The sequence below is a fragment of the Flavobacterium sp. ZB4P23 genome (genome assembly GCF_003970375.1).
Classification (GTDB): Bacteria; Bacteroidota; Bacteroidia; order Flavobacteriales; family Flavobacteriaceae; genus Flavobacterium.
The window spans coordinates 173,014-230,684 of sequence record NZ_RYDK01000006.1; the positions used below are offsets into that span (position 1 = coordinate 173,014).

At 36.1% G+C, this 57,671-nt stretch carries 55 protein-coding genes and 2 tRNA genes (2 of these 57 only partly in view); 38 read left to right on the top strand and 19 right to left on the bottom strand.

Going from position 1 to position 57,671, the window contains the following annotated elements:
• The 5 genes from EKL99_RS11235 to EKL99_RS11255 all read left to right on the top strand — a co-directional run.
• On the top strand, positions 1-17 hold the 3' end of the coding sequence (locus tag EKL99_RS11235) for a hypothetical protein (protein WP_126576970.1). 211 nt of this gene lie to the left of the window's left edge; the window shows 17 of its 228 coding nt (coding positions 212-228); the start codon falls outside the window, past its left edge; it ends in the stop codon at positions 15-17.
• Positions 17-250: a hypothetical protein gene (locus EKL99_RS11240; RefSeq protein WP_126576971.1), complete on the top strand. Its 234-nt coding sequence runs from the start codon at positions 17-19 to the stop codon at positions 248-250. Before EKL99_RS11235 ends, EKL99_RS11240 begins: the two co-directional genes overlap by 1 nt.
• Positions 251-975: 725 nt before the next feature.
• Complete coding sequence (locus tag EKL99_RS11245) at positions 976-1,641, top strand: succinate dehydrogenase cytochrome b subunit (RefSeq protein ID WP_126576972.1); 666 nt, start codon at positions 976-978, stop codon at positions 1,639-1,641.
• 12 nt (positions 1,642-1,653) lie between these two features.
• The gene (locus EKL99_RS11250; protein ID WP_126458093.1) at positions 1,654-3,654 is read left to right on the top strand and encodes a fumarate reductase/succinate dehydrogenase flavoprotein subunit; all 2,001 of its coding nucleotides are present in this window, start codon (positions 1,654-1,656) and stop codon (positions 3,652-3,654) included.
• Between the two features lie 88 nt (positions 3,655-3,742).
• Positions 3,743-4,489, top strand: coding sequence for a succinate dehydrogenase/fumarate reductase iron-sulfur subunit (locus EKL99_RS11255; RefSeq protein WP_126458090.1), 747 nt, complete (start codon positions 3,743-3,745; stop codon positions 4,487-4,489).
• A 110-nt stretch (positions 4,490-4,599) separates the two neighbouring features.
• On the opposite strand, the gene EKL99_RS11260 is transcribed toward EKL99_RS11255, so the two are convergent.
• Positions 4,600-5,163 (bottom strand): hypothetical protein, encoded by a 564-nt coding sequence (locus tag EKL99_RS11260; RefSeq protein WP_126576973.1) that lies wholly within the window; start codon positions 5,161-5,163, stop codon positions 4,600-4,602.
• Positions 5,164-5,236: 73 nt separating this feature from the next.
• Here EKL99_RS11260 and EKL99_RS11265 point away from each other — a divergent pair, with 73 nt between their 5' ends.
• Positions 5,237-6,007: an amidohydrolase gene (locus tag EKL99_RS11265; RefSeq protein WP_126569147.1), complete on the top strand. Its 771-nt coding sequence runs from the start codon at positions 5,237-5,239 to the stop codon at positions 6,005-6,007.
• 3 nt (positions 6,008-6,010) lie between these two features.
• Here the strand turns inward: EKL99_RS11265 and EKL99_RS11270 are convergent, their stop codons facing one another.
• Entirely contained in the window at positions 6,011-7,663 is a 1,653-nt protein-coding gene (locus EKL99_RS11270) for an Ig-like domain-containing protein (protein ID WP_126561288.1), read from the bottom strand.
• A gap of 218 nt (positions 7,664-7,881) precedes the next feature.
• Here EKL99_RS11270 and mce point away from each other — a divergent pair, with 218 nt between their 5' ends.
• On the top strand, positions 7,882-8,283 hold the full coding sequence (gene mce / locus EKL99_RS11275; protein WP_126458077.1) for a methylmalonyl-CoA epimerase: 402 nt from the start codon (positions 7,882-7,884) through the stop codon (positions 8,281-8,283).
• A gap of 143 nt (positions 8,284-8,426) precedes the next feature.
• Positions 8,427-8,500, top strand: a tRNA-Ile gene (locus EKL99_RS11280).
• A 359-nt stretch (positions 8,501-8,859) separates the two neighbouring features.
• On the opposite strand, the gene EKL99_RS11285 is transcribed toward EKL99_RS11280, so the two are convergent.
• Positions 8,860-9,447, bottom strand: a complete 588-nt coding sequence (locus tag EKL99_RS11285; RefSeq protein ID WP_126458074.1) for a riboflavin synthase — start codon at positions 9,445-9,447, stop codon at positions 8,860-8,862.
• A gap of 57 nt (positions 9,448-9,504) precedes the next feature.
• On the opposite strand from EKL99_RS11285, the gene pdxA reads away from it, so the two are divergent.
• From pdxA to EKL99_RS11335, 10 genes are all read left to right on the top strand, one after another.
• A complete protein-coding gene (pdxA, locus tag EKL99_RS11290; protein ID WP_126458071.1) occupies positions 9,505-10,554 on the top strand; it encodes a 4-hydroxythreonine-4-phosphate dehydrogenase PdxA in 1,050 nt (349 codons plus the stop codon).
• An 85-nt stretch (positions 10,555-10,639) separates the two neighbouring features.
• Positions 10,640-11,182 (top strand): DUF177 domain-containing protein, encoded by a 543-nt coding sequence (locus EKL99_RS11295; protein ID WP_126576974.1) that lies wholly within the window; start codon positions 10,640-10,642, stop codon positions 11,180-11,182.
• A gap of 9 nt (positions 11,183-11,191) precedes the next feature.
• Positions 11,192-11,386 (top strand): 50S ribosomal protein L32, encoded by a 195-nt coding sequence (rpmF, locus tag EKL99_RS11300; protein WP_007137315.1) that lies wholly within the window; start codon positions 11,192-11,194, stop codon positions 11,384-11,386.
• A gap of 172 nt (positions 11,387-11,558) precedes the next feature.
• On the top strand, positions 11,559-12,557 hold the full coding sequence (locus tag EKL99_RS11305) for a beta-ketoacyl-ACP synthase III (RefSeq protein WP_126451979.1): 999 nt from the start codon (positions 11,559-11,561) through the stop codon (positions 12,555-12,557).
• Positions 12,558-12,580: 23 nt separating this feature from the next.
• Complete coding sequence (gene accB / locus EKL99_RS11310) at positions 12,581-13,060, top strand: acetyl-CoA carboxylase biotin carboxyl carrier protein (protein ID WP_126458065.1); 480 nt, start codon at positions 12,581-12,583, stop codon at positions 13,058-13,060.
• Positions 13,061-13,151: 91 nt separating this feature from the next.
• Positions 13,152-14,498 carry an acetyl-CoA carboxylase biotin carboxylase subunit gene (accC, locus tag EKL99_RS11315; RefSeq protein ID WP_126458062.1) on the top strand — a complete coding sequence of 449 codons (1,347 nt, stop codon included), beginning with the start codon at positions 13,152-13,154 and terminating at the stop codon, positions 14,496-14,498.
• Between the two features lie 265 nt (positions 14,499-14,763).
• Complete coding sequence (locus EKL99_RS11320; RefSeq protein ID WP_126458059.1) at positions 14,764-15,060, top strand: hypothetical protein; 297 nt, start codon at positions 14,764-14,766, stop codon at positions 15,058-15,060.
• A gap of 34 nt (positions 15,061-15,094) precedes the next feature.
• Positions 15,095-15,391 (top strand): hypothetical protein, encoded by a 297-nt coding sequence (locus EKL99_RS11325; RefSeq protein WP_126458056.1) that lies wholly within the window; start codon positions 15,095-15,097, stop codon positions 15,389-15,391.
• A gap of 34 nt (positions 15,392-15,425) precedes the next feature.
• Positions 15,426-15,722, top strand: coding sequence for a hypothetical protein (locus EKL99_RS11330; RefSeq protein WP_126451975.1), 297 nt, complete (start codon positions 15,426-15,428; stop codon positions 15,720-15,722).
• A gap of 114 nt (positions 15,723-15,836) precedes the next feature.
• Positions 15,837-17,183 (top strand): sigma-54 dependent transcriptional regulator, encoded by a 1,347-nt coding sequence (locus tag EKL99_RS11335; RefSeq protein ID WP_126576975.1) that lies wholly within the window; start codon positions 15,837-15,839, stop codon positions 17,181-17,183.
• Here the strand turns inward: EKL99_RS11335 and EKL99_RS11340 are convergent.
• Complete coding sequence (locus EKL99_RS11340) at positions 17,180-19,612, bottom strand: response regulator (RefSeq protein WP_126576976.1); 2,433 nt, start codon at positions 19,610-19,612, stop codon at positions 17,180-17,182. The genes EKL99_RS11335 and EKL99_RS11340 overlap by 4 nt on opposite strands.
• 110 nt (positions 19,613-19,722) lie before the next feature.
• Complete coding sequence (locus EKL99_RS11345) at positions 19,723-21,636, bottom strand: S9 family peptidase (protein ID WP_126576977.1); 1,914 nt, start codon at positions 21,634-21,636, stop codon at positions 19,723-19,725.
• 233 nt (positions 21,637-21,869) lie between these two features.
• On the opposite strand from EKL99_RS11345, the gene EKL99_RS11350 reads away from it, so the two are divergent.
• Both EKL99_RS11350 and mtgA read left to right on the top strand, forming a co-directional pair.
• Entirely contained in the window at positions 21,870-22,982 is a 1,113-nt protein-coding gene (locus EKL99_RS11350; protein ID WP_126553015.1) for an FAD-binding oxidoreductase, read from the top strand.
• On the top strand, positions 22,982-23,728 hold the full coding sequence (gene mtgA, locus EKL99_RS11355; RefSeq protein ID WP_126553013.1) for a monofunctional biosynthetic peptidoglycan transglycosylase: 747 nt from the start codon (positions 22,982-22,984) through the stop codon (positions 23,726-23,728). The genes EKL99_RS11350 and mtgA overlap by 1 nt, the downstream gene beginning before the upstream one ends.
• 88 nt (positions 23,729-23,816) lie before the next feature.
• On the opposite strand, the gene EKL99_RS11360 is transcribed toward mtgA, so the two are convergent.
• Positions 23,817-23,890 (bottom strand) — tRNA-Ala (locus tag EKL99_RS11360).
• Positions 23,891-24,015: 125 nt separating this feature from the next.
• Between EKL99_RS11360 and EKL99_RS11365 the strand changes: the two genes are divergently transcribed.
• From EKL99_RS11365 to EKL99_RS11380, 4 genes are all read left to right on the top strand, one after another.
• On the top strand, positions 24,016-24,783 hold the full coding sequence (locus tag EKL99_RS11365) for an enoyl-CoA hydratase/isomerase family protein (protein WP_126561294.1): 768 nt from the start codon (positions 24,016-24,018) through the stop codon (positions 24,781-24,783).
• A gap of 262 nt (positions 24,784-25,045) precedes the next feature.
• Entirely contained in the window at positions 25,046-25,510 is a 465-nt protein-coding gene (locus tag EKL99_RS11370; protein ID WP_126458035.1) for a 6-carboxytetrahydropterin synthase, read from the top strand.
• A gap of 4 nt (positions 25,511-25,514) precedes the next feature.
• Positions 25,515-26,273, top strand: coding sequence for a UDP-2,3-diacylglucosamine diphosphatase (locus tag EKL99_RS11375; RefSeq protein ID WP_126576978.1), 759 nt, complete (start codon positions 25,515-25,517; stop codon positions 26,271-26,273).
• Between the two features lie 3 nt (positions 26,274-26,276).
• Positions 26,277-26,483 (top strand): hypothetical protein, encoded by a 207-nt coding sequence (locus EKL99_RS11380; protein WP_126515206.1) that lies wholly within the window; start codon positions 26,277-26,279, stop codon positions 26,481-26,483.
• Positions 26,484-26,541: 58 nt separating this feature from the next.
• On the opposite strand, the gene EKL99_RS11385 is transcribed toward EKL99_RS11380, so the two are convergent.
• The 6 genes from EKL99_RS11385 to EKL99_RS11410 form a co-directional block, all read right to left on the bottom strand.
• Positions 26,542-26,898 (bottom strand): hypothetical protein, encoded by a 357-nt coding sequence (locus tag EKL99_RS11385; RefSeq protein WP_126458028.1) that lies wholly within the window; start codon positions 26,896-26,898, stop codon positions 26,542-26,544.
• Between the two features lie 253 nt (positions 26,899-27,151).
• Complete coding sequence (locus EKL99_RS11390) at positions 27,152-28,420, bottom strand: MFS transporter (protein ID WP_126561297.1); 1,269 nt, start codon at positions 28,418-28,420, stop codon at positions 27,152-27,154.
• Between the two features lie 9 nt (positions 28,421-28,429).
• The gene (gene recJ, locus EKL99_RS11395; protein ID WP_126576979.1) at positions 28,430-30,121 is read right to left on the bottom strand and encodes a single-stranded-DNA-specific exonuclease RecJ; all 1,692 of its coding nucleotides are present in this window, start codon (positions 30,119-30,121) and stop codon (positions 28,430-28,432) included.
• A 106-nt stretch (positions 30,122-30,227) separates the two neighbouring features.
• Positions 30,228-30,572 carry a HopJ type III effector protein gene (locus tag EKL99_RS11400; RefSeq protein ID WP_126576980.1) on the bottom strand — a complete coding sequence of 115 codons (345 nt, stop codon included), beginning with the start codon at positions 30,570-30,572 and terminating at the stop codon, positions 30,228-30,230.
• 13 nt (positions 30,573-30,585) lie between these two features.
• Complete coding sequence (rsmI, locus tag EKL99_RS11405; protein ID WP_126553001.1) at positions 30,586-31,299, bottom strand: 16S rRNA (cytidine(1402)-2'-O)-methyltransferase; 714 nt, start codon at positions 31,297-31,299, stop codon at positions 30,586-30,588.
• A gap of 77 nt (positions 31,300-31,376) precedes the next feature.
• Positions 31,377-32,453, bottom strand: a complete 1,077-nt coding sequence (locus tag EKL99_RS11410; protein ID WP_126576981.1) for a hypothetical protein — start codon at positions 32,451-32,453, stop codon at positions 31,377-31,379.
• Between the two features lie 248 nt (positions 32,454-32,701).
• Here EKL99_RS11410 and EKL99_RS11415 point away from each other — a divergent pair, with 248 nt between their 5' ends.
• Positions 32,702-33,292, top strand: a complete 591-nt coding sequence (locus tag EKL99_RS11415; RefSeq protein ID WP_126451959.1) for a thymidine kinase — start codon at positions 32,702-32,704, stop codon at positions 33,290-33,292.
• A gap of 422 nt (positions 33,293-33,714) precedes the next feature.
• On the opposite strand, the gene EKL99_RS11420 is transcribed toward EKL99_RS11415, so the two are convergent.
• Positions 33,715-34,320: a thioredoxin family protein gene (locus EKL99_RS11420; RefSeq protein WP_126552997.1), complete on the bottom strand. Its 606-nt coding sequence runs from the start codon at positions 34,318-34,320 to the stop codon at positions 33,715-33,717.
• Between the two features lie 105 nt (positions 34,321-34,425).
• Here EKL99_RS11420 and EKL99_RS11425 point away from each other — a divergent pair, with 105 nt between their 5' ends.
• From EKL99_RS11425 to EKL99_RS11440, 4 genes are all read left to right on the top strand, one after another.
• Entirely contained in the window at positions 34,426-35,205 is a 780-nt protein-coding gene (locus EKL99_RS11425; protein WP_126451957.1) for a patatin-like phospholipase family protein, read from the top strand.
• 68 nt (positions 35,206-35,273) lie between these two features.
• Positions 35,274-35,981 carry a UMP kinase gene (gene pyrH / locus EKL99_RS11430; RefSeq protein WP_126458007.1) on the top strand — a complete coding sequence of 236 codons (708 nt, stop codon included), beginning with the start codon at positions 35,274-35,276 and terminating at the stop codon, positions 35,979-35,981.
• Positions 35,982-36,051: 70 nt separating this feature from the next.
• The gene (gene frr / locus EKL99_RS11435) at positions 36,052-36,615 is read left to right on the top strand and encodes a ribosome recycling factor (protein ID WP_126552995.1); all 564 of its coding nucleotides are present in this window, start codon (positions 36,052-36,054) and stop codon (positions 36,613-36,615) included.
• A 111-nt stretch (positions 36,616-36,726) separates the two neighbouring features.
• The gene (locus EKL99_RS11440; protein WP_126576982.1) at positions 36,727-39,225 is read left to right on the top strand and encodes a DUF5686 family protein; all 2,499 of its coding nucleotides are present in this window, start codon (positions 36,727-36,729) and stop codon (positions 39,223-39,225) included.
• Here the strand turns inward: EKL99_RS11440 and EKL99_RS11445 are convergent.
• Both EKL99_RS11445 and EKL99_RS11450 read right to left on the bottom strand, forming a co-directional pair.
• Positions 39,222-39,551: a multidrug efflux SMR transporter gene (locus EKL99_RS11445; RefSeq protein WP_126451953.1), complete on the bottom strand. Its 330-nt coding sequence runs from the start codon at positions 39,549-39,551 to the stop codon at positions 39,222-39,224. The genes EKL99_RS11440 and EKL99_RS11445 overlap by 4 nt on opposite strands.
• A 1-nt stretch (position 39,552) precedes the next feature.
• The gene (locus EKL99_RS11450) at positions 39,553-41,823 is read right to left on the bottom strand and encodes a cation:proton antiporter (protein ID WP_126552992.1); all 2,271 of its coding nucleotides are present in this window, start codon (positions 41,821-41,823) and stop codon (positions 39,553-39,555) included.
• A 198-nt stretch (positions 41,824-42,021) separates the two neighbouring features.
• Between EKL99_RS11450 and EKL99_RS11455 the strand changes: the two genes are divergently transcribed.
• From EKL99_RS11455 to rpoN, 4 genes are all read left to right on the top strand, one after another.
• Positions 42,022-44,442: an RND family transporter gene (locus tag EKL99_RS11455; RefSeq protein WP_126561305.1), complete on the top strand. Its 2,421-nt coding sequence runs from the start codon at positions 42,022-42,024 to the stop codon at positions 44,440-44,442.
• Between the two features lie 133 nt (positions 44,443-44,575).
• Positions 44,576-44,872, top strand: a complete 297-nt coding sequence (locus tag EKL99_RS11460; protein ID WP_126576983.1) for a hypothetical protein — start codon at positions 44,576-44,578, stop codon at positions 44,870-44,872.
• A 520-nt stretch (positions 44,873-45,392) separates the two neighbouring features.
• The gene (gene asnS / locus EKL99_RS11465) at positions 45,393-46,829 is read left to right on the top strand and encodes an asparagine--tRNA ligase (protein WP_126457974.1); all 1,437 of its coding nucleotides are present in this window, start codon (positions 45,393-45,395) and stop codon (positions 46,827-46,829) included.
• 75 nt (positions 46,830-46,904) lie between these two features.
• Positions 46,905-48,371, top strand: a complete 1,467-nt coding sequence (gene rpoN / locus EKL99_RS11470; protein WP_126561306.1) for an RNA polymerase factor sigma-54 — start codon at positions 46,905-46,907, stop codon at positions 48,369-48,371.
• A gap of 267 nt (positions 48,372-48,638) precedes the next feature.
• Here the strand turns inward: rpoN and EKL99_RS11475 are convergent, their stop codons facing one another.
• Entirely contained in the window at positions 48,639-49,778 is a 1,140-nt protein-coding gene (locus EKL99_RS11475) for an 8-amino-7-oxononanoate synthase (protein ID WP_126576984.1), read from the bottom strand.
• A gap of 294 nt (positions 49,779-50,072) precedes the next feature.
• Between EKL99_RS11475 and EKL99_RS11480 the strand changes: the two genes are divergently transcribed.
• The 5 genes from EKL99_RS11480 to EKL99_RS11500 all read left to right on the top strand — a co-directional run bounded on the left by EKL99_RS11480 (position 50,073) and on the right by EKL99_RS11500 (position 54,521).
• The gene (locus EKL99_RS11480) at positions 50,073-50,612 is read left to right on the top strand and encodes a hypothetical protein (RefSeq protein ID WP_126567889.1); all 540 of its coding nucleotides are present in this window, start codon (positions 50,073-50,075) and stop codon (positions 50,610-50,612) included.
• Positions 50,613-51,099: 487 nt separating this feature from the next.
• Positions 51,100-52,023 carry a hypothetical protein gene (locus EKL99_RS11485; protein ID WP_126567887.1) on the top strand — a complete coding sequence of 308 codons (924 nt, stop codon included), beginning with the start codon at positions 51,100-51,102 and terminating at the stop codon, positions 52,021-52,023.
• Complete coding sequence (locus EKL99_RS11490) at positions 52,013-53,569, top strand: phosphatase PAP2 family protein (RefSeq protein WP_126576985.1); 1,557 nt, start codon at positions 52,013-52,015, stop codon at positions 53,567-53,569. The genes EKL99_RS11485 and EKL99_RS11490 overlap by 11 nt, the downstream gene beginning before the upstream one ends.
• A 359-nt stretch (positions 53,570-53,928) precedes the next feature.
• The gene (locus EKL99_RS11495) at positions 53,929-54,309 is read left to right on the top strand and encodes a hypothetical protein (RefSeq protein ID WP_126576986.1); all 381 of its coding nucleotides are present in this window, start codon (positions 53,929-53,931) and stop codon (positions 54,307-54,309) included.
• Positions 54,310-54,311: 2 nt separating this feature from the next.
• Complete coding sequence (locus EKL99_RS11500) at positions 54,312-54,521, top strand: helix-turn-helix transcriptional regulator (RefSeq protein ID WP_126552982.1); 210 nt, start codon at positions 54,312-54,314, stop codon at positions 54,519-54,521.
• 167 nt (positions 54,522-54,688) lie between these two features.
• Here EKL99_RS11500 and EKL99_RS11505 read toward each other — a convergent pair whose 3' ends face one another.
• From EKL99_RS11505 to EKL99_RS11515, 3 genes are all read right to left on the bottom strand, one after another.
• Complete coding sequence (locus EKL99_RS11505) at positions 54,689-54,970, bottom strand: F0F1 ATP synthase subunit epsilon (protein ID WP_126457953.1); 282 nt, start codon at positions 54,968-54,970, stop codon at positions 54,689-54,691.
• A 69-nt stretch (positions 54,971-55,039) separates the two neighbouring features.
• The gene (gene atpD / locus EKL99_RS11510; protein WP_073204939.1) at positions 55,040-56,551 is read right to left on the bottom strand and encodes a F0F1 ATP synthase subunit beta; all 1,512 of its coding nucleotides are present in this window, start codon (positions 56,549-56,551) and stop codon (positions 55,040-55,042) included.
• Positions 56,552-56,808: 257 nt separating this feature from the next.
• Positions 56,809-57,671, bottom strand: the 3' portion of a protein-coding gene (locus EKL99_RS11515; RefSeq protein WP_126457950.1) for an SGNH/GDSL hydrolase family protein. Its footprint extends 607 nt past the window's final position; only the last 863 of its 1,470 coding nucleotides appear in the window; the start codon falls outside the window, past its right edge; it ends in the stop codon at positions 56,809-56,811.

The following is a 57,671-nucleotide window of genomic DNA, read 5'->3' on the forward strand; positions in this document are numbered from 1 at the left end:
ACGGGCCGAATTTTTAATGCAATACATACCTTTCTCGGGTTCTTTGGTTCAAAATAATTTAACACATATTGAGATTACTTTTAACAACACGAAAAAGGTAATTTATCAAGAATGTACTGCAACAAATCAATGTTTTAATCAAGCTAGAAACATTTTTAATCCAATGTTTAGAGATGAACGCACCGAAGTTTACACCATAACTCCGGAAGATTATCAAAACGCGCAAGACTGTGGTGGGAATTGTAATTAAGTACTATGGAAAATAAATGAGGCTTAGTATTTTGTATAGACTAAGTCTTTGTTGAAATAAAGGCTGTCTCCATTACGAAGACAGCCTTTATTTTATGTTACACAGTAGTAAGATCCTGCAATACTTAATGAAATATATAAAGTGTTAGCACAATAACCCATTTTATAACACGACTAGGCTCGATTTGACAATGGTATTAATGTCTATATTGTTGTGTTTTTTATAGAAGTTAAAATGAAATTTCAGGATTCATTTTAAGGAGTAGAATATACTTAGAAACAGATTTCGCCATTTCATTAGTGCAGTCCATATTTTTAGGCCCGTGTATTTTTAGAACATCAAAAGAGATGATGTTAGTTTAGTTTTTTTGCTTATAAAAGTAAATTTAGGAGTTTGACGACAATTTTTTTAAAGTTGTTAAAATTGTATTTAGTGACTTTTTAAGAATTTGAAAAATAAACCATGCCAAAATTATTGATATGATACGTTTAATGTGAATATTTTAAGGATTATTGTTTTCATTTGCAATCGTTAAATTTTAAAATATATTATTTTTGTTGTGCTAAATGACAGATTTACAATATATTAAGTGCCGGTATTTAGTAAATTATTAACTTCGGGGCTTTAGCACTTTAAAATGATTATAAATTATAACGAAAAGGTTGTAGTTCACTACTAATTGCTCTATTTTTGTGTGATTCTTAAATTAATTCATTCAAATTCCTATGGCAAAATCCGCATTATTAAAGTCATCGATAGCAAAAAAAGTCGCTATGGCGCTTTCTGGACTTTTCTTAATTTTATTTTTAGCACAACATTTTTTTATAAACAGCACCTCCGTTTTTAGTCCTGACACTTTCAACTCCATTTCGCATTTTATGGGAAATAATCCGTTGGTTCAGTTTGTAATCCAACCCATTCTTATTTTAGGTGTTGTATTTCACTTTGTAATGGGTATCGTTTTGGAAATCAAAAATAACAGTGCCAGACCAATTTCTTACGCTAAGAACAACGGCGCGGCTAATTCCTCTTGGGCTTCCAGAAATATGATTATTTCGGGGGCGGTTGTTCTAGCTTTTATTCTGCTACATTTTTACGATTTCTGGGTTCCTGAAATGGTGTATAAATATGTAGCGGTTAATCCGCTTGACGAAACCAGATATTTCGCTGAGTTGACGCATAAATTTGAAAGTGGTATTCGTACGGCAATTTATTGCGTTTCGTTTCTTTTGTTATCGTTACACTTGTGGCACGGTTTCAATTCTTCGTTCCAATCTGTAGGTTTTAATAATAAATATTCAAAATCGTTGCATACATTAGGATATGCTTTTGCAATTGTAGTTCCTTTTGGTTTCATTTTCATTGCATTATTTCATCATTTCAATCATTAATATTAAATTATAATGGCATTAGATTCAAAAATTCCTACAGGTCCAATTGCGGACAAATGGACAAATTATAAAGATCATATTAATTTAGTAAACCCTGCTAACAAACGTAATTTAGATATAATTATAGTGGGTACAGGTCTTGCTGGAGGTTCTGCTGCTGCAACATTAGCAGAATTAGGATATAACGTAAAAGCATTTTGTTTTCAAGATTCACCCCGTCGTGCGCACTCCATTGCTGCACAAGGAGGAATCAACGCTGCAAAAAATTATAAAGGAGACGGTGATTCAGTTCACAGATTGTTTTACGACACTGTAAAAGGCGGAGATTATCGTGCTCGTGAGGCTAACGTACACCGTTTGGCAGAAGTTTCCGGTAATATTATTGATCAATGTGTGGCACAAGGTGTTCCTTTGGCTCGTGAATATGGAGGGTTATTAGATAACCGTTCTTTTGGCGGAACTTTGGTTTCTCGTACTTTTTACGCACAAGGACAAACAGGGCAACAATTGCTTTTGGGTGCTTACTCAGCAATGAATCGCCAGATAGGTCGTGGTAAAGTAAAAATGCACAACCGTCATGAAATGCTGGATTTAGTAATCGTAAACGGAAAAGCAAGAGGAATTATCGCTCGTAACCTAGTTACCGGTGAAATAGAAAGACACTCTGCTCATGCTGTTGTTATTGCTTCTGGAGGCTACGGAAACGTTTTCTTCTTGTCAACTAATGCAATGGGATCGAATGCTACTGCAGCATGGAAAATCCACAAAAAAGGAGCTTTCTTCGCCAATCCGTGTTATACACAAATTCACCCAACTTGTATTCCAGTTTCTGGAGATCACCAATCGAAATTGACATTGATGTCAGAATCATTGCGAAATGATGGACGTATTTGGGTTCCTGCAAAATTAGAAGATGCGCAAGCGATTCGAGAAGGAAAGAAAAAAGCAACCGATTTATCAGAAGATGAAAGAGATTATTTCTTAGAAAGAAGGTATCCTGCCTTTGGTAACTTAGTGCCTCGTGATGTAGCTTCCCGTGCTGCCAAAGAAAGATGTGATGCAGGTTTTGGAGTAAACAAAACAGGTGAAGCAGTTTATTTGGATTTTGCGGCAGCTATTCAACGGTACGGAAATGAACAAGCGTATGTGAAAGGATTGGATACTAATGATACTAAATTAGTAACTAAATTAGGTACTGAACTTGTAAAAAGTAAATACGGGAACTTGTTCCAAATGTATTATAAAATTGTAGATGAAGATCCTTATACTGCTCCAATGATGATTTACCCTGCGGTACATTATACAATGGGAGGTACTTGGGTTGATTATAACTTGCAAACTACTATTCCGGGTTGTTTTTCCATTGGGGAATCGAACTTCTCAGATCATGGAGCTAACAGACTTGGAGCATCGGCTTTGATGCAAGGTTTAGCAGATGGGTATTTCGTATTGCCATATACTATTGGAGATTATTTAGCTCCAGACATTAAAATGGGTGCCATATCTACAGATTTACCTGAATTTGTTGCTGCTGAAAAAGCGGTAAAAGACCAAATCGAAAGATTCATGAACAATAAAGGAACACATTCTGTTGACTATTTTCATAAGAAATTAGGGAAAATTATGTGGGACAAAGTGGGAATGGCTCGTAATGAAAAAGGATTAAACGAAGCAATTGTAGAAATTGCTGCTTTGCGTGAAGAGTTTTACAAAGAAGTAAAAGTTCCCGGAGATGCGAATGGTTTGAATCAAGAATTGGAGAAAGCAACTCGTGTTGCCGATTTCCTTGAATTGGGGGAATTATTTGCTAAAGATGCATTACACCGTAATGAATCTTGCGGAGGACATTTCCGTGAAGAATACCAAACTGAAGAAGGAGAAGCGCAACGTGACGATGAGAATTTTGCTTACGTAGCAGCATGGGAATACACTGGGAAACCAAGTGAAGCAATTTTACACAAAGAGCCGTTGGTATTTGATAACGTGAAATTAGTTCAAAGAAGTTATAAATAATTTAGTCTAATGTCTAACGTCTTAAAGTCAAGTGACTCCATGTCAATCGACTTTCGACTTTCGACTCTATGACTTTCAAACTAAAAATATGAAACTTACATTAAAAATATGGCGTCAGAAAAATGCCGCTGCAGAAGGTAAAATAGTTGAGTATCCTATAGATCATATTGAGCCAGACATGTCATTTCTTGAAATGCTTGACATTTTGAATGACGAATTGATCATGAAAGGGGATGAACCAGTTGCATTTGATCACGATTGTCGCGAAGGAATTTGCGGAATGTGTTCTTTGTATATCAATGGGGAAGCGCACGGACCAGACCGTGGCGTTACCACTTGTCAATTGCACATGAGAATGTTCAAGGATGGTGACACCATTTTTATTGAGCCGTTTAGAGCTAAAGCTTTTCCTGTAATAAGGGATTTAGTGGTCGATAGAAGTTCTTTTGACAGGATTCAACATGCGGGAGGATTTATATCCGTAAACACCTCAGGAAATACTATTGATGCTAATACGATCCCTATTAATAAGGAAGATGCGGATAATGCTTTTGATGCGGCTACTTGTATTGGTTGTGGAGCTTGTGTGGCGAGTTGTAAAAACTCATCGGCGATGCTTTTTGTCGCTGCAAAAGTATCTCAATATGCGTTGTTGCCACAAGGAAGAATTGAAGCTACTGACCGTGTATTGAATATGGTGAGCCAAATGGATGCAGAAGGATTTGGGAACTGTACCAATACTGGAGCTTGTGAAGTAGAATGTCCAAAAGGAATTTCTCTTGAAAATATTGCCAGAATGAATAGAGAATATTTATCAGCAAGTTTGAAAGGATAAACATTTAGTCCTAAAGGTCAAACTCAAAGGACAAGGATTGCATAATAATTTAAAACGCATTCAATGTCAAAGTTGAATGCGTTTTTTTATGTAAAATAATCTATTATACACTAATCTTTCCATCCCCAAGGTGCAGCAGGCGTACCTACTGTTTTTGTCAAATCAAATTTCACAGAAAACAATCGGTCAGAACCGATGCGCCTTAGGTTGTACGTGAAAGAAGTTTCGTCAAGAGTAATCCACCAAACATTTGCAGCAGCATTTGGAATCAAATCACAGGTTTCCTCATCTGCCGGAAAAAACTGAAGCGTTGCTGACCCCGCATTAGTGGTTGTCCCTCCATATTGTGTCACCTTATCCTCCGAGCCATCTTCGTGGCGGTGGTCGTGTTTCAACTGGATGCGATCGTTTTCATAAGCAAGTACCCAGGTTCTTGACTTGTCGTCTCCTACAAAAAACGGAATCCGAATCGTTTTTTCATCGCAGTTGCGGACATGCATCACCAGTTTTTTATCCCGAAAAGTATCATTGGTTGCACCCTCTGTGACTGTTCCTTCAAAGGATTTCCCACATTGTTTTTGTAGGTTTTCCCAAAATTGTTTCGCTCCCGATTTTTCCTGTCCAAAAATAAAAACAGAAAACAGAAAAGAGTATACAAGAAATATCTTTTTCATAAAGTTCTTTTTTGCTAATATAATGAACTTATGGTATTGTGATATTTCTTATTTTTATAAAAAATAAAGTAAAATGAAAATTATCCTAATTCAAGCTCCTTTAGTTTGGGAAAACCCAAAAGCCAACCGAAACTATTTCGAAGAAAAAATCAATGCTCTTACTGAAAAGGTAGATTTGATTGTGCTTCCTGAAATGTTCACAACGGGCTTTACGATGAATCCAAAGGATGTTGCAGAAACAATGCAAGGCGAAACCATTGTATGGTTACAATCATTGGCAAAAGCTACAAATAGTGCTATAACAGGAAGTTTAGTTATTAAGGAAAACGGAAATTTTTACAACAGAATGGTGTTTGTATTTCCTTCTGGAACAATTCAGTGCTATGATAAAAAACACTTGTTTACTTTAGCTGGCGAAGATAAAGTATATACTAGTGGCACCCAAAAAACGATTGTAAATTATTTAGATTGGAAAATTTGCCTTCAAATATGTTACGATTTGAGATTTCCTGTATTTTCCAGAAATTCAGAGGATTATGACTTGGTGATTTATGTTGCAAGCTGGCCAAAAATTAGAACAAATGCTTGGGATGCTTTATTGAAAGCACGAGCGATAGAAAACATGTGCTATGCTATTGGTGTCAATAGAATCGGTATTGACGCAAATGGTTATGAATACATAGGTCACTCACAAGCAGTCGATTTTCTGGGGAATTACATTCAAGAACCAATAGAAACAGAAGGTTTGTTTTTAGTAGAATTAGACCCAGAAAAAATGCTGGAAACCCGACAAAAATTGGGTTTTTTGAATGACAGAGATTCTTTTGAAATAGAAAACAGATAACGTTTATTTCTTCTTGTTGGTTTTCTTTTTAGGTTCCGGAATGTAGGGAAGACTTAAATCAAATGCCTGGTTGACGTCCCAATTTGCCCGAACAGGAATTTCTTTGGAAAAGTAAATCACTTCCTCGGCTTGACGTTTTTCTAAATAATTACCGGAATCCCATTCCTTGTTTTTATTGGCATCATAAATAATTCGGAGCGTGTACAGCTCGGGGTCAATTAAATTAAAATTTATTGTGGTGTTTTCCTCGGTATATTCAGTAGCTAAAACGTCCCCTTTTGCATTCGTGAGTTCAACAATGACGGGAAATTGTTTTGCTTTTTGCAACTGCACGGTCAGATTCCCATAATCAGCAGTGCTTTGAGTGTTTAATTTATACGTTAAAGTATCGTTTGTTTGTTCGAAAAAATCAGTTAACGCTCCAGGTAAAATTTCAAATGTATAATTTTCGGAAGGTTCTTTAATGAAATCAAAAAAAAGCTTTTGATTGAATTCGTCGTATTTAGTGGTAAACGGCACTGCATCTTTTGCGTTATTGGTTAGGTTTATTTTCGAATTTTCGAAACGGGTTAAAGGAGTATTACTTTCTAATGTAAATTGCTCTCTAAATTTTAAGGTTCCGTTTTGCAGGGCTATGACGTTTAAAGTATCTTTTTTCTGATCTTTTATTTTAAAATTGAATTTCGATTCATATTGACCTTTGGCTACAGCCAAATTTAGTGAATCAGCTTTAATGGGCTTGTACCAGATTTGAAGGGAATCTTTTTTTGGAAATTTAGTAATGACAGTAGGCAGAAGATCGTTGTTGTTTTTTAAAATTATTTTGGGCCTGTCATCAGCAGAATTTATTAGTCCCTCATACCCTACTAACAAACGGTTTCCTGAGGCTTGACTAGGCTTAAATGTTTTGAAAGGAAGTGTTTCCTTAAATAATTCTAACTCATAAATAGTGTCATTTGGAATCGTAATAAAGTCTTTGCTAAATCCAATTTTATCTGTTTTTGGGTTGTATTTATTGTTGCTGTTGTAGTCTTTCATGGCTACAAGAAGATATTTCCCTGCTTTTAAATTCTCTAAACGAAACGTCTTCAAGCTGTCCAATGTATTGGTTACATATCTTGGGGTTTCGGTATAAACAACGGAGTCCTTGAAACTGTCATTGACTTCGTAAAGCATAACTGATACGAATGATTCCACTTCTTTTTCATACGCACTTTTCAGAGTGCCACCAAGGCTTAAAGAGTCAATATAATCGCCGGTAGAAAACACATATTTGAATTGATTTAACGGATTCCCTTCATTATTATCAGCAATACTTTGTCCAAAATTAAAGCTGTACGTGGTGTTGGGTTGTAGTGTATCTTTAATTTTTATGGTGATCGTTTTGCTTGCCGTTGTGGGTAAAACCAATGGATCGTTCTTCATTGGTGGCGAAATAATCAATTGTTTGTTCAGGTTTTTTATTTTAATATTTTCGTCAAATACCAACTTAATCTCATCTCCTTTGAAGTTTGTGTTGAAGTTTTCCGGGAAACTCATTTTCAAAACAGGCGCAATAGTATCTTTTAATCCCCCGGTGATAGAGCCTCTTTTGGCACAACCAGCTACAATAAAAAGCAATAATAAGAAGGCGTATTTTAAATTGTTTTTCAACATATCAAATCATAATTAGAATGTACAAAATAACAATTATAATTCATGTGATTGCTATTTTTTATAAAATTATTATGCGTAATAAATTCAACTTGCCTTTTGTGGGGACCTTGTTTTTTCTTTTTAATGTTTAATTTTACACTGAAAAATAATTGTAGTTATAATTCGCAGTGGTAGTAGAGTTTTTCAACTAAAGTAGCGTTGCGCTCAAAACATAAATAATGAGGAAAATAGAACACATTGGGATTGCAGTTAAGAATTTAGAAGTTTCTAATAAAGTTTTTGAAAAGCTTTTTGGAGCTCCGGCCTACAAATTCGAGGCGGTGGAAAGTGAAGGAGTAACAACTTCTTTTTTTATGAATGGGCCGAACAAAATTGAGCTCTTAGCGGCTACAAATCCAGAAAGTCCTATTGCTAAGTTTCTTGAAAAAAAGGGAGAAGGCATACACCACATTGCCTTTGACGTAGAAGATATAGTTTTAGAAATTGCGCGTTTAAAAAAAGAAGGTTTTATTGTATTAAATGAAATTCCTAAAAAAGGGGCTGATAACAAGTTAGTTGTCTTTTTGCATCCAAAAAGTACGAATGGCGTTTTGATTGAGTTGTGTCAGGAAATAAAATAAGTGTTTTCAGGATAATTCATTTAGTATTCTACTATTCAGCAAGTTTCTGCTTGAAAGCAATGAATCATTGAAATATTATTGAAATCTAAGTCAAAATATTTGGAGTACATGAAAAATAGTAGTAATATTGCACACTCTTAACCGGTCCTATAGCTCAGCTGGTTAGAGCACCTGACTCATAATCAGGTGGTCCCTGGTTCGAGCCCAGGTGGGACCACAGTTTAAGTTTAAAAGCCTTCAAAATTATTTTGAAGGCTTTTTTTTAAAACCGAAGCTAAAAAAATGCATTATAAATTAGAAATGATAATAAAGCACATTTTAGATTTAATAAATATTTTGTATCATTAATTGTGCTATCTATGAAGATTGGAACAAATAAATTTATTTTTTTAATCGTTTTCTTTTTTGCCTTTGCGAATAGCACAATTGCTCAGCCTCCTCCTCCTCCTCCTGAAAACCCTCCTCCAGCTCCTATAGATGAATATATTTATATCGCAATTATAGTCTCGTTGATTTTTGGCACAATGCTGATATATAACAGTGTGAAAAAAAACCTTAAATAAAGAGTGTTTTGTATTATTGGGTTTTGTAAAGCCTAGTCACGTATTTCCCAATGACATCAAATTCAAGATTTATTTTTGTGCCAACTTCAAAAGTTTTAAAATTAGTATGTTCGTATGTATAAGGAATAATGGCGACACTAAACTGATTTTTCTTTGAGTTCACAACCGTTAAGCTGACGCCGTTTACCGTAATGGATCCTTTCTCAATGGTAATGTTGTTCCAATTTTCCTCATATTCAAAAGTGTAAAGCCAGCTGCCGTTGGTCTGCTCGGCAGTGATGCAGGTGCCCGTTTGGTCTACATGTCCCTGAACAATATGTCCGTCCAGCCTATCTCCCAGCTTCATTGCTCTTTCCAGATTGATACTGTCTCCAACTTTCCAATCCGATAAATTTGTTTTTTTTATAGTTTCGTCTATTGCGGTTACGGTATAAAAAGTGTCGTTGATAGCAACAACCGTAAGACAGACCCCGTTATGTGCCACGCTTTGATCTATCTTAAGTTCAGTGGTAATTGATGCATTTATGGTAATATGAACGTTATTTTTTTCTTTTTTTATTTCTTGGATGATACCAAGGGTTTCTATGATTCCTGTAAACATTTCTTGTTTTTTTTACTAAATTTGCACTTCAAAATTAGCAATAAATAACGGTATGTCATTATGAAAAAAGCAGAAAATATAATTGTCGGAATTTCTATTGGAGATTTAAACGGTATTGGAAGCGAAGTTGTTTTAAAAACATTTGAGGATTCTCGCATGTTAGAGTTGTGCACTCCAGTTATCTTTGCTAATGTCAAGTTGTTGTCTTTTGTTAAAAAAAGTTTTCAATCAACATCTTTGCTCCACGGGATCGACAAATTAGATCAAATCGTATTAGGCAAAATCAATGTATTAAACCTCTGGAAAGAAGGTGTGGATTTAAATCTTGGCAAGGATGATTCTAAGGCAGGGGAATATGCTATAAAATCATTTATTGCAGCGACGAAAGCACTCAAAGAAGGTGTTATAGACGTTCTGGTAACAGCACCGATAAATAAATTCAATATACAATCAGACGATTTTAAGTTTCCGGGCCATACGGATTACCTAGACCAAGAACTAGAAGGCAATGCCTTGATGTTGATGGTTCAGGATAATTTGAGAATAGGATTGCTGACAGATCATATTCCGCTTAGTGAAGTCGCCTCACAGCTAACGGAAGAATTGATTGTGCGAAAAATCGAAACGGTCAGACAGACTTTGATCAAAGATTTTGGCATTAATAAACCCAAAATAGCAGTTTTAGGTTTAAACCCGCATTGTGGAGATGGCGGAGTCATAGGGACAGAGGATGACTTGATTATAAAACCTACATTAAAAAAAATGTTCGACAAAGGGATCTTAGTATTTGGTCCATTTGCTGCAGATGGTTTCTTTGGCAGTAATCAATACGAGAAATACGATGCCGTTATAGCAACCTACCACGATCAAGGATTGATTCCTTTCAAAACATTATCTTTTGGAAAAGGAGTAAATTATACTGCAGGCTTACATAAAATAAGAACCTCACCAGATCACGGCACCGCTTATGATATAGCAGGCAAGGGAATAGCTGATTTTAACTCCTTCAAAGAGGCTGTATATCTGGCAATAGACATTTATCATTCCAGAAATCAATATGCAGAAATTAGCAAAAAACCATTGAAAACAAAAGAAAAGCAGTTGTGAACAAAAAAAAGTGAATAACATTATTAGATTTGCAATAATTTTATATCTTTGCACTCCCGAAGTTTAGGGGAAAATTGTTGTTGAAATGAAGAACACAAAAGAATATTTAATTCCTTTTATAGGATTAAAGCTAGGGAAACATCATTTTGAGTATCAAATCAGTAATGCGTTCTTTGAAATCTTTGATTATGATGAATATAAAGATTCAAAGATCAAAGTAAATGTAGTTTTAGAGAAAAAAAGCACACTGTTAGAGTTGCGTTTTAATCACAAAGGGGCTGTAAATGTGCCATGTGATCTTACCAGCGAAGATTTTGATCTGCCAATTGAGGGCGAAATGAAATTAATCGTTCGTTTTGATGAGGTTTACAATAATGACAACGACGAATTATTGATTTTGCCCCACGGAGAGTTTGAAATAAATATTGCACAATATATCTATGAAATGATTGTGCTGTCAGTCCCTTTAAGACGCGTTCATCCGGGCATACAAGATGGAAGTTTAAAGACTGAAGCCTTGACAAAACTCAATGAATTGACGATAAAGGAAGAAAAAGAAGAAAATAAAGAAGAAGAAAATATTGACCCGCGTTGGGACAAGTTAAAGCAACTATTAACGGATAAATAATATAGTAAAATGGCACATCCTAAGAGAAAAATCTCCAAAACAAGAAGAGATAAAAGAAGAACACATTACAAAGCTACTGTAGCACAGATTGCTACTTGTCCAATTACTGGAGAAGCACATTTATACCACAGAGCGTATTGGCATGAAGGTAAAATGTACTACAGAGGGCAAGTTGTTATAGATAAATCTGTAGCTGTTGCATAATACATTTTTTGTAAATGATATTCGAACTCTCACATCGTGAGAGTTTTTTTGTTGTTTGTAATTTTCGTTAAATAAGAAGTTCTAATTCAAAGAGAATGGAATTTTTTTTGTAATTTTCAAGTCTTTTAAAAATTTTCAAATGGTACCATTTGACTAGAAATAAACGCATACAATGAATACAATCACAGCCGCAATAACCGCTGTTGGAGCCTATGTTCCAGACTTTGTACTAACGAACAAAGCTCTTGAAGCCATGGTCGACACCAATGACGAATGGATCACCTCTCGTACAGGAATAAAAGAAAGAAGAATCCTTAAAGACAAGGACAAGGGAACTTCTTTTTTGGCCATAAAAGCCGCGCAGGATTTATTGGCCAAAGCGAACATTGACCCTTTAGAGATCGATCTACTAATTATGGCAACCGCAACGCCCGACATGCCAGTAGCGTCAACAGGCGTATATGTAGCAACCCAAATTGGAGCCACAAATGCTTTTGCTTATGATTTGCAGGCTGCTTGTTCCAGTTTTTTGTTTGGGATGTCAACAGCTGCTGCTTATATTCAATCCGGAAGGTATAAAAAAGTACTCTTAATTGGTGCTGATAAAATGTCTTCTATCGTGGATTATAAAGACCGATCTACTTGTATTATTTTTGGAGATGGTGCTGGTGCAGTACTCTTTGAACCTAACTATGAAGGATTAGGATTGCAGGATGAATACTTGCGCAGTGATGGAATTGGCAGAGATTTTCTTAAAATTGATGCCGGCGGATCACTTAACCCTGCCTCTTTTGAAACGGTAAGAGACAACAAACACAACATTATTCAAGACGGGAAAACAGTGTTTAAATACGCCGTAACCAATATGGCAGATTCAAGCGAATTAATTTTGAAAAGAAATAATCTGACAAATGAAGATGTCGATTGGCTGGTTCCTCATCAAGCCAATAAACGTATAATTGATGCGACAGCCAACAGAATGAATTTAGAAGAATCTAAAGTATTAATGAATATCGAAAAGTACGGAAATACAACTTCTGCCACTTTACCATTAGTGCTTAGTGATTTTGAACATCAGTTCAAAAAAGGAGATACGATAATTTTGGCTGCTTTTGGAGGTGGATTCACTTGGGGATCTATTTATCTAAAATGGGCATACGACAAAAAATAAATTTAAACTAAAAACAAATAATTATGGATTTAAAAGAAATTCAAAATCTAATCAAGTTTGTCGCAAATTCAGGAGTTGCAGAAGTTAAACTAGAGATGGATGACGTGAAAATCACCATCAGAACAACCTTAGAAGGAAATGTCACTGAGACTACTTATGTACAGCAAATGCCCGCTCAAGGAGTGCTTCAGCAACCATTAGCTCCACAACAAGTGGCTCCCGTTGCAGTTGTTCCGGCAGTACCTGCGATAGAAAACGCTCATTTCATCACTATAAAATCTCCAATTATTGGAACTTTTTATAGAAAACCATCTCCGGATAAACCGATGTTTGTTGAAGTAGGTAAAAGCATCGCTAAAGGAGATGTTCTTTGCGTAATAGAAGCTATGAAGTTATTTAACGAAATTGAATCTGAAGTTTCTGGTAAAATCGTAAAAATATTGGTTGACGATATGTCGCCAGTTGAATTTGACCAACCTTTATTCTTAGTAGATCCATCATAAGAAATTATAAATTATAAATTTTGAATGATGCTTTTTCATTATTTGAAATAATTTAAAATTTAAAATTCAACATTTAAAATTGCAAAACAAGATGTTTAAAAAAATATTAATTGCAAATAGAGGAGAAATTGCGTTACGCGTAATTAGAACTTGCAAGGAAATGGGGATCAAAACAGTAGCGGTGTATTCTACTGCAGATGCCGAAAGTTTACATGTAAGGTTTGCTGACGAAGCCGTTTGCATAGGACCACCTCCAAGCAACTTGTCCTATTTGAAAATGTCAAATATAATTGCCGCCGCAGAAATTACAAATGCAGATGCAATACATCCAGGATATGGATTCCTTTCTGAAAACTCTAAGTTTTCTAAAATTTGTCAAGAACATGGAATCAAATTCATTGGAGCTTCTCCAGAAATGATTGATAGAATGGGAGATAAAGCTTCTGCAAAATCGACTATGATAGAAGCGGGTGTTCCTTGTGTTCCGGGTTCAGTTGGGATTTTAGAATCCTATGAACAAGCGCTACAGCTTTCAAGAGATTTTGGCTTTCCCGTAATGCTTAAAGCTACTGCCGGTGGTGGTGGAAAAGGGATGAGAGCAGTTTGGAAAGAAGAAGATTTGTTGAAAGCCTGGGAAGATGCCCGTCAGGAATCAGCCGCAGCTTTTGGAAATGACGGAATGTATTTGGAGAAATTAATCGAAGAACCTCGTCATATTGAAATTCAAGTTGTAGGAGATGCTTACGGAAAAGCCTGTCATCTTTCAGAAAGAGATTGTTCTGTTCAAAGACGTCACCAAAAATTGACCGAGGAAACTCCATCACCGTTTATGACCGATGAATTGCGTCAGAAAATGGGGGAAGCAGCTGTAAAAGCAGCCGAATATATTAAGTATGAAGGTGCTGGAACGGTTGAGTTTTTGGTGGATAAAAACCGTAACTTTTATTTCATGGAGATGAATACCCGTATTCAAGTGGAGCATCCTATTACAGAACAGGTTATTGATTACGACTTAATTCGGGAACAAATTATGGTTGCTGCCGGAATATCTATTTCAGGTAAAAATTATTTACCACAGTTGCACGCCATCGAATGTAGAATTAATGCAGAAGATCCTTATAATGATTTCCGTCCTTCTCCAGGAAAAATTACAACACTTCACATGCCCGGTGGACATGGTGTTCGTTTAGACACTCACGTTTATTCAGGATATACAATTCCGCCAAATTACGATTCTATGATTGCAAAGTTAATTACTACTGCACAAACTCGTGAAGAAGCAATTAGTAAAATGAGAAGAGCCTTAGACGAATTTGTGATTGAAGGAATAAAAACTACCATTCCTTTTCACAGACAGTTGATGGATGATCCTCGCTATATTGCAGGTGATTACACAACCGCTTTTATGGATACGTTCAAAATGAACGACCCAGAATAGCAGATTTACATATCTATAATAAAAAACCTTGCAGCGATGCAAGGTTTTTTTGTTTAGAACCACTACAAAAAAACAAAGCGGGTAATTTATACCCACAACACGCTACGTTTTACCCACATTTCTCCTTATTAAAAAAAACATATTTCATTAAACACCTCTATTACAGATATTTAATGACACAGCGCCTTCCTTTATAACTCTGGTACAATTATTTCAATTACTTGAACAATAATAAGTAACAATAATAATCTATAAATAAAACAGTATGAAAAAGTTAATGGTATCAGCAGCAATTGTAATAGCGAGTTTTTCAACATATACAACTACAGCTCAAACAACAACTACACCAGCAAAAACAGCCTCAATTCAAGAAGAATATATTGAAGTGAAAAATGAAGAAGTGCCGGAAGCTGTAACAAAAGCGTTAAAAACGGCTTACCCAGATGCAATTCTAGACAAAGCATATACAAATGCAAATAAAGAATATAAACTGGATGTGACTGTTGGGGACAAAAAAGGAAATCTTTTTGCAGATGCTACTGGGAAATGGATTCAAAAATAAAGCATTAAAACAATAACAATTTAAAAGAAACACTATGAAAAAGTTAATTTTATCAGCAGCAATTATTTTAGGAAGTATGACAGCATTTGCCACTACAGTTCCAACTTCAAATGAACTAGTACAAACGCTATCCATTCAAGAGGAATATGTAGAGGTACAAGTAGAAAATGTTCCGGATGCTATTAAAACCGCTTTACTAGCAGCACATCCAGACGCTGTTCTGGACAAAGCACACGTAAATGCTAACAAAGAGTATAAATTAGAAGTGACTGCAGCAGCGAAAAAAGTTATTCTTTTTGCAGATGAAACTGGGAAATGGATTCAAAAATAAAGCATCAAAACAATAACAATTTAAAAAAAATACTATGAAAAAGTTAATTTTATCAGCAGCAATTATTTTAGGAAGCATGTCCGCATTTGCAACAATACTTCCCGTTCAAAACCCACAAAATCAATCTGTTTTACTACAAGAAGAATATACTGAAGTACAAGCAGAAGCCGTTCCTCAAGCAATAAAAACAGCTATGGAAAAAGCATATCCCGGAGCAATTCTGGGAAAAGCATACATCAATAAAAATAAAGAATACAAACTAGAAATTACAGTTGGAGACCAGAATGCTACTGTTTATGCGGATGCTGAAGGAAACTGGATAAATAAATAATTTAGGTGAGTTTTGTTTAAAAAGAGAGATTGTTTTAACAGTCTCTCTTTTTTTGCAAAAAATTAGCTAAATACAAATTTAATACCTTTATTTTAGCCATAAAGTTAAAATACAATGGCTAAAATTTTATTGATTGAAGATGATGTTGCTTTTTGTAAATTATTAGAAAAATTTCTGGTAAAAAACGATTATGAAGTAACGGCTACATTTTCAGCTGAAGAAGCAAAATCTCAAATCAAAAACAATGAATTTGACCTCATCATTACGGATTTACGACTTCCAAATTATGATGGAATTAAACTTATGTCAGAAATCAAGAGTACCCATCCTAATGTTCCCGTCCTCTTAATGACGGGATATTCTGATGTGAATACTGCTGTAAAAGCCATGAAAAATGGGGCGGCAGATTATATTTCTAAACCATTCAATCCCGAAGAAGTTTTATTGGTTATTCAAAATTCTCTTCAAATGGAAACGCACACTAATTCTGACAAAGTAATTTCTGAACCTAAAACTGACAATAAAAAAAACAAAAAACCGACTAGTGAATTTGTAAAGGGGATCTCAAAAGCATCTCAAAAACTGGCAGAATATATCCAACTCGTCAGCCCAACAAATATGTCAGTTTTAATCATCGGCGAAAGCGGAACGGGAAAGGAAGTTATTGCCAAAGGCATTCACCAGAACAGTTCCAGAACAAACAATAATTTCATTGCCGTAGACTGTGGATCGATCCCAAAAGAATTAGCTGCAAGTGAGTTTTTTGGCCATGTAAAAGGATCTTTTACGGGAGCCATAAATGATAAAATTGGATTTTTCGAGGCAGCAAACAGAGGTACATTATTTCTTGACGAAATAGGGAATCTTTCCTATGAGAATCAAATCCAACTATTGAGAGCACTCCAAGAAAGAAAAATTAAGCCTGTAGGAAGCAATAAAGAAATTGATGTAGACATCAGAATCATCACCGCCACAAACGAAGACTTACGGGAAGCAGTCAAAAATGGGACATTCAGAGAGGATTTGTACCATAGAATAAATGAGTTCTCTATACATTCCCCCTCTTTGGTAGATCGTGACGAAGATTTGATGCTCTTTTCTGATTTTTTTCTTGAAAAATCAAATCAGGAATTAAACAAAAAAATCATTGGGCTTTCTGCTGAAGTAGTTACAATTTTTCAAAACTACAGATGGCCGGGCAATCTGCGTGAGCTTCAAAATTGCATCAAAAGGGCCACGCTCTTGTCGCAAGGAGATTTCATTGAAAAATCAGCACTACCCGCAGAATTTTTTCAAAATGAAAACCTAGACACCTCTGATCTGTCTTTGTCTCAAAACGAAAAAGAAGTCATTCAGGAAGCTTTAGCTAAAACCAATAACAACAAAACAGAAGCTGCTAAATTATTGAAAATCAACAGAAAAACACTGTATAATAAATTAAAATTATACAATATCAATTAGTTTAATTCCTTTTCTAACAGGACAAAAAGAGCTGTTATTTTGAGCTTCAAATTAATTGAAGCCATGGTTATTTCTTCAAGTGTTAAGTTTTTTTGCTCTAATACATCTAGAATAACACTGATTTCTGATGCGCTAATTTGCTTGAACATGGGCCCCATTTTATGAGCTGTATTCTTAATCTCCATAAAATCAATGTTTGAAACTGACCGATCTAAATTTTCTAAATTCTCTGCCGTACTTTTTATAAATGAGAGTAACACTTCTTTTAAAGCAACTATATCATTAGATAAAAAAGCGTTCAAGACTTTTAATGAATAAGGCCTTTCCTCCTTTGTTTGCTTGCTTTTTAGAATTCCTTCAAAGGGAACTGCGTCATTGTTCAAAATAGACTGTAGTGTTTTAAGCAGTATATTAGGAGAATAGGGCTTGCTGATTACAGTGGTAAATCCTGCGGTTGTGTAGTTGTTCAGATTTAAATCATTTCTTCCGGTGACCGCTATTACAGGTTGTTTTTCATACTCGTATTTGGGATTATCTATGAGTTCTTTCAAAAATAAAAACCCGTCCATAACTGGCATTTGAATATCGGTGATAATCAAATCAAAGGTAATATTTGATAGCGCATCAAGAGCTTCTTTTGCACTAGCAAAAGGGAATACAATATATTGGTTTTGTTTTAAAACTTCAGTTGTTAATTTCAACAAGCTTTCATCGTCATCTATCAGTATGGCTGTATAGTGCTTTTTTGACGGATTCGCAGTAGTCTGTTTTTCGGAAACCGTGACATCAAAAAGTAAGGGGATTTGGATTGTAAACAAACTTCCCTTTCCTAATTCACTTTTCAAATGCAAAGCACCGCCTAGAATCGCTGTCATTTTTTTAGAAATGGTAAGTCCTAATCCTGTCCCGCCATATTTTTTCTCTATATTCTTATCGGCTTGAATGAATTCCTCAAAAATGAGTTCTTGGTTTTTTTCTGCTATTCCAATCCCGGAATCTTCTATTTGTATCGCTATCAATTGTGTTTCCAAGTAGATTTCAACACTAATTTTTATGAATCCTTTTTCAGTAAACTTGAACGCATTTCCAATAAGGTTTGATACTATTTGTCTTAAACGAAAAGGATCCCCAATGATTTTTTTTTCGAGATTAGGGTCAATTTCAACAATCAGTTGAATTGGTTTTTGTGCATAAACGGATTGAATGCTATTTGCCACTTCATAAATCATCTCGTACAGCGAAAACGGGATTTTTTCTATCGTGATTTTCCCAGCTTCAATTTGAGTAAAATCCAATAGATCCTGAACCAATTGTGAAATATAATCGGAGGAACCTTTGATGTTCTTGGTGTAATAGCATTGTTTACTGCTTAAATCGGAATTTCCCAATAATTCCGTATAGCCAATAATCGTGCTTAAAGGGGTTTTCAGGTCGTGGCTTACAGTTGCAATGAGTTGCTCCCGACTAATAAGTAATTTTTTGGATTTTAGATTTGCCTCCTCCAATTGTTTCTTATAGGATTGGGTTTTTGAGTAATCATTTAGAATTATAATCAAAAAAAACAAAGTAAGCAATAATCCAATTATAGCCGCAGAGGTTACAATTTGATTCGTTTTTGCTAAGGAATTCTCTCTATCCGAATAGTTTTTTGTGGTGTTTATTATAATTTCCCGTTCTATAGTGTTAAGGACTTTTCTTAGCTGGTCAGAGATTGAAAGTTCATTTTGCAATAATTTATTTTCCTCAAAATTCAATAATTTTTTCTTTTGGGATGTTTCTCTTTTTACCTCATTTAATAAATTTTTAGAAACCGTCAAAATAGAATCGGTTGCTTTTTTACTTAACGTATTGGTACTATCATCCGGAATGTTTTGATTTAAGTAGGCAACATATTTCTGAAGGACATTTCGTTGATAAATTCCCATTCTGGCGGGATCTTTTACAAAATCTTCTAATTCCAGTTTCCGCAAGGAAGACTCCATTTTAGTCAAATCACCAATCGCGTCGTCCACCGCATCTTCATTTTCAGTTTTATTTTTAATAAGTTTAAGTTGCTGAATATTTATCGTTTTCTTAGATAGCAATTGCTTGACACTGTCTAGTAAAGTGATTTGGTGTGGTGTGGAGACAAACAATTTCAAGGAATCAATTTCTGCTTTTAACAGCATGTTTTTCTTCATATAGTTGTTAAAATTTTTTTCTGATTCTGATTGAATGGCTATTCGAGCTAAATTTTCCGTTTCATACGTATCAGAGAGCAAGTTGCTAACCCGTAAAATAGTATTGCTTTCCTCGGTAATTCTTTCTTCGGTTTTTGAAAAATTCTTGTTCTCGGAGTATAAAAACCAGCCCACACTGGCAAAAAGCACCGCCAAAACCAGATAACTCAGGAAAACTTTTATCGGAATATAACTTTTTTTGTTATTCATTTTTCAAAGATAAAAATTACAAAATTATTTAAAGTTAAGGTATTCAAAATATTTTGACACAAACAAAAAACCCCACGAAAAAGTGAGGCTTCCTATTTTTAAAATGATTTCTACAAGGTTTCTTTGAGCCATTTGAAAAATTCACCTTGCCAAACCTGCGCATTTTGAGGTTTTAGTACCCAGTGATTTTCTTCCGGGAAATACAAAAATCTACTTTTTATTCCTCGTAATTGTGCTGCTTGGAACGCTTCCTGTCCTTGTCCTATTGGTACACGAAAATCTTTTCCGCCTTGAATAATTAAAATAGGTTTGTTCCATTTCTCTACCAGAGTCATTGGGTTGAATGTCGTGTAGGTTTTTTGCGCTACAGCATTGTCTTTTTCCCAGTACGCACCGCCAAAATCCCAATTGCTAAAGAAAACTTCTTCGGTAGTCCCAAACATGCTTTGGGTGTTAAAAACACCATCATGGGCAATGAAGGTTTTGAATCGGTTGTTGTGCATTCCGGCCAGATAGAAAACAGAATACCCACCGTAACTGGCACCAACGCATCCTAAACGAGTGGCATCAACATATTTTTCCTTAGCAATAGCATCAATCGCTGACAGGTAGTCATCAATTACTTGTCCGCCCCAATCTTTGCTGATTTGCTCATTCCATTCCACGCCATGACCTTGCATTCCACGACGGTTAGGAGCCACAACAATATAGCCGTTGGCAGCCATCAGCTGTAAATTCCATCGGAAGGAATAAAATTGTGTCAATGGAGATTGAGGTCCGCCTTGACAATACAAAAGCGTTGGGTATTTTTTTGAAGCATCAAAATTAGGAGGAAGAACCACCCAAACTAACATTTTTTTGCCATCTGTTGTCGTTACATATCTTCTTTCGGTTTTGCTTAGCGCCAAAGAATTATAAATTGTAGTATTGACATTAGACAGTTGTTTCCAAGTCTTTCTCTTCAGATTATAAGAAAAAAGTTCTGCCGCATGATTCATGTCGGTTCTCGTTACAATGATATTATCACCGGAAAACCCAACTAAATCATTGACATCAAATTCTCCATTGGTGACTTGGCGAACGGTAATTGCTCCCGAAGCTTCTGGATTGGTCAGACCAGGAAAATTAACTTCAAACAACTGCTTTGTTCCGTCTACAGGGGCAACAAAAAATATTTTTTCCCCGTCACTACTCCAGATGAAATTGTCTACTGTTCCATCCCAATTGGCCGTTAAGTTCATTTTCATTCCTTTGAAACTAACTATCAGGTCGTTTTTATCTGCCTCATACCCATCTCGTTTCATTTGCAACCAAGTCAAATTTCCGGTTGGAGAAAATTGTGGAGCGGTATCATATCCAAGGTTTTCTTCCGTTCTATTGCTGGTTTTCCCAGTTTTCAGGTTGTATTCATAGATATTGGTGTTGGTAGAAAGAGCATAGTCAGTTCCTGCTTTTTTCTTGCTTACGTACAGAATACTTTTGCTGTCTGGCGACCAAATGTAATCTTCATCACCACCAAAAGGTTTTTGTGGACTGTCGAAATTTTCGCCTTTCAGAATGTCAATTCCCATGGCGCCTTCTTTGTTTTCTTTATAAAAAACATGGTTGTATTTGCCTTCATTCCAGGTATCCCAATGACGATAATTCAATCCGTCATAGATTTGAACATCTGATTTTACTAATTCTGGATAAAAATCTTTTCCATGAACGTTCTCCATTTTTACTTCTTCATTGTAAACGATATATTTCCCGTCAGGAGACCTGTTTTTATCTTTTAACAGGGCTGCGGTATCTTTTACTTCGGTTGGATTTCCGCCATTTACGGGTAAAGTGTAGAATTTTGTATCCGATTTATTTTCTTGAACAGAAGGAGTTGTTACTTTATACACTACATTTTTTCCATCTTTGGAAATGCCTAAAGGGGTTACTCTTCCTAGTTTCCAGAGCAGTTCTGGAGTCATTACATTTTGTGCCATAGCATTTAAACTCATCATTAATAAAGGTATAAATAGGAATTTGTTCATTTTAATAATTTATTTTTTCGAATGCTAAAATTAGCCAATTTAATTTGATGTTTTTTTGTTTTTAATACTTGTTTTTTAGCCCCGATAAAAGTGGAAATCCCTTTGTTTTTTTCTTTAAAAAATAAAAGATTACTTCACACTACTTTTATTTTAATTGGAGTTCAGTGAATTTATTTAGAACGGATAGCGGTATTAGCTCCAAAAAATTATTATTTTTATAAAAATATTTAAACATGGATTTGAGCTATTGGGAGTTGAAAAACTGGTTTACTGATGTAAATTATACCATCGTAGGAAGCGGTATTGTGGGCTTACATGCTGCATTACGCTTGCGCGAAAGATTCCCTGAAAGCAAAATTCTAGTGTTGGAAAAAGGAATGTTGCCGCAGGGCGCGAGTACTAAAAATGCCGGTTTTGCTTGTTTTGGAAGTCTCTCAGAAATCATCGATGATTTAAAATCCCACTCGGAAGAGGAAGTCATTCATCTCGTTCAAAAACGGTGGCAAGGCTTGCAGTTGTTGCGAAAAAGATTGGGTGATGACACGATAGATTTTAAACCGTACGGCGGATATGAGTTGTTTTTAAAAGCAGATGAAAGTAGCTATAATGAATGTGCTGGAAAATTACCATTTATCAATGAAATCTTAAGACCACTTTTCAAAGCCGATGTTTTCGCCATGGAAGTAAACTGTTTTGGGTTTAGCGGGATAGAGGAATATTTAGTTTTCAATCCGTTTGAAGCACAAATAGATACCGGAAATATGATGCAGGCGTTGTTGAAAGAAGCGGTTTCTAAAAATATTTTAATCCTGAATCAACAAACCGTTACCTCCTATTTCGACAACGGGAATAAAGTGGAAGTGGCACTTGCTGATTTTAGTTTTAGTACCCAGAAAATACTGTTTGCAACAAATGGTTTTGCTAATACATTGACAAATGGTGCGGTTAAACCGGCCAGAGCACAAGTTTTAATTACGGAGCCTATCAAAAACTTAAATATAAAAGGAACTTTTCACTTGGATAGAGGGTATTATTATTTTAGGAATATTGGCGATAGAATACTACTGGGCGGAGGAAGAAATCTGGATTTTGAAACGGAAAATACAACTGAATTTGGACAAACAGAAATTGTCCAAAATAAATTGGAACAATTATTAAAAGAAGTAATTTTGCCGAATCAGGATTTCCAAATTGCACACCGTTGGAGCGGCATTATGGGTGTTGGTAACAGCAAAAGTCCTATCGTTTCACAACTGTCAGATAATGTCTATTGCGGTGTGCGATTGGGTGGAATGGGAGTGGCAATAGGAAGTTTAATTGGAACAGAATTAGCAGATTTAGTATAATGGCAACGAAAATAACACCCAGGAAATCAAAACAACCCATTAAAAAAGAAACAACCTCTTTTATGAGCAAACTAATTCGTTTTTTATTCAAAATATTGTTGTGGTTCATCGGACTCTCTTTATTTTTTGTGGTATTTTTTAAATTTGTACCCGTTCCGTTTACCCCATTAATGGTGATTCGTGCAATTGAAAATAAAGTAGGTGGGAAAGAAGTTTTCTATAGCCACGACTGGGAACCTATTGAAAACATCTCGATGAATCTTCAAAAAGCCGTGATTGCCAGTGAAGATGGAACGTTCCTGAAACATAATGGTTTTGATTTTGTAGCCATGCAAAAAGCGTATAAAAGCAATGAACGAGGCCGAAGAATAAAAGGAGGAAGCACAATATCACAACAAACGGCCAAAAACGTATTTCTTTGGCAAGGCCGCAGTTATTTGAGAAAAGGATTGGAAGCATATTTCACTCTTCTGATTGAAATCATTTGGGGAAAGGAACGCATTATGGAAGTCTACTTGAACAGTATCGAAATGGGGAATGGTGTCTATGGAGCTCAAGCAGCCACCGAACATTGGTATCGAAAAGATGCTTCCAGTTTAACACTAATCCAGGCTGCAGGAATAGCCGCGATATTACCCAATCCAAGAAAATATTCGGCGACTAGTTCTTCCACGTATATCAACAGGCGAAAAGCTAAAATTGTACGCGTGATGCGACAAGTAGGAAAAATTGAATATCCAAAATAGTTTGTAGCAGTCTTAAAAAGTAATCAGATAATTTCTAAAAATAAAAAACCGTAAACTCTTAATTAAAAGATTTTACGGTTTTGTTTTGTGGAGAATATCGGATTCGAACCGATCACCTCTTGCCTGCCAGGCAAGCACTCTAGCCAAATGAGCTAATCCCCCAAACTAGTTCGCAAATATAACATATAAATTTCCCAAAAAGCAAATTTCAAAATACAAATCCATTCTATTTGAAAAAAAGTCAAATCCTCCTTTACTTTTTTTAACTTTACATCAAAATCCCCACTATGGTATCAGAAAACCCAATAGGTTCGCTCTTCACAACTATTGATAATAAAATTGCAACCGTTACATTTGCTCATCCTTCGAGTAATTCTTTTCCGAGAGAATTGTTAGATCGACTCACTACTGAATTCAATAATTTAAGTGCCGATCCAGCCGTTTCGGTGATAGTTATACAAAGTGAAGGCTCGGGTGCTTTTTGTGCGGGTGCTTCTTTTGATGAACTTTTAGCTGTTTCCAATGAAGAAGCAGGAACACAATTTTTTTCTGGATTTGCGCATTTGATCAATGCAATGCGTTCATGTTCCAAGCTTATCGTCGGGCGCATTCATGGAAAAGCAGTTGGTGGAGGCGTAGGAATTGCTTCCGCCTGTGATTATGCATTGGCGACAAAAAATGCATCAATAAAACTATCAGAATTGGCCATCGGAATTGGTCCCTTTGTAATAGAACCTGTCGTTTCGAAGAAAATCGGAAAAACGGCAATGGCCGAAATGACCCTCGCAGCCCATGAATGGAAAACTGCTGATTGGGCCACAGCCAAAGGATTATACGCTAATACTTTTGAAACCATAACAGAACTGGATGCCGCAATAGCTGATTTCACTGGTAAATTATCCGGTTACAATCCAAAAGGTTTATTGGAGATGAAAAAGGTTTTCTGGGAAGGAACGCAACATTGGGATACATTGTTGCTAGAACGCGCCGCGATTTCGGGTAAATTGGTGTTGTCTGATTTTACCAGAAAAGCATTGTCCCAATTCAAAAAGTGATTTTCGAAGGATTTATTCTGAATTTATTTCAGGAGCTATTTCCTGCTGTACACTATATCTTTTTATAAGGTGGAAAAAAATCACCTTATAAAAAGGATGCCGTTTCCATCAGGGCTAGAACATTTGTTGATTATCAAATTCGGATTACAAACAAAATAATTTCATCCTATCTCCCTCCACTTTGGGGAGGGTTGGGGAGGGAAAATATTTACATCCCATTTCTCATATCAATTTGCTAAATTTGCATCAAAATTAAACTCCAATGAGCAATATCAGAATTACTAAACAATTTAGTTTCGAAACCGGTCACGCCTTATATGGCTATGATGGGAAATGTAAAAATGTCCACGGACATAGTTATAAATTGTCAGTAACGGTAATTGGAACCCCAATTTCAGATCGCTCTAATGTGAAATTTGGAATGGTGATTGACTTCACGGATTTAAAGAAAATTGTAAAAGAAGAAATAGTAGATCAATTTGACCATGCGACTGTTTTCAACGGAACAACCCCGCATATCGAATTGGCAAACGAATTAATAGTTCGCGGACACCATGTTATTTTAGTAGAGTACCAACCAACAAGCGAAAATATGGTAGTTGATTTTTCTCAAAGAATCATCAGAAGATTACCCGAAGGAATCACCCTTTTCTCTTTGAAATTACAAGAAACCGAATCTTCTTTCGCGGAATGGTTTGCCAGTGATAATGTGAAATCCATACTGTAACTTCATGCAATTACACAATAACAAAAAAATATATTTTGCCTCCGACCAGCATTTTGGCGCACCAACACCCGAATTGAGTTTCCCGAGAGAACAAAAATTCGTAGCTTGGCTCGACGAAGTAAAAGACGATGCTGAAGCTATTTTTCTGTTGGGCGATTTATTTGATTTTTGGTTCGAATACAAAACCGTAGTTCCAAAAGGGTTTATCCGTATTTTAGGTAAATTGGCCGAAATCCGAGACAGTGGAATCCCTATTTATTTCTTCGTGGGAAACCATGATTTATGGATGGAAGATTATTTTCAGAAGGAATTGAACATTCCAGTTTTTCATGACAATCAAGAATATACTTTTGGAGATAAAACATTCCTTATTGGCCACGGTGATGGAAAAGGTCCTGGAGATCTAGGGTACAAACGCATGAAAAAAGTGTTTGCCAATCCGTTTTTCAAATGGCTTTTCAGATGGTTGCATCCGGATATTGGAGTTAAACTGGCGCAATACCTGTCCGTAAAAAACAAACTGATCTCTGGTGATGAAGATGTGACTTTTCTTGGCGAAGACAACGAATGGCTGATTCTTTATTCTAAAAGAAAACTGCAAACCAAACACTACAATTATCTTATTTTTGGCCACCGCCATTTGCCTATGAAAGTAACCGTAGGAGAAAATTCCGAGTATGTGAATCTGGGTGACTGGATTACGTATTTTACTTATGGTGTTTTTGACGGCGAGAATTTTGAGATTAAAAAGTATAAAAATTAAATTATGAAAACTGAAAATAAAGTATCTAAATTTTTTATTCATTTAGGAATTATATTGTTGACTGTTGGTTTTTTATCTATCGACTTGGATGATTTTTCTTTTGAAAATAATAAAAAATCATATTTCAAAATTATCGTTGCAATTGTATCTTTCATGATTTCGTTTTACAGAATTCAAAACGAAAAACATACCAATCAAATTAAAAACTGAAAAGCATATAAGAAAATACTTTTTGTATATTTTGCAATTATCGCAAATAAACCAATCCCTAATTCATTCCCTCTCCATACAAATAATCATCTAGATTTATTTTAAACAAAGTGCCTTCTACCAAATCTTTTACGGCATCTAATTCTTCCATGGAAACGGCCAAATCAATTTGGGAACAAGGTGTTTTTAGTAAAAATTTGTGGCATTTGTTTTTCAGTTCACAATCATCGCAACATCTGTTTTGGATGTAGCTGTCTTCAATACAACGTTTAAATAGTTGCAGTTCCTGTTGGGTAAAATAAAAACCCATTTCTCTAAAAACCAATTGGACTTTGTCCAGTACAACGTCATTATCTTTTCTCCAGTAGAAAGCAGTGCCTAAATTGTTATGATATATTTGTTTTATTTCTTGCATGTTTCATTAGTTTGAAGCAAATATAAGTATTATTTATATTTGTTCTAAATAATAAAACATAAAAAAGCATAAAAGTTTGGTAAAATAATCTTGAAATTTTTAATATAGCATGTATAATGCCATTCTACTTTTGTAATTAACAACCGTGCAGTTTGTCATTTCGACGAAGGAGAAATCACATCAAGTTATTCAAATTGTGTGATTCCCCCTTGTCGGACTCGAGTGATAGCAAACTGGCGAAGCAATGACAATATTACTCGCTATTTTCATGTTCCTCAATATCTTTTTGCAAGTCCAGTTTTCTAAAAGTAGGGAATACAGCTCCTGTAATAAATACAGTAATCAGTGTCATGCTTCCACCAAAGACCACTGCGCTAACAGTTCCCATCAGCTTTGCGGTTAATCCACTTTCGAAAGCACCCAATTCATTAGAGGAACCCACAAATATAGAATTCACGGCTGCAACTCGGCCTCTCATGTGATCCGGAGTTTTCAATTGCAAAATAGTTTGGCGTATCACCACCGAAATCCCATCGAAAACACCGCTTAAAAATAAAGCCGCAACTGACAACCAAAAAATCGATGAAAGTCCAAAAACGATAATACAAATCCCAAACGCAAAAATTGCCGATAACAATTTCATACCTGCATTTTTGGTAAAAGGAATATAAGCGGATATTATTAGCATCAAAAATGCGCCAACTGCCGGTGCGGCTCTCAAAACACCAAACCCTTGGGGACCGACTTTCAAAATATCCTGTGCAAAAATGGGTAACAGCGCTACAGCTCCTCCAAAAAGGACGGCAATCATATCTAGTGATAAAGCACCTAAAATCGTTTTATTGTTGTAGACAAACTTCACACCTTCCTTCAAACTTTCCATAATGGGTTCGCCAATTTTTGGATTCAAAATAGGTTTCGTTGCAATTTGGGTTAAAGCGATTAACGCAAAAAGTGAACACCCCAAAACGATGGACATGGACCAATGAACACCAATCCAATTGATCGAAAAACCGGCTACCGCAGGTCCTAAAACGGAACTTATTTGCCAAACAGAACTGCTCCAAGTGGCAGCATTGGGATATAATTTTTTAGGAACAATCAAAGACAAAAGAGAAAATATCGTCGGGCCAAGAAAAGCACGAACCAATCCGCCTAAAAACACGAAAAAGTAAATAGAATATAAAATAGTTTGGGTAGAAAAGTCTTTTATAAAGGGTGGCCATGTAAATAAAAACAAGCCCAAACTAATAATTGAAAATCCTAATATGCATTTAAATAGCAATCCTTTTTTCTCCTTTTGATCGACTATATGTCCGGCAAATAAAGCCATTGAAATGGCTGGAATAACTTCCATTAATCCAATAATTCCTAAGGACAACGGGTTTTTGGTTAAACTGTAGACTTCCCATTCAATGACGATAAATTGCATCGACCAGCCAAAAACCATAGCAAAACGCAATAACAAAAAAATATTGAATTCTTTATACCGCAGTGCCGAATACGGGTCTTTTTTTTTCATAACAAATAATCATTCTTTAATATCTCGCAATCGCAATTGCAAGCTTGTTTTTCCTTTCCATTCGTTTTCATCAATGCAATAGACCGCTTGAAAAGGTTTTTGATGCGTAGTCAGTTCCATTTTATCACCTAAGTTAAAACCAATTGCAGCAATACCTTCGGAATTATTTTGTTTGACAAAAAGTTTTAGGTGTTCCTCTTCTTGACCCATAGGTTTTCCATAACCAGTGTCTTTAATGTTTTTAGTCAGGAAAATTGGCGTCATATTTTGTGGTCCGTACGGTTCAAATTGTTTCAGAATCCGGATTAATTTTGGAGTAATATCCGCAAAATCAATCTCGGCGTCAACTGCAATTTCGGGTGTCAACATATCCGAATGAATGGTTCTTTCCACTTCTTTTTCGAAAGCGTCTTTAAAGATTTGATAGTTTTCTGCCGCCAATGTCATTCCCGCAGCATACATGTGACCGCCAAATTGTTCCAAATATTCTGTACACGCTTCGAGTGCATTATACACATCAAATCCTTTTACGGAACGTGCCGAAGCCGCATATTTATCGCCACTTTTGGTGAAAACAAGTGTTGGACGGTAATACGTTTCAATCAAACGGGAAGCGACAATTCCAATCACACCTTTGTGCCAATCTTCTTGAAAAACTACGGAAGTAAAACGTTCTTTTTCATTATTTTCCTCAATCTGTTGCAACGCTTCTTTGGTAATTAATTTATCTAAATCTTTTCGTTCAGAATTATATGCCTCAATTTCAGAAGCAAATTGTTGGGCTTGCTCAAAATCAAATTCGGTTAATAATTCTACCGCATGATTGCCGTGTTTGATCCGTCCGGCAGCGTTTATCCTGGGGGCGATGATGAAAACAACATCGGTAATGTCTAAAGTTTGTTTTTTTATCTGGTGGATTATAGCTTTGATTCCTGGTCTTGGATCCGTGTTTATAACTTGCAGTCCAAAATAAGCCAGCACCCGATTTTCTCCGGTCATCGGAACGATATCAGCGGCAATGGCAGCCGATACTAAATCCAGATACGGAACCAAATCCTCAATTGTCTGGTTTCGGTTGACACCCAAAGCCTGAATCAATTTGAAACCTATTCCACAACCACACAACTCATCATAAGGATAATTACAATCATCACGTTTTGGATCGAGAACAGCAACGGCTTCAGGCAGAGAATTTCCTGGTCTATGGTGGTCACAAATGATAAAATCGATGTTTTTTGCTTTGGCATACCCCACATGATCAATGGATTTTATACCACAATCCAAAGCGATGATAAGTGAAAACCCATTGTCATCAGCAAAGTCAATTCCTTTAAATGAAATTCCGTACCCTTCATCATAACGATCCGGAATGTAAGTCGCCACGTTTGGATAATAGGTTTTTAAATAGGAAGAAACGAGAGAAACTGCGGTGGTACCATCGACATCATAATCGCCAAAAACAAGAATATTTTCCTCATTTTCAATTGCTTTTTCGATTCGGGCTACTGCTTTTTCCATATCTTTCATCAAGTACGGATCGTGCAAATCAGCTAAACTCGGACGAAAAAATCGTTTGGCATCTTCAAAAGTTTCAATGCCGCGTTGTACTAATAAAGTGGCCACAAAATCTTCTACATTCAATGCTTTCGCCAAATGTTGAACGGCATTTTCGGAAGGTTTTGGTTTTAGGGTCCAACGCATATTGATTAGGAATTATAAAATTGTATTAAGAATTTTGTCAGGTCGAGCGCAGTCGAGACCAACTGATGTGTCTCGACTGCGCTCGACCTGACATCGGATTGTAATTTTATTTTGAAACCAAAGCACTTCCGTAAAATGCAATTCCATCCCATCCGGTTTTTATGAAATTGCGGATGTTTTGGTGATCTGTTCCGTTTGGATTTTGCAAAACATCTTCGTAATAATACGTTCCAAAACAGGCTAATGTTGCTGCTTCTGATAAACTTTGAATTTCAGCGAAAGCGAACAACTTGCAAGATCCTGAATTTTCTCCAGCTGCATTGTGTTGCAAACCATTCTCAAATGCTGTAGGAGTAAAATCGTAGTTATCTTCAATTGTTGCGATGGTTTCTGCAAACGTGATCATTTCTGGCGTTTGCTTTAATTTATCTAAAAAGGATTCTAAATTCATAGTTTTTTATGGGTTATTCTTCTTCCGAAAATTTACTTTTTTTAGGTTCTTTAGTGATAGTTTTTCCACTGATCACGACGACAATTTCACCTCTTGGTGCTATTTTATTAAAATGATCGACCACTTCTTTCACGCTTCCGCGAACATTTTCTTCGTGTAGTTTGGATAATTCTCTGGAAACCGATATTTGGCGGTCTTCGCCAAAAAAGGTACTAAATTCCGCTAAAGTTTTTACTAATTTATGTGGAGAAACATATAAAATCATCGTTCTGGTTTCTTCTGCCAACGCTAAATATCTAGTTTGACGTCCTTTTTTATCAGGCAAAAAACCTTCGAAAACAAATTTATCATTGGGTAAACCACTGTTGACTAATGCCGGAACAAACGCCGTTGCACCCGGTAAACATTCCACATCAATTCCGTTTTCAACACAAGCGCGGGTCAGTAAAAAACCAGGATCAGAAATCGCTGGCGTTCCTGCATCTGAGATTAAGGCGATATTTTCTCCGGCTTTTAACCTCGAAATTAAATTCTCGATGGTTTTGTGTTCGTTGTGCATGTGATGGCTGTACATGTGAGTGCCAATTTCGAAATGCTTTAACAATTTTCCGCTTGTACGCGTATCTTCGGCGAGAATCAAATCGACTTCTTTAAGAATCCGAATCGCTCGAAAAGTCATATCTTCGAGATTGCCAATAGGCGTAGGAACGATGTATAATTTTGACATAGATAAAATAATTAAATACAAAATTTAAAGAAAGTCTGTATTTGTTCAAATGTATATTCAGAACAATTCAAGGCGATTTACAAAAATTTTTTCTCTATAATATCCATAAAACGTTCTTCATACTCTTGTTTTCCTTCCCAGTTGTTATAGTCCGGTTTTACCATTTCCTGGATAAAATCTCTGGTTTCATAGAAAGTATCAAATGTGATTAATTGATTTAAAACGCGGTTGTAATCTTCGCTGCTGTTTCCAAAAAGATGTTTTATAAAAGCAATGCGGTCATTTAAATCGATATTGATTCCTTTAGCTAATTTTTCGTTCAGCGAAACTATTTTTGACTCTGCTTTTTCGGTTGGTGCTGCGGGAGTACTTTCTGATTCCGGTTCTTCAGGTTGTAGATTTTCTTTTGGAGTTTCAATAACTATTGCTGTTGGAATGTTATCTACTTGCTGTTTTTTTACAAAAAGCGTGTCGTGATAATTGCCTCCTAATAAATCCTCAAAAGAGATTTGCACCGCTTGCGCTTTCTTTGGCATTTCCAATTCCGTCTGCGTTTCTTCTTCCTGTGATAATTCAAAAGCAGGTTCAAAAGGCGCTTCCGGTTCTGCTGTCTCATCCTCTGCTTCCGTTTCCGTAGCAACAACTGTTTCGCCGACTACCATTTCCTCTTCTTTTTCATGCTCCTCAAGTAGCGCTTCGGCTTGCTCTAAAGGCATTTCGATAGTTTTCTCAGCAGCTGCTTCCTCAATAATTATTTCCTCTTCAGGAATTTTATCAGCTTCAGTTTCTTGGACTTCCACGGCACTTTCTTCTTCCGTTGCAACTGGATCCGGTTCCTCTGAAGGAGTTATTTCTTGGGTTTGTTCCAAAGTCGTTTCTACTGTTTCTTCAACTATTGTTTCTTCTAGTACCGCAACTGTTTGTGGTTGAACGGAATCAGTTGTATCAAAAACAGCTGCGATTTCTCTACTGATTTCCGTTATACCAATGGTTGGTTTTGCTTCACTGAAATGTTCGTCCACAAATCGTAAGACAGAAAGTTTTTCATATAACTTCTGTGTTTCCAGATATAATTGATTGATATCAGATTTATTTTTTAGCTGTAATATTCTGTGTGCAATGCTGATTAAATCGGCTTCCAATTTTTTTTTCATGTCTGTTGAAATTATAGGGTGTTAAGCGGGTCTTTTTTGATGCGTTTTCGTATTCCGTTTGATATCGTCCCAAGAAAAGGGAATCTTTGTGAACACGATTTTTATTTTTTTAAATAAGTGCTCTCGAATCTCCCATTTGATATAAATTTTATACTTTTGAAACGACGTAAAAGTATACAATTTTTAAGTCGGTTTCTTTATTATAAAGCAATAAAAACTATTCATTTTTTAAGTCAGAAAAATACAAAATGTTTCTCGAAAATACAGTAAATCACAAAGAACAATTTGGTTGGATCGAAGTCATTTGTGGCTCCATGTTTTCGGGTAAGACCGAAGAATTGATCCGTCGTTTGAGAAGAGCGCAATTTGCCAAGCAAAAAGTCGAAATTTTCAAACCAGCAATCGACACCCGCTATGATGATGAAATGGTGGTCTCTCATGATGCTAATGAAATCCGTTCTACGCCCGTTCCCGCTGCCGCAAATATTGCAATTTTGGCGCAAGGTTGTGATGTAGTGGGCATTGACGAAGCACAGTTTTTCGATGACGAAATTGTCAAGATCTGTAACGATTTGGCCAATCAGGGAATCCGTGTTATTGTGGCCGGATTGGATATGGATTTCAAGGGAAATCCTTTTGGCCCGATGCCTGCTTTAATGGCAACTGCTGAATATGTAACCAAAGTCCATGCCGTGTGTACCCGCACGGGAAATCTCGCGAATTACAGTTTCCGCAAAACCGACAATGACAAACTCGTCATGCTGGGCGAAACCGAAGAATACGAACCATTGAGCCGTGCTGCGTATTATCATGCGATGCGGAAAGATCAGGAGAAGTAAATCCTCTCCCCTTCTTAATTCCATTTTTTTCTGAAATTCCCAAGTTAGATAATTCACATACGAATAGGTTTTATTTAAATCCAATAAATTAATGTCTGTTATCACAACTATTCCTTTTTAACAAAACTACAAAAAAAGGATTCTCGTGGAATAACTTTGTTAAATTGATTCCTGCTATAACTGACAAATAGAATTTAGTCTACACGGTTGAACTATATTTGAGACCAATAATCCTAAATCTGCAACTCTGATAGCAATAAAACAGGTGTTGTGCTATCGATAACTTGATAAATATCAGATATTTTTTTAAAATATTGGTTTTAAGACATGCTACCATAAAAGTACATGCTTGACTTCCTATAATCACTTTTTAAACAAAATAGGTTAGACTATTCAAAATTTGATGCGTATTGACTTAAAAATTACACCTCTAAATTAACCATTAAACCAATCAACTCCTTTTGGGTTGTTATCCCTTTATCGTGCAAATACCAGAGTTGTAAGTTGGTTTTTAAAGTTTCGTCAATAACGCCAAATTCTTTTTTATAATCCGCAACCAAATCAGCAGCAGCTTTAGGTCTTGGTCCCCAACTACCGAGTATAGCGCCTGTTGTTTTAGCGACAACGATCAATATAGGAATTGATTTTTTTTTGTTCGTCAAATATAAGTTCATTAATTCTTCATTTTCATCACGCAGCACAATTCTCAAGTCAATTTTGCCAGATTGCACTGCCATTGTATTCATGATTGGCAACAACTGAGCAGCATCTCCGCACCAACCTTCTGAAATTACTACCCAAATGTATTCACTTTTTAGATTCTTTAACTTAATCTGATTTTCTTCCGTAATTGTAATGGTTTTGTCCAAACGATGCATACGGGTTTCATTCAGGGTGCTATACTGCGTCAAATTTTCGGATTGTTCCTTTCCTGTGGATTTTCCTTCCAATATTAAATCTGAAATAAGTTTTCTGTATTCGGTATAGGAATGACTGTTAAATAATGCTTTAGCTACAGGAATTTTCATAATACGTAAGTTGTTTACACAAAGTTAGCATAAAATTGGCCTATAAAGATGACTTATATCAGTTTCAATTCTACAAAAAGTGTATTTTTATCCTAAATTACAAAGATGGATTTAAAAACAAAATCGATAGGATTAGTTCTCTCCGGAGGCGGTTCTAAGGGTATTGCTCATGCTGGCGTGATCAAATTTTTAGAAGAAAAAAACATACGCCCGTCTCAGATAGCGGGTACGAGCGCAGGTGCTATTGTTGGTGCAATGTATGCCTGGGGAAAGACACCGGAGGAAATTCTGGAGTTTTTCAAGTCGATCTATCTTTTTCATTGGAAACATTTGACCTTTAAAAAGGCGGGGTTGATTGATTCAGAATCCTTCAAAAGTTATTTTCATACTATTTTTGGAGAGGCCGTTTTGGGCGATTTAAAAATTCCAATTCAAATTACAGCTACCGATATGGTTCGAGGAAAACTAAAAATATTTGCCCCCGAAACAAAAATTACAGATGCTGTTTTAGCTTCCTCGGCGTTTCCGGGTATTTTGTCCCCTTATGAAATAAAAGGAAGCATTTATAGTGACGGAGGGATCCTAAATCATTTTCCAACAGATATCCTGCAAGGACAATGCGATACCCTGATTGGTGTTTACGTGAGTCCCATTCAAAAAATAGACGCCAAAGATTTGAATACGATCAAAGCGGTAACGACTCGGGCTTTTGATATTCTTTCGGCAAATTCTAATATGCATAAATTTAACATCTGCGACTGGATCATAGAACCAAAGGATTTATGCCTGTACAGTACGTTTGAAACCAACCGAATTAAAATGGATGCCGTATTTAACATTGGCTATGAAGCCGCAAAAAAATCGTACGAAAAACTAAATTTATAAAATTTAAATAACGCATTTTTTAGAAAACAGAATATGTCTATATTTGCACCAATCAACTCAACACACACATGAAATACAAAAGAATTCTTCTTAAACTAAGTGGAGAAGCTTTAATGGGCGACTTGCAATACGGAATTGACCCAAAAAGACTAGCTGAATACGCTGACGAAATTAAACTAATTCATGATAAAGGAGTAGAAATAGCGATTGTAATAGGTGGTGGAAATATTTTTAGAGGAGTTGCCGGAGCCAGCGCAGGAATGGACAGAGTCCAAGGAGATTACATGGGAATGCTGGCCACTGTGATCAACGGAATGGCCTTACAGGGTGCACTGGAAGAAAAAGGAATGAAAACCCGTTTGCAAACGGCGTTAAAAATGGAATCCATTGCGGAACCTTATATCAAAAGAAGAGCAGACCGCCACCTGGAGAAAGGAAGAATTGTAATTTTTGGAGCCGGAACCGGAAATCCTTATTTCACAACAGATACCGCAGCCGTTTTACGGGGTATTGAGATCAATGCTAATGTGATTCTAAAAGGAACTCGCGTGGATGGTGTGTATGATTGTGATCCGGAAAAAAATCCATCTGCCGTGAAATTCGATTTTATTTCCTTTGAAGATGTCCTCAAAAAAGGATTGAACGTAATGGACACAACCGCTTTTACATTAAGCCAGGAAAATAAATTACCAATCGTGGTTTTTGATATGAATAAAGTAGGCAATTTATTGAAAATCTGCGAAGGAGAAAACATAGGAACCGTAGTAAATATATAGTTAATGGTTCCTGGTTATAGCTTTTGGATTGCTCCAAATTTCTAAAACCCAAAACCCAAAACCTAAAAAAATGACTGAAGAAATTGAATTTATATTAGATAGCACCAAGGAATCCATGACCGGTTCTATTGCACATTTAGAAAAAGAATTTTTGAATATTCGTGCCGGAAAAGCATCTCCTGCCATGCTGGGAAGTGTTTTTGTTGATTATTACGGATCGGCAACACCGCTTTCGCAGGTATCAAAAATCAGTGTGCCTGATGCCAGAACAATTACGTTACAACCTTTTGAAAAAAACATGCTGCACGTGATTGAAAAAGCAATTATGGTGGCCAACATTGGTTTTAACCCAATGAATAACGGTGATGTAATTATCATCAGTGTTCCTGCACTAACTGAGGAAAGAAGACGTGATCTTGCCAAACAAGCCAAAGTTGAAGCCGAAGACGCTAAAGTGGGTATCAGAAATGCCAGAAAAGATGCTAACACTGAGATCAAAAAATTAGAAAAAGACGGAACATCAGAAGACATTTGCAAAAGTGCCGAAGAAGAAGTTCAAAACTTAACCAATAGTTATATCCGCAAAATAGATGAACTTTTAGTGGTTAAAGAAGCTGAAATCATGAAAGTGTAATTCCTTTTCAAATCCTATTAAAAATCCGTTCGCTTAGGGGAACGGATTTTTTTATTGTTACTTTTGCGATACCAAAATGAGATTATACCCGTTTTGCAGTAAACCCTATTTATGAAGCAATTGTGTGTGTTCTTCTTTTTTTTAACGCTTTCGCTACAGGCGCAGTTTCAAGTCAATGGAATTGTGAAAGAGTCTACAACCAATAAACCATTGCCTTTTGCCACGATTACTACAACTGACGGTATAAACTCCATCTCTGATGTCGATGGGAAGTTTAGTATCGTTACTCCAATTCCATTTACAGCCTTTGATGTTTCATATATTGGTTTCACCAAAGCCCGGATTGCCATCGAGAAAAACAAAAATTATTATGTGGTCATGCTGTCTCAAAAAACAGATGATTTGAATGAAGTGGTGGTTCCAGGCGAAAACCCGGCTTTGGCAATTATCAGAAAGGCAATCATAAATAAAGACAATAATAACCCCCAAAAAAAACTCCAAAGTTTCGAGTTTAAATCCTACAAAAAACTCATTGTAAGCGCAAATCCAGACTCCATTAATGGGAGAATCGATTCTGTTTTTGTTCAAAAATCAAGGGGCGATCAGTTTTCAAAAATTGACTCCTCTGAGTATAAGTTTAAAGATATCGTACGCCAGCAACATCTGTTTCAGACTGAAAAAGTATCACAATATCAATTTGCGAATAACACATTAAAAGAAACTATATTAGGCACCAAAATGGCGGGTTTCAAGCAACCTGTTTATGAAATCATTGCATTTAATTTGCAGTCCTTCTCTATTTACGATTCCGGTTACGAACTTTTTGAGACCAAGTACAACAGTCCCATTGCTAATGATGCCCTAAAAGATTACAACTACAAACTCTTGGATTCCCTGATCATTGACGGCAGAAACACCTACATGATTTACTTCAAGAACAAGAAAAAAAGAAGAGCGTCAGGACTGGAAGGCGTACTTTATATTGACCAAAATAATTTTGCTGTCGCCAAAGCAGTAATGCGCATAAAAGGCGTTCTTGACATTAGTGGAATTCATAACTTTAAGTACATTCCCAGTGAAAAATTATGGTTTCCAACGGACAAAACCTTTAAAATTGTAAAGGGCAAAAATGATGACGATATAAAAATCCTTGGCGGAACGATTCAATTTGATGGTGATGTAGAAAACGATTTTAAAGAACGAAAAAAAACAGCCTCGGATTTCACCTATTTATTGTCGCAAACCAACAATTTTGAAATCCAATATAACATTCCAATCCAAATAAAAAAATCAGCCGTCACTATCGAAATCAAAGACGATGCGATTAATAAACCAGAAGCTTTTTGGGACACTTACAGAAAAGACAGCTTAGACAGCCGAAGCAAAAAGACCTATCTAGCACTCGACAGTATTTCGATCAAAAAAAGAATTGAAAGCCGCCTCCGTTTTGGCAGGAAAATTATCAACGGGTATTTACCTATAGGAAAATTCGATTTAGACTTACGAAAATTGTTTAGCTATAATAACTACGAAGGATTTAGATTGGGAATTGGGGGCACTACAAACGAACGATTTTCAAAAAATTTCAGAGTCGAAGGATACACCGCTTACGGAACAAAAGATAATGATTTTAAGTATAACTTAGGAATAGCAGCACGTGTAGGGAAATTTACTAATTCCTGGATAGGAGTTTCCTATACGGATGATCTTCGAGAAATTGCCAGTACCGTATTTGCAATTGACAAAAAGCCTTTTAAAATTTATGATCCCAGACCAATAAACATCAGTACTTTTTATAATTATGTAACTTGGAAAACATTTATAGAGACTAAAATCATTCCAAAAACCGAAAGTTTATGGGAACTCTCTAGAACGGCTGTGGAGCCACAATTCAATTATATTTTCAATTTAAACGGAAAATTATATCCTAATTACGTGATGACTACTGCGATGGTTTCTTTGCGCTGGAATCCATTTAGTGATTATATGCAAACGCCTACGGGACGAATTGAGGTTGAAAAACGTTTTCCGAAATTTACGTTTCAATACACCCAATCCCTCCCCAAAATCTGGCAAAATGATTTTGAGTTTAGCAAAATAGATTTTAAAACAGAGTATGAAAAAAAATATTTAAACGGTCAAAAAACAAGCTTACTTTTCGAGGTAGGATATTCTTTTGGCGCAATACCCTTAACTCATTTGTACAACACCTCGCCTAATAATATTACCAAAGAAACTATCATTCAAAGGATCACTTTTTCAGGCAAAAACAGTTTTGAAACCATGTTTTTCAATGAGTTTTTCTCTAGTCAATATGCCTATTTTCAATTCAAGCACGGGTTTAGCCGTGTCACATTATTCAAAAAAATAAAACCGTCTTTAGTCATTGTATCCCGCATGGCTTGGGGTAATTTACAAAACCCGGAGCAGCACATCGGATTGGATTATAAGACACTGAACAAAGGGTATTTCGAATCGGGAATCGAACTGAATCAAATTTACAAAGGACTTGGATTAGGTGGGTTTTACCGGTATGGACCCAATCAGTTGAGTAAATTTCAAGATAATATTGCTGTCAAAATAAGCTTCGTCCTCAATATAGGCCTTTAATGACTCGACACAAATTTTAATCCTATAATAGAACTGATCAAAGTGGTGATGAAAAATATTCGCCAAAAATCAGCTGGTTCTTTAAAGACAAAAATTCCAACCAATACGGTTCCCACTGCTCCTATTCCAGTCCAAACCGCGTATGCGGTGCCTATAGGCAAAGTGAGTGTGGCTTTGTAAAGTAATCCCATGCTTATTGCCAGACAAATCAAGAATCCGCACAACCAGAATGTAGCTGTCATTCCGGAACTTTCCTTGGCTTTGCCCAAGCAAGTGGCAAAACCCACTTCAAAAAGACCTCCTAAAATTAATAAAATCCAGTTCATATTATTGTTTTAAAATTAATACCGAAGGAACTCCGCTCAGCCAAGTGCTTCTGGAGTCCACCAAGTCTTTCCAACTTTCAAGACTGACTACCATTAAATCCTGCTGATCTAAAAATTCCTTTTTAATGATTTTATCGGTTATCAAACCAATGTTATTTGGGTATTTTTGCTCCAAAGAATCAATAGCGCTCTTCATGACAAAATTAGTCGTAAGATGCCCATTTACATCCAAAAGAATAATTTTAGAATTGTTGTTGTAAATTAATTTTTGCACATAATCAATCAAAAAAGAGTCTTCAGGGCTAAAAATTGGAATAAAAATATGGTTTACGTGCTGTAAATCTTTATCGATCAAAATCCCTATTGGCATCTTGGTTTTAGAAATAATCTGTCTGGTTCTTTCATCAAAGGGCGAGTTTTCAAACAAGCCTTCTTTGCCGGTAAACTTATCAATCAAACGATCCGGATTGATGATCCGTGTGGTAAAGCCAATTACTTTTCCAAGAATAGTCCCTTCAAAAATAGATTTCCCTAGACCTATCAATAACAAATCATAGTCGCCTTGATTGGCTACATCGGCAATTTCAGTTTCAATATCCATCGTTGCTTTAAAAATCGTGGTGATGTCCTGTTTCAGGAGATGGGATTCTTCAACAATAGGATAAAAACTATTTTTTTCTTTGTCTTCCATGTTAAAAGTATGTACCTCATCACTTAAAGACAAATGCATGACGGTAACACTGGAAGTGTTTTTCTGTTTTTTTATCAAACTATTGGCCAATCGAAGCAACGATTTTCCTTTTTCATTGTTTCCAAATGAAATTAAAATTCGGTATTTGTTATCATTTGATGGTTCCAAAATCTCAACCCCATCTTTGGTTTTAAAAATATAATTGATGAGATCTAAGGCCGGACCGGTCATAAAAGTCGTGACCAAAGCCATAATGACCATCATGGTAAAGACTTCAGGAGTCAACACTTTAAGCTCCAACCCGATGTTTAACACAATCAATTCCATCAAACCTCTGGTATTCATCAAAGCGCCAATTGTCAAACTATCCCGCCAACTTTGCCCTATAAATCTGGCGGCCAATGCACTCCCCAAAAATTTGCCTACTACGGCTACCAGAATAATAAAACCGGTCACTTTCCACAAATACGGATCATTGATCAGCCCAATTTCAGTTTTCAAACCTGTGAATACAAAAAATAAAGGCAGTAAAAGAATCAACGCCACATCCTCTACTTTTTCTATAAATATGGTCCTGAATTTTGGAACATCTGGCATAATGGCTCCCGCCATAAACGCTCCAAATAAAGCATGAATACCGATAACCTCAGTAGCATACGAGGAAATAATAAGTACCAGAAAAAAGATCGCCACAACTGGTTTTATAATACTGTCTTTAGAACCATATAAATCCCCAATTCTTTTTAGAAATGGTTTTACAATAAAAATCATAGCCACAACATAAAGTACCGCCAACATAATAATGTATAAGGAACTCACGAACGTTCCTGCTTTCACGATCGCAATGACCACTGCCAGAATACACCAAGCCGTAATATCATCAGCAGCAGCACATGTAATAACAATAGCGCCTAACTTTGTTTTATGAATTCCTCGTTCCTGAACGATTCTGGCCAGAACCGGAAAAGCAGTGATACTCAACGCAATTCCCATAAACAAACTGAAAGAAAGGAACTTAACTCCTTCAGGAGCAAATCGATTGTACACAAAATAAGCCAGACCAATCCCGAGAGTAAAGGGAATGACGATGCTCGCATGACTGATTACCACGGCTTCATTTGCTTTGTTCTTCAGTACTTTTAAATCGAGTTCCATCCCTATCACGAACATAAAAAGAATCAGTCCTATCTGACTCAAAAACTTTAAGTTTCCTAACGATTCAACAGGAAATAAAGCAATTGAAAATTCCGGAAAATACAATCCCAGTAAGGATGGTCCTAGAACAATACCCGCAATAATTTCCCCAATTACTGAAGGCTGACCAATTTTCTTGAAAATCCAGCCAAAAACACGAGCAACTAGAATAATCGTAATAATTTGCGCCAAAAGGATAGCCAAAGGATCTTGGAAGTTATGCCGAATCGACGCTAAAAAATCACTCCAGGAACCGTTTCCACTTTCTGGTGTCACTATCGTTTCTGCAACTTCTAAATGCTTCCCTTTAGTTATAATCCAATACATTAGTGCTATAAAACCGCCAGTAACACTTAAATAAAATAGTGTGTTTTTATAATTCTTCATATTTGTTTTTATATGGACTTTCCCAACTTTAAAGAAACAAAGATGAGAAATTCAAATGTATAATTTATATGCCACAAAATTATTTTATTGTAAAATAAAAAAAGGGTATAATTAGCCCGGTAAAACAACAAAAAGTTTCTTTTAAAAGAAATGATTTATAGTGGTTTTGACTACCTTTACCGCCTTTAATATTGACTTATGATTAAGTGGTTTAGTTTAGGATTTTGGGAATTAATAGCGCGAATTGTCCTCAGAAATAGAATTTTGATGTTATCCATTATTGTTGTGATAACAGCTCTTTTAGCACTACAATGGAAAAATATCCACTTCACTTTTACCGAAGCCAATTTATTACCGGATGATAATATTGTAAATATTGAGTACAACGCTTTTCTAAATAAATTTGGCGAAGAGGGAAATCTAGTCATCATCGGTGTAAAAGATAACTCCATATTTACCCCAAAAGCCTATGCTTCCTGGAGCAAAATGATGAATACGCTGAAAGAAGACAAAGCGGTAGATTTAGTAATTTCGTTAAATGACTTAAAGAAATTACAAAAAAATGATTCGCTGCAAACCTTTGAACTCGTTCCTTTTGTGGACCAAAGCAAAACTCTTGATCCGGCATATCTTCAAAAGATCAAAAAAGAACTATTCAATGATTTGCCTTTTTACGAAGGATTACTTTTCAACAAAAGATCGGGAAGCATTCGCTCTGCCGTATACATGGATAAAAAAATTGTAAACACAGCAGCCCGAAAAGATTTTATTCTGGATAAATTAGTTCCCGCAGTCGAAACATTCGAAAAAGAAACCGGAATCGACCTGCGCGTTTCAGGCATGCCTTACATCCGGACGCTAAACGCAAAAACCATCACCGATGAAATAAGTATCTTCATTGGAGCTTCACTATTAGTTACTTCACTGCTTTTCTTTTTCTTTTTTAGAAGTTTTAGGGCGACGTTAATATCAATGGTAATTGTCATTATTGGGGTAATGTGGTCTTTTGGATTTTTAGGATTACTGAACTACGAAATCACTGTTTTGACCGCTTTAGTTCCGTCATTAATCATCGTAATCGGAATTCCGAATTGTATTTTCCTGACCAATAAATACCATCAGGAATATAAAATTCACCACAATAAAGCCAAAGCATTACAGCGTGTCACTACCAAAGTAGGAATGGCAACCTTGATGACGAATCTCACCACGGCCATAGGTTTTGCTACGTTTGTGGCTTCTAATAATCAATTGTTACTGGAATTTGGCGTCGTGACTTCTATCAATATTATGGCACTTTTCTTTTTATGCATCATTGTCATCCCTATTTTTCACAGTTATATTCCGGCTCCGAAAGAGCGCCACATCGAACACCTAGACCGCAATTATGTGAAGGTTTTTATGGATTGGATTCTGAGAAACGTAAAATACAATCGCTTTTCAATTTATGTCGTTTCTGTTATTCTTTTAGTAATTAGCATTGTAGGCATCTACGAAATGCGCATTTCCGGTAGTTTAATTGAAGACATGCCTAAAAAAGAAGCCTTTTTTGAAGACATTGTTTTCTTCGAAAAAGAATTTGATGGAGTGATGCCCCTCGAAATCATGATTGACACCAAACGCAAAAAAGGAGTTATGAAATTGTCTACGCTTAGGCGAATGGAAGAACTGGAGGAAACCATTGATGAAATTCCGGAATTGTCAAAACCCATTTCTATTGTCAATTTAATTAAATATTCCAAACAAGCGTATTATAACGGAAACCCAGACTATTATGAATTGCCAACGTCACAGGAACAGTCGTTTATTTTGTCGTATGCTAAAAATGCTACAAAAAACTCGAAAGATAATCTGATGAAAAGCTATGTAGATTCCACTGGACAATTTGCCCGAATCACGACTTTTATGCGCGATGAAAATGGCGATAATATTGCCAAAATTGAAGCTGAAATTCGTAAGAAAGCTGATAAAATTTTCCCGCCAGATCAATATAAAGTCACCATCACCGGAAAAGCTTTAGTTTTCCAAAAAGGAACCGGTTACCTACTGGACAACTTACTTTCGTCGCTGGCTTTCGCCTTTTTCCTGACCGCACTTTTGATTGGTTTTATGTTCCGTTCGTTCAAAATGGTGTTGGTTTCTATCATTCCTAATTTATTGCCGTTAATGCTAACCGCAGGAATCATGGGCTTTCTGGACATTCCGCTGAAACCGTCGACGATATTGGTTTTCGGAATTGCGTTTGGTCTTTCGGTGGATGACACCGTAAGATTTCTGTCGCAATACCGCGAGGAATTAAAGAAAAATAACTGGAAAATTCGCAAATCCGTTTACGCCACATTTACGGATGCCGGCCTGAGCATGTTTTATACTTCTATCGTGTTGTTCTTTGGATTTTCGGTGTTTATGTTGTCCAGTTTTGGCGGAACAATAGCACTTGGCGGATTGATTTCGCTAACATTATTATTCGGAATGCTATCCAATTTGATGTTGTTGCCAGCTTTAGTCTTGACCTTGAATAAAACTTTGGCCAACGAACAAGATTTTATCGAACCCAAAATTGACATCATCGAACCAAGTGATGCCGAGATTGATGATTTAGAGCAAAAAAATAAGTAAAGTTTATATACACTGTACTTGAATATTATTTTATATTATTCAAAGTAATATCGTACTTTAACTCCCAGAAAGGTGTCGTAAGAATACCGTTTATCTGGCAATCGATACTAATTTAAATTAATACAATGCAGTCATGAAAAAACATAAATACAGCAATTTTCTCTTAATTACGTTAACCGGCGTACTTGTTTCCTGCGGTGATATTTCAAAACAAGCTGAAGAAAAAATCAATCAGTTGAATGCCAAGGCGGAAAAGTTAGATTCACTGGTTAATAAAGAGTTGAAGAAAGTAAATTCCCTTGATTCTATAATCAACACAGAAGGAGCTAAAGTAAAAAAACTCGACTCATTAATTACTAAATCAACTTCAAAAATTGATTCTATTGCCAATAGTAAACTGAATCTACTAAAGAAAATTAACAATAATTAAGAATCATAAAATTTATTTTTCAACTTACATTCCCATTTTTGAATTTTCCTGCTCTTCTGCTTCGCAAAGTTTCTAACTTTTAAGATGTAACTTTTAGTTTTTTACTGATGGAATTAGATTCAAACCAATAAATCATGCTCCTCAAAGTTTCCAACTTTGAGGAGCATGATTTTAAGTTTTGTACTGCTGGTATTTGAGGCGAGATTGTGCCTATCAAAATACCAAGAATTAATTACCAGAAAATATTCTCATTTATGTGATCAAAAAACTAAAGCATTTCAGTTATCAATCACAATCCTATTTATTCTCAAAGAAGATCTTCAAAAACCGTACTTTCACTACTCCCTAGCCCTGATTGCAGTGTAAATCCTTTTTATTTTTTCTTTAAAAATAAAAAGATTGCAACGGAAAGCGGGAAATAGCTCCAGATTGCTTCACTCCTCGCAATGACTTTTAAAACAAATCATTTATATTTGCAGTTCAGTTACAGACAATTTTTAATATCAATTATACCCCTAAAATGAGACATACAAAAGTTAAAGACTTACTAAACAGTACCACGACGCTTCATGAAGTGAATGCAAAAGGATGGGTGAGAACTTTTAGAAACAATCAATTTATCGCGTTGAACGATGGTTCGACTATCAATAATATACAATGTGTTGTCGATTTTGAAAACACTCCAGATGAAACCTTGAAAAGAATTACCACTGGAGCAGCAATATCTGTAACCGGAACTTTGGTAGAAAGCAAAGGTGCAGGACAAAAATTTGAAATTCAGGTAGCTAAACTGGAAATCCTTGGAGATTCAGATGCGGAGAAATTCCCAATACAACCTAAGAACAAACCGAGCTTGGATTTCTTGCGGGAAAATGCGCATTTAAGAGTGCGTACTAATATGTTTGGAGCTATAATGCGTGTACGTTCGGTATTGTCGTATGCAGTTCACAGTTATTTTCAAGAGAAAGGTTTTGTGTATGTGAATACACCAATCATCACCGGATCAGATGCCGAAGGTGCCGGTGAAATGTTTAAAGTTACCGCCTTGCCATTTGACGGAACGCCAAGAACCGAAGACGGAAAAGTGAATTACAAAGAAGATTTCTTCGGGAAAGAAACGAACCTAACGGTTTCGGGACAACTGGAAGGAGAAACTTTTGCCATGGCTTTGGGTCAAATTTATACTTTTGGACCAACATTTAGAGCCGAAAACTCGAATACTTCGCGTCACCTTGCAGAATTTTGGATGATTGAGCCCGAAGTGGCGTTCAATGATTTGAACGACAATATGGATTTGGCCGAAGATTTTATTCAGCATGTAATCAAATACACTTTGGAAAAATGTCCTGAGGATTTGAAATTCCTGGAAGGAAGATTATTGGATGAAGAGAAATCAAAACCAGTTGCGGAAAGAAGCGAAATGGCTTTGCTGGACAAACTAAACTTTGTTTTGGAAAACAATTTCAAACGTGTTTCGTACACCGAAGCCATTGATATTTTAAGGGATTGTACGCCTAATAAAAAGAAAAAATTTAACTATATCATCAACGAATGGGGAGCTGATTTACAATCAGAACACGAGCGTTATTTGGTGGAAAAACACTTTAAATGTCCGGTAATCTTGTTTGATTACCCGGCAAATATCAAAGCATTTTACATGCGTTTGAACGAAGACGGAAAAACGGTTCGTGCGATGGATATTCTTTTCCCAGGGATTGGAGAAATCGTGGGCGGTTCTCAAAGAGAAGAGCGTTTTGATGTTTTAGTTGAAAAAATGAAAGCCTTAGGAATTGATGAAGAAGAATTATGGTGGTATCTTGATACCCGAAGATTTGGTTCAGCGGTTCACTCTGGTTTTGGACTTGGATTCGAAAGATTGGTATTGTTTGTAACAGGAATGACAAACATTCGTGACGTAATTCCTTTTCCAAGAACGCCAATGAATGCGGAGTTTTAAAAAAGTTTATTCGGTTAGTCGGTTATTCGGTTAATCGATTCAACAAATAAACGGTTAACCGATTAAACAATAAAAATGCTGAAGCAATTCTTAAATTTAAAATTATCACAGAAATTATCTCCTCAACAAATTCAGTTGATGAAGTTAATTCAATTGCCTACGCAAGCTTTCGAACAGCGTTTACTGGAAGAAATGAACGAGAATCCAGCTTTGGAAACTGGAAAAGAAGAAGATGAGTATGAAAAGGATGAATTCGAAAACGAAGATTATGACGATTATGATGATGCGGAATCAGAGCGAATTGACGCCGAAGACATCAACATTGACGAATATTTAAGCAATGACGAAACTCCGGATTATAAAACGCAGGCTAACAATTATAGTGATGATGACGATGATCGCGAAACGCCTTTTGCCGCGCCAGTGAGTTTTCATCAGGATTTAATCAATCAGTTGAATACCTTCATCCTGAATGATGAAGAGCGTGATATTGCCGAATTCCTTGTAGGAAGTATTGATGACATGGGATATATTCGCCGCAGTGTTGCTGATATGGTAGACGACATGGCATTCACGCAAGGCATTTATACCGATGAGAAAATGGTCGAAAAAATGCTGCAGGTAATTCATGAACTGGAACCATCCGGCGTAGGCGCACAAGATCTACAGGAATGTTTGTTGTTACAATTGAAACATAAAACACCGACAGAATCCGTAGAACTGGCCACTGACATTATCGAAAATCAGTTTGATGCTTTCACTAAAAAACATTATGACAAGCTGTTACAAAAATACAATGTTTCAAATGAGCAGCTTAAAAAAGCAATTCACGAAATAGAAAAACTGAACCCAAAACCAGGAGGATCCTTTACCGGAAACAATAAAATAACAGAAAACGTAGTTCCTGATTTTGCCATTAGAATTGTAGACGGTGAACTGGAACTGACTTTAAACGGTCGAAATGCTCCTTCTCTGCACGTTTCTAAAGAGTATCAGGAAATGATGCAAACGTATAAGGATTCCAGAGACAAATCGGCACAACAAAAAGATGCAGTGCAGTTTATAAAGCAAAAGTTGGATTCAGCTAAATGGTTTATCGATGCGATACGCCAACGTCAGGAAACCCTTTTTGTAACCATGAATGCGATTACGCATTATCAGGAAGAGTTTTTTCTGGATGGTGATGAAACCAAGTTGAAACCGATGATTCTAAAAGACATTGCGGACATGGTGGGTCTAGATATTTCGACTATTTCACGGGTGGCCAACAGCAAATATGTGGAAACGCCTTATGGCACGAAACTGATCAAGGAATTCTTCTCGGAATCGATGAAAAACGACCAAGGGGAGGATGTTTCGACACTGGAAATAAAGAAAATTCTTCAAAATACAATCGAGGAAGAGGACAAGAAAAAACCACTTCCAGACGATCAATTGGCTGAAATTCTTAAAGATAAAGGCTATCCCATCGCGAGAAGAACGATTGCAAAATACAGAGAACAACTTGATATTCCTGTGGCGAGAATGAGAAAGAAAATATAGGCGATGCGTTAAATAAGGACCAATTTAAGCACTTAAAATACGTACAATAAAAAATTAATTTACAAACCATATTAGGTTTAAATACTAATCGCTTCTTTCCTAATAAAGTATCGATAGTTTACAATACAATTCACCCGTATTCTTTATGCTTTTTTGATTATTTGAATTCAGGATTAATCTGCAATCAAAAGTAAACCCATAATTACAGCAAGAAGTACGTTAATGCACTAATCTGTTTTAATCCTTGAAATCCGAAGCATCCGCTGGCTAAAAAAGAAAAGTGCACAACAAATGTAACACTTCCGTAATTTCTTGCGTCGAATTGTAACTATGAATGCAAAAACGCAGGCGTTCCTGCCCTTCGGGAACCGTTGGCGAAAGTATAGCTTTCACATCAAATCCTTTTTCCTGCAGTTGACTGGCGATGGTTTTTACTTTTTCATTTCCGGGAATAATGGCCGATTGTATTGCCGATTTGCTTCGGACGAAAAGTGGTTTTAAACTCAATAAATTTTTCTGCTGATTGAAAAATACAATGTTTTCTCTTAATTTTAAAATTGAAGCCGAATCTTTTTCTAAATGCTGGTACGCAACCAAAATCGCAGCAACAGAATGTGGCGAAAGCCCTGTGGTATAAATAAAACTGCGGGAGAAATTTACTAAATAATCCCTCAATTCAACCGAGCCTAAAATCGCGGCTCCATGGCATCCCAGTCCTTTCCCGAAAGTCATAATTTGAGCAAAGACATGTTCTTGTAGACCCTGCATTTGAACCAATCCCTCGCCTGTTTCACCAAAAACGCCCAAAGCATGCGCCTCATCCACAACAAGATAACAATTGTATTTAGTTGAAACCAAAACCAATTCTTCCAAATTGGGACAATCACCATCCATAGAAAAAACAGATTCAGTAACGATATAAATAATAGTGTTTGGATTCCGTAAAATCAATTTTTCTAAATCCTCAAAATCATTATGATTGAATTTATAGGCTTTGGCTTTCGACAGTTGGATTCCGTCCCGAATAGAAGCATGACACAATTCATCGTATAAAATCAAATCGCCTTTTTGTGGAACGGCACTAAAAAAACCAATATTGGCATTGTAACCCGAATTAAAAATCAAGGCTGTTTCTGATTGGTGGAAACTGGCAATACAGTTTTCTGTTTCTTGATACAGCTTATGGTTCCCGGATAATAATCGGGAACCGGTCGCCCCGTTTTGAATGATAGTATTCGTAATTAAATACTCGTGCGTCTGATTAAATATAATTTCTGATTGTGAAAATCCCAAGTAATCATTGGAAGAAAAATCAATTCTTTTACTTGATAAAGGCAATTTTCGCAACGCATTATTTTGCTTTCGAATTTCAAGTTTAGCGGATAGATTTTCTGGGAAATGTTTCATAGTCCACAAAAATAAGCATCTTTTTTGGTTTATGGATTTTGCGCCATTTTTGTTTACTAATTTCTTCCAATTAATGAATTTTGAAATAGAAATTCTAATACAGAATCTTGTTTCATTATTCAAAAAAAAATAATTCTATAAAAATTAACAATTAAAAAACAACTATTAAAAAAAAATCTACAAATTTTTCCGAAAACGGTTTCGTTTTATATTTTTATAAAATTGTGTTAAAAAAAACTTAAAATTAATATTGAAGATAATAACCTATGAAATAGTTTTCTACTTTCGGCAAATATGAAACGAATTGCATCACTTTTTTTAATAGTAACGTTGTTTTACAACGTGATGGGATACTATCTAATGTTTGCTTATCAAGAAGAGCAAGCGTGGGTATCTACTATGGAAAAAAGACATGATACAGAGTTTGAAGTAATCCAATTGAATGCAACTTTATATTCTTTTATTGAAGACACTGATTTTGAGTACGTCAATGAAGATGTGGTTATCAACAATAAAAGGTATCATATTTTCAAGAAAAGAATTCAAAATAACATACTAAGTTTGTATTACCTGCGCAATGCACATCAAGATGCAATAAACCAGGATTTAAAAGATATTGTTGACAATCAATTATTTAATGGATCTTCCTCTAAAGAGTCTCCGGTTAAAAAACTCATGAAGTCTTTTCTTCAAGATTATATTTCAAATAATACTGTTTGCGTAGCTTTTTATCCAAAAACAGCGATGCTTTCTGCTGAACCTATCATTACGCCAAACCAGGCGTTAGATTCCGGGTACACTTCCATTTCGTATTCACCACCTGATTTCGTTTAAATCTTCATTCATTTTAGTAGAATCATTCGCTTTTATCCGGTTTTTATAAGTCAAGATAATTCATGATTGCTTTAGCTACATCTGTACATTTATTACACCCTTTCGATAGAAATTGTGCCCGTTATAAATACAAAACAGGTTTTTGTGTTTTCTAAATTCACTTTTGTGAATAATTTGATAGGCCATTTTGCATTGCTATTCTGGTATACTTTGTATAACTAGCCTTTAGGACCATGACTAAAATGGATTTATAGAACAGTTCTCTGTTTGAAAAACGCCCTTAATCAATGCATTTAGCCTTGTAAATTCAAAGAGGTTTTTTGGCTGAAGCCAAAAACAAATCTTGTTTTACAGCGATATTACTTGACAAACAATCACTATTTTTTAACTCAGACCTTCTTAGGTAAAAAGTTGTTGTTGTTGTACTATTTTATACCATTATCCATTCTAAAAAAGGCTAAAACCATTAACCAAAAACCATTTTTTAATGAAAAAAATTTATCTGAACTGCCTGCTATTGGTTCCTCTATTTATAAATGCCCAAACCGAGATTGACGGAATTATGATGAGTAAAAATAATTTTTGTTTTGGAGCCGTTTACCAGTACAGCAGCTGGAACGAGTATTGGGAAGGAACTTTCAAAAGAGAAAATCTTAATCTGGGTACTGTTTCAACAAAATCAATTGCTCTAATGGGAAACTATGGTGTTTCTGATAAATTGAATATTATTTTCAGTCTTCCTTACGTGGATACACATGCAAGTGCTGGAACAATGGAAGGCCAAAAAGGATTACAAGATATTTCACTAACAGTAAAATACATGCCATTTGAAAAAACAATTGGTAAAGCTACCTACTCGTTATATGCTTTGGGAGGACTTTCGGCTCCAGTTTCTGATTATTCAGCTGATTATTTACCCTTGAGTCTTGGCCTAAAAAGCAAGACAGCATCTTTACGCATCATGGGTGATTATCAAAGAGGTCATTTTTTTACCACTATTTCGGGAGCGTATGTAAAAAGGGCCAATATAATTATTGATAGAAATTCCTATTACACAACCGAAATACATTACACCAATGAAGTAGACATGCCAGATGCTATTTCGGTTAACTTGAGAATTGGCTATCGTTCCACTAGATTAATAGCCGAAGCGATTCTGGACAATTGGGCATCACTATCCGGAGGATTTGACATCACTACCAACAACATGCCTTTCCCGAGCAATACTATGAATGCCTTAAAAATTGGCGTGAATACTAAATACACACTCCAGAAAATTCCGGGATTATCTCTTATTGGGGGGTGCAATTTTGTTACGGAAGGTAGAAATATTGGCCAATCAAACACCTTCTACGGTGGTTTATTTTACATCCTTAATTTAAAAAAAACAGCACAAGAAAATGAAAAATAAAACACAAAAAATAGCCTATTACAGTCTTTTGGTTCTGTTTCTTACATTGAACCAATCTTGCAGTGATGAGCTAACAGAACGCAACGAGCAATTCCCTCAATTAAATCCTATCAATACAGACGAATTAGCAGGGACCTGGAAAACATTCTTACTGACTACTCCGGATGAGTTCTCTTTGGATGCACCAATAGCAACTACTGCAGCGGCTTTTACAAGAGAAATAAATGAGATAAAAAGCTATCAGGCAAACATCACGCAAGACCAAAGAAACATCATAAAATACTGGAGTGCCGGAGGAGTTTTGCGTTGGAATGAAATCATGCGAACATTAGTGGCAAGACACAATCGACCGCCGTATCAAAATGAAGACGGAACCTACCCTGCACCATCTGGAGCAAATCCGTTTGCGAATCCGCAGTTTCCATTCTCAAATCCGCCTTATGCAGCCAGAGCGTATGCCTATGTGAGTGCGGCGCAATGCGATGCGATGATAGCAACTTGGCATTATAAAAAACTGTACAATAGAGCTGCACCTTTTACGGTTGATGCTACATTACCGGTTTTAATCCCAAAAAGCAACTTGCCTTCCTATCCCTCTGAAGATGCTGTTTTAGCAGGAGTAACGGTTGAGTTATTAAAATTATTATTCCCAACAGAAAGCGCTTACATACAAGAAAAGGCAGAGGAACAAAAATTGTATCGAATCATTAGTGGTGCCAATGTTCGCAGTGATGTGGATGCTGGAATTATTTTAGGGCGAAAAATAGCAACCAAATTTATCGCAAGAGCAGCTGCTGACGGAACAGGAGCTGCTATTGGCAATCAAGCGCTTTGGACACAACTGGAAACTCAAACGGCAGCAACCGGAGAAACTCCATGGAAATCATTAGATATACCAGCAAGACCTCCAATGCTACCATTATTTGGAAAAGTAAAATCATTTCTTATGACTCCTGAAATGGTTGTGGCCAGCCGCCCGATTCCACCACCATCTACAAAATCAGAACAATTTGCAAAAGAATTAGCTGAAGTAAAAAGCTATGGAAAAAATGCCACTAGAAAAAACATGGAAATTGTTGCTTTTTGGGCTGATGGAGTAGGAACTTATACGCCACCCGGACACTGGAATGCAATTGCATCAGAGTCATTTGTAGCACTCAATTATAGTGAGGTGCGCTGGGCACGAAATCTAGCGTTGCTAAATATTGCTATGATGGATGCGGCGATCTGCTGCTGGGACGCAAAATACACGTACTTTAACCCCCGACCTTCCCAAATAGATCCGTCTATAAAAACATTAACCGGGATTCCAAATTTCCCTGCTTATGTATCCGGCCATTCTACCTTCAGCGGTGCGGCCTATGTTGTTTTATCACATCTCATCCCTGCAAAAGCACAAGGTTTTGTAGCTATGGCAAAAGAAGCTTCGGATTCCAGAATGTTTGGATGCATTCATTATAGAAGCGATTGTGAAAAAGGACTTGAATTAGGCGAAAAAGTGGGTGGCTTTGCAGTTGCAAGAGCTCTTATTGATGGTGCCGAATAACTAAAAATAATCAAGTTGGTGATTTGTTTTAATGGTTTGTTTTAATATCTAATTTTATCAACTACCTCCTAACAGATGTTGGAAACCTGTTAGGCTTTTTTATAAAAAAAACTATTAAAAATGAGTTTTGTCTAAAACAGTTTTTAATTCAGATTTAAAATAAAAAGAAAAAAAATACCTGTAATTAATTTTTTTTTTATATTTTATTGTTTTTAAACATTTAATTATTGTTTGTCAATAATTTTTATATATTTACAAGAAAAAATATGAGAAAAATTATTATTTTAAATTGGGTTTTAAAGATCTTCATAGGATTATTAATCTTAGCTATCCCAATAAACGAGTGCTTACGGTATAACATGTCTAGCGAAGAAATAACTATAATGTACAAGGAATCTATTTTCGGAAATTTAAGTCCTTATATAATGATAGTACGGATAGCTGTATTAATATTAGCGTTGTTTAATATTCAAAAAGGGCTACAAGGATTTATTAAAGAAGGCTTTTTTAATTTCAAAGGCTCAGAGAGATTTAAAAGAAGTGGCTACCTTTTGTTGCTTTTAAGCGTTTATGGGATCATAATTAGACTGTTGGGCATGAGTCAGAAGCCAAAGGACCAAATACTTTCTGATATTATTATGTATTTGTTACTACTTGCAATTGGCATTGGGTTATTAGCTTTTTCTGATGTTATTAAAAAAGGAAATATCATAGAAACTGAAAATAATTTAACAATATAATCATGTCTATAATCATCAACTTAGACGTAATGCTCGCTAAACGAAAAATGCGCTCCAATGAACTGGCGGAACGGATGGGAATCACAACAGCCAATCTGTCTATTTTGAAAACCGGAAAAGCAAAAGCGATTCGGTTTTCGACTCTAGAACTGATTTGTGAGATTCTGGAATGTCAACCCGGAGATATTATGGAGTTTGCAAAGGATAAATAATCTCTTGTTCTCGACTTTTTAGCCCAGATGGAAACGGCATCCTTTTACAAAGCTTCCAGCCTTTTGAAGGCTGGAAGCTTTGTAAAAGATATAGTGGACAGCTGGACATAGCTCCAAAAAAAAAGCCCCACAAATTGTGAAGCTTTGATTTATAACTCAAAATTATTTTAGTCAACTAAAATAATAACTTTATTATCTTTCATTTCAATTGTTCCTGAAGTGATCGTTAGCGTATAATTTTGATCATCTAACTTCGTGAATTTACCTACTACCTCTTTTGCAAAAGCAAAAGTAGAAGCTGTAATTTTCACGACACCTTTTCCTAAAATAGAAACGATTGGCGCGTGGTTATTCAAAATTTGAAAGCTTCCGTCAACTCCGGGCAATGTAACCGAAGTTACTTCTGCTGAAAATAATTTTGCTTCTGGTGATACTATTTCTAATAACATACTTTTTAGTTTACAGTCTCAGTTTACAGTCACAGTACTGAATACTGAGCCTGAACACTGAACACTAATTTATGCTTCCGCTAACATTTTTTCTCCAGCTTCGATAGCTTCTTCAATAGTACCTTTAAGGTTGAAAGCGGATTCTGGCAAGTGATCTAATTCACCGTCGATAATCATGTTAAATCCTTTGATAGTATCTTTAATATCCACTAACACTCCTTTTAATCCTGTAAATTGCTCAGCAACATGGAAAGGTTGAGATAAGAAACGTTGTACACGACGTGCTCTTGAAACGGCTAATTTATCTTCTTCAGATAATTCTTCCATACCAAGGATCGCAATGATATCTTGTAATTGTTTGTATTTTTGTAAAATTTCTTTTACTCTTTGTGCACAGTCATAATGCTCATCACCTAAAATTTGAGGCGTAAGGATTCTTGAAGTTGAATCCAATGGATCAACCGCTGGATAAATACCTAGCTCAGCAATTTTACGAGATAATACTGTTGTTGCATCAAGGTGAGCAAAAGTTGTAGCCGGAGCCGGATCCGTTAAATCATCTGCAGGAACGTAAACCGCTTGCACTGATGTAATAGAACCTTTATTTGTAGATGTAATACGCTCTTGCATCGCACCCATTTCAGTAGCCAATGTTGGTTGGTAACCCACTGCAGATGGCATACGGCCTAAAAGTGCCGAAACCTCAGAACCTGCTTGTGTAAAACGGAAGATATTATCCACGAAGAACAATACATCTTTCCCTTGATCAGTTCCTGCACCATCACGGAAATATTCAGCGATAGATAATCCAGAAAGTGCTACACGAGCACGAGCTCCTGGAGGCTCATTCATTTGTCCGAAAACGAAAGTAGCTTTAGACTCTCTCATTCCTGGCATATCCACTTTAGATAAATCCCACCCTCCATTTTCCATAGAGTGCATGAATTCATCTCCGTATTTTATAATTCCTGACTCTAGCATCTCACGAAGTAAGTCATTTCCTTCACGTGTTCTTTCTCCTACTCCTGCAAATACAGAAAGTCCACCGTGACCTTTTGCGATATTGTTAATTAACTCCTGAATCAATACTGTTTTACCAACTCCAGCACCACCAAACAATCCAATTTTACCCCCTTTTGAGTAAGGCTCAATTAAATCGATTACTTTAATACCTGTGAATAAAACTTCAGATGAAGTTGACAAATCTTCGAATTTCGGTGCTTGTCTGTGAATAGACATCCCGTTTTCTCCTGTTTTTGGCAAGTTTCCTAAACCATCAATGGCATCTCCAATCACGTTGAATAAACGACCGTAAACATCAGCACCAATTGGCATTTGGATAGGATTCCCTGTTCCAACTACTTCATAACCTCTACTCAAACCATCTGTTGAGTCCATCGAAATGGTACGTACTGTGTTTTCACCAATGTGAGATTGTACTTCAAGTACTAATAGTGTACCATCTTTTTTTGTGATTTCTAATGAATCATAAATTTTTGGAAGTTCAACATCCTTACCGTTGAAAACAACGTCAACTACTGGGCCAATGATTTGGGCAACTTTTCCTATTACTTTTGACATCACTTATGTATTTATTAAATAGCTATTTAGGTTTATGAAACAGAACCAATCGAAACATATCGATTATACCCTTTTTTCAGTGTGCAAAGATAATTTTTAAAATATAAAATCAAGATATTTTTTTATAAAAAAAGATATTTTTTTAATAGATTATTTAGAAACGACTTAGAAACTAACAAAAGACCGAGTTGTCACTAAAATAAACAACCACCACGTCATCAAACGGGTGGTTGTTATTATAGAAAATCAAATTCTAATTATTGAATAGAAGCCGGATATTGAATAGGGTAGAGCCCTAAATCAACAGGTCTTAGCGTAGCTGTATATTTAGCATTTATAGAATTTGCAAAAAGGTTTGCTATTAATGCATATCCCCTTGCGCTGGGATGCACTCCATCGAGTGAAAAAGCACCACCAGTAACATAAGCCGCCGTAATATGAAAATTCCCAAAACGAATTCCGCTTGAAGACAGTTGTGCCATAGTGGCTTTAGCATCTACAAAAGCTAATCCTTTAGCATCAGCAACTGCTTTGATGGTAACATTATAAGCATCTGTAGCAACTTTGACTTCCGCCACCTCCGCTTTAGATAAAACCCAGTTGTCAGCAAGAGGCACCGAAACGCCGTTTACGGCTGCAGCATTCCCTCCTACTAGTGTTCCAATAAAAGTTCTCGACGTAAGCACTAAAAGATCTTCTTTAGTTGCTTGTCTGAACGAAGGAACTCCAAAAGCACTCAAATTTGTCAAATAGCTATCTACAATCACCACGGCATTCGCTCCTGCAGCAAACTTAACAGTTCTTCTTGTTGCTTCAGCTGCTGTAAGTAACCCATTAGTGACCATTGCCTGCAAACCTCCATTATAAGCAGCATAACCTCCATTTAATTGTGCAGCCACAGCGGCAGTCAATGGAACTGGATTATAAGGAACTGTTGTAAAATAAGGAAGTGTAGTTACATAAGGAAGATTCGCAACCACCCCTTTTGCACCATTAGCCGTCAAGGCATTCACCAGCCCGGTATACACATTTGCAAAAACAGTTGGATCTGTAATATCATTAGAACCATAAGTAGCAGGGTTAAAATTTCCGGTTCTGTCCACTCCTATACCTCCAGAGG

What these genes read in the sequence shown, in the direction of transcription:
- EKL99_RS11240 (WP_126576971.1), top strand. Translation starts at nt 17, where the DNA reads ATGCAATACATACCTTTCTCGGGTTCTTTGGTTCAAAATAATTTAACA.
- EKL99_RS11245 (WP_126576972.1), top strand. Translation starts at nt 976, where the DNA reads ATGGCAAAATCCGCATTATTAAAGTCATCGATAGCAAAAAAAGTCGCT.
- EKL99_RS11250 (WP_126458093.1), top strand. Translation starts at nt 1,654, where the DNA reads ATGGCATTAGATTCAAAAATTCCTACAGGTCCAATTGCGGACAAATGG.
- EKL99_RS11255 (WP_126458090.1), top strand. Translation starts at nt 3,743, where the DNA reads ATGAAACTTACATTAAAAATATGGCGTCAGAAAAATGCCGCTGCAGAA.
- EKL99_RS11260 (WP_126576973.1), bottom strand. Translation starts at nt 5,163, where the DNA reads ATGAAAAAGATATTTCTTGTATACTCTTTTCTGTTTTCTGTTTTTATT.
- EKL99_RS11265 (WP_126569147.1), top strand. Translation starts at nt 5,237, where the DNA reads ATGAAAATTATCCTAATTCAAGCTCCTTTAGTTTGGGAAAACCCAAAA.
- EKL99_RS11270 (WP_126561288.1), bottom strand. Translation starts at nt 7,663, where the DNA reads ATGTTGAAAAACAATTTAAAATACGCCTTCTTATTATTGCTTTTTATT.
- mce (WP_126458077.1), top strand. Translation starts at nt 7,882, where the DNA reads ATGAGGAAAATAGAACACATTGGGATTGCAGTTAAGAATTTAGAAGTT.
- EKL99_RS11285 (WP_126458074.1), bottom strand. Translation starts at nt 9,447, where the DNA reads ATGTTTACAGGAATCATAGAAACCCTTGGTATCATCCAAGAAATAAAA.
- EKL99_RS11295 (WP_126576974.1), top strand. Translation starts at nt 10,640, where the DNA reads ATGAAGAACACAAAAGAATATTTAATTCCTTTTATAGGATTAAAGCTA.
- rpmF (WP_007137315.1), top strand. Translation starts at nt 11,192, where the DNA reads ATGGCACATCCTAAGAGAAAAATCTCCAAAACAAGAAGAGATAAAAGA.
- EKL99_RS11305 (WP_126451979.1), top strand. Translation starts at nt 11,559, where the DNA reads ATGAATACAATCACAGCCGCAATAACCGCTGTTGGAGCCTATGTTCCA.
- accB (WP_126458065.1), top strand. Translation starts at nt 12,581, where the DNA reads ATGGATTTAAAAGAAATTCAAAATCTAATCAAGTTTGTCGCAAATTCA.
- accC (WP_126458062.1), top strand. Translation starts at nt 13,152, where the DNA reads ATGTTTAAAAAAATATTAATTGCAAATAGAGGAGAAATTGCGTTACGC.
- EKL99_RS11320 (WP_126458059.1), top strand. Translation starts at nt 14,764, where the DNA reads ATGAAAAAGTTAATGGTATCAGCAGCAATTGTAATAGCGAGTTTTTCA.
- EKL99_RS11325 (WP_126458056.1), top strand. Translation starts at nt 15,095, where the DNA reads ATGAAAAAGTTAATTTTATCAGCAGCAATTATTTTAGGAAGTATGACA.
- EKL99_RS11330 (WP_126451975.1), top strand. Translation starts at nt 15,426, where the DNA reads ATGAAAAAGTTAATTTTATCAGCAGCAATTATTTTAGGAAGCATGTCC.
- EKL99_RS11335 (WP_126576975.1), top strand. Translation starts at nt 15,837, where the DNA reads ATGGCTAAAATTTTATTGATTGAAGATGATGTTGCTTTTTGTAAATTA.
- EKL99_RS11340 (WP_126576976.1), bottom strand. Translation starts at nt 19,612, where the DNA reads ATGAATAACAAAAAAAGTTATATTCCGATAAAAGTTTTCCTGAGTTAT.
- EKL99_RS11345 (WP_126576977.1), bottom strand. Translation starts at nt 21,636, where the DNA reads ATGAACAAATTCCTATTTATACCTTTATTAATGATGAGTTTAAATGCT.
- EKL99_RS11350 (WP_126553015.1), top strand. Translation starts at nt 21,870, where the DNA reads ATGGATTTGAGCTATTGGGAGTTGAAAAACTGGTTTACTGATGTAAAT.
- mtgA (WP_126553013.1), top strand. Translation starts at nt 22,982, where the DNA reads ATGGCAACGAAAATAACACCCAGGAAATCAAAACAACCCATTAAAAAA.
- EKL99_RS11365 (WP_126561294.1), top strand. Translation starts at nt 24,016, where the DNA reads ATGGTATCAGAAAACCCAATAGGTTCGCTCTTCACAACTATTGATAAT.
- EKL99_RS11370 (WP_126458035.1), top strand. Translation starts at nt 25,046, where the DNA reads ATGAGCAATATCAGAATTACTAAACAATTTAGTTTCGAAACCGGTCAC.
- EKL99_RS11375 (WP_126576978.1), top strand. Translation starts at nt 25,515, where the DNA reads ATGCAATTACACAATAACAAAAAAATATATTTTGCCTCCGACCAGCAT.
- EKL99_RS11380 (WP_126515206.1), top strand. Translation starts at nt 26,277, where the DNA reads ATGAAAACTGAAAATAAAGTATCTAAATTTTTTATTCATTTAGGAATT.
- EKL99_RS11385 (WP_126458028.1), bottom strand. Translation starts at nt 26,898, where the DNA reads ATGCAAGAAATAAAACAAATATATCATAACAATTTAGGCACTGCTTTC.
- EKL99_RS11390 (WP_126561297.1), bottom strand. Translation starts at nt 28,420, where the DNA reads ATGAAAAAAAAAGACCCGTATTCGGCACTGCGGTATAAAGAATTCAAT.
- recJ (WP_126576979.1), bottom strand. Translation starts at nt 30,121, where the DNA reads ATGCGTTGGACCCTAAAACCAAAACCTTCCGAAAATGCCGTTCAACAT.
- EKL99_RS11400 (WP_126576980.1), bottom strand. Translation starts at nt 30,572, where the DNA reads ATGAATTTAGAATCCTTTTTAGATAAATTAAAGCAAACGCCAGAAATG.
- rsmI (WP_126553001.1), bottom strand. Translation starts at nt 31,299, where the DNA reads ATGTCAAAATTATACATCGTTCCTACGCCTATTGGCAATCTCGAAGAT.
- EKL99_RS11410 (WP_126576981.1), bottom strand. Translation starts at nt 32,453, where the DNA reads ATGAAAAAAAAATTGGAAGCCGATTTAATCAGCATTGCACACAGAATA.
- EKL99_RS11415 (WP_126451959.1), top strand. Translation starts at nt 32,702, where the DNA reads ATGTTTCTCGAAAATACAGTAAATCACAAAGAACAATTTGGTTGGATC.
- EKL99_RS11420 (WP_126552997.1), bottom strand. Translation starts at nt 34,320, where the DNA reads ATGAAAATTCCTGTAGCTAAAGCATTATTTAACAGTCATTCCTATACC.
- EKL99_RS11425 (WP_126451957.1), top strand. Translation starts at nt 34,426, where the DNA reads ATGGATTTAAAAACAAAATCGATAGGATTAGTTCTCTCCGGAGGCGGT.
- pyrH (WP_126458007.1), top strand. Translation starts at nt 35,274, where the DNA reads ATGAAATACAAAAGAATTCTTCTTAAACTAAGTGGAGAAGCTTTAATG.
- frr (WP_126552995.1), top strand. Translation starts at nt 36,052, where the DNA reads ATGACTGAAGAAATTGAATTTATATTAGATAGCACCAAGGAATCCATG.
- EKL99_RS11440 (WP_126576982.1), top strand. Translation starts at nt 36,727, where the DNA reads ATGAAGCAATTGTGTGTGTTCTTCTTTTTTTTAACGCTTTCGCTACAG.
- EKL99_RS11445 (WP_126451953.1), bottom strand. Translation starts at nt 39,551, where the DNA reads ATGAACTGGATTTTATTAATTTTAGGAGGTCTTTTTGAAGTGGGTTTT.
- EKL99_RS11450 (WP_126552992.1), bottom strand. Translation starts at nt 41,823, where the DNA reads ATGAAGAATTATAAAAACACACTATTTTATTTAAGTGTTACTGGCGGT.
- EKL99_RS11455 (WP_126561305.1), top strand. Translation starts at nt 42,022, where the DNA reads ATGATTAAGTGGTTTAGTTTAGGATTTTGGGAATTAATAGCGCGAATT.
- EKL99_RS11460 (WP_126576983.1), top strand. Translation starts at nt 44,576, where the DNA reads ATGAAAAAACATAAATACAGCAATTTTCTCTTAATTACGTTAACCGGC.
- asnS (WP_126457974.1), top strand. Translation starts at nt 45,393, where the DNA reads ATGAGACATACAAAAGTTAAAGACTTACTAAACAGTACCACGACGCTT.
- rpoN (WP_126561306.1), top strand. Translation starts at nt 46,905, where the DNA reads ATGCTGAAGCAATTCTTAAATTTAAAATTATCACAGAAATTATCTCCT.
- EKL99_RS11475 (WP_126576984.1), bottom strand. Translation starts at nt 49,778, where the DNA reads ATGAAACATTTCCCAGAAAATCTATCCGCTAAACTTGAAATTCGAAAG.
- EKL99_RS11480 (WP_126567889.1), top strand. Translation starts at nt 50,073, where the DNA reads ATGAAACGAATTGCATCACTTTTTTTAATAGTAACGTTGTTTTACAAC.
- EKL99_RS11485 (WP_126567887.1), top strand. Translation starts at nt 51,100, where the DNA reads ATGAAAAAAATTTATCTGAACTGCCTGCTATTGGTTCCTCTATTTATA.
- EKL99_RS11490 (WP_126576985.1), top strand. Translation starts at nt 52,013, where the DNA reads ATGAAAAATAAAACACAAAAAATAGCCTATTACAGTCTTTTGGTTCTG.
- EKL99_RS11495 (WP_126576986.1), top strand. Translation starts at nt 53,929, where the DNA reads ATGTCTAGCGAAGAAATAACTATAATGTACAAGGAATCTATTTTCGGA.
- EKL99_RS11500 (WP_126552982.1), top strand. Translation starts at nt 54,312, where the DNA reads ATGTCTATAATCATCAACTTAGACGTAATGCTCGCTAAACGAAAAATG.
- EKL99_RS11505 (WP_126457953.1), bottom strand. Translation starts at nt 54,970, where the DNA reads ATGTTATTAGAAATAGTATCACCAGAAGCAAAATTATTTTCAGCAGAA.
- atpD (WP_073204939.1), bottom strand. Translation starts at nt 56,551, where the DNA reads ATGTCAAAAGTAATAGGAAAAGTTGCCCAAATCATTGGCCCAGTAGTT.